The sequence below is a fragment of the Pseudomonas sp. RIT288 genome (genome assembly GCF_000631985.1).
In the GTDB taxonomy this organism is placed as follows: Bacteria; Pseudomonadota; Gammaproteobacteria; order Pseudomonadales; family Pseudomonadaceae; genus Aquipseudomonas.
Genome location: NZ_JFYN01000020.1, coordinates 1 through 55,943 on the forward strand (window position 1 = coordinate 1; position 55,943 = coordinate 55,943).

The following is a 55,943-nucleotide window of genomic DNA, read 5'->3' on the forward strand; positions in this document are numbered from 1 at the left end:
GTGCGGTACAACCGGGTGAACTCGAACGGAAGGCGCCCATCGAGCGTGCCGTCGGTCAGGGTCAGCAGTTCTTCACCGGTGACCATCGACACCGGGCAGCCGTTGGTGCAGGTCAGCGGCGCGCAATCGGCGCTGTCGCCGTTGGGGTTTTTCGCTTGATCGGGGTTGTCGTCGTGACGCTCGTCTTTTTTCAGGACGGCATTGCGTTTCGCATCCCAGCGCAGTTGCATGCGGCCCTTTTTCACTCCGGCGGCAATGCCCCGCGCGGCGACAGTTTTGTACTGGTCGACGTAATGGATGAACGTGTTGACGATGCCGAACATCGCCTTGACCAGGCGTTTCACAACCGTGAGCAACTGGGCGGCGCGATCCGCCAGGCGTAGCGTGAGATAAGCGATCCCGGCGCCAGCCCCGACGAATGTCAACACAACGCCGATCAGCACATCGATCAGCACCTGCACGATCATCATTGACGCCGTTTCAGCGGTTTTGCCGGCGATCTGGCTGGGCGGCAGCATCTCCAGCCAGAGACTCGCACTGCGCAGCAGCAAACACAGCGCCGCCTCATCGCTGACCAGCAACTGCAACTTTTGCATGACATCCGGAGCTGATTCTGCGAGGCGGATCAGATCGGCCGCGCCGCTTCCAAGGCGATCGGCAAACGCCCCTGGATCCTGCAGAATCTCCGACAGCATGCCGATGCTGTCCCATACCCCCTCGATCGCCGCCCAACTCCCGGCGAGCATGCCGTTGCCCGCCGCCGTCGCCACCGATTGCGACCACTGTGGCTTGAACCCCTGCCACTCGCTGCGCAGCCAGCCATCCAGCTCGCCGGTCAAGCCGTCGTAGGACTTGAACAGCGCTTTGATCTGCTCCGGGGTAACGTCGCTGTGCACCTGCACGCGATAGAACTTGCCTGGCGTACCGGTGAATGTTCCCCGGCCTTGCGCATCAAGTGCGACGGGGGAGATTTGGCCATCATCCACCGCGACCACATCCACCACGATGTCGCCCAGCGGAATGTCGTACACCGACTCGAATTTGCTCTCGATCGCCAGCACCCCGCTTTTCGGGCACTGCACGGCGCCGGAGGCAAACTCGCTGTCGCCCGTGCTGACGGCGGTAACGCGATCACCGAAGCGGATGATCCGCTCCATGCCCATCAGCGACGGCAGATCCGCCGCATGACTGACCTGGTCGGCCGCACTGCTGAACCAGTGTTCAAGCTGCTGGCGATAGAGGCTGAGGGTGTCGGGGAAACTGTCGAGTTCCTGCTCGATACGGCTGACGACTTCCATCAGCGCACGCGACGATGCGGGGTGGAATGAAAAACCGGGTCAAACATGAGCGTTCCCTCGCACAAAAATTAGGCGCGGGGACTTTGCGGGGGATCAATCAGGAAAGAAGTCAGGCGAGTAGGCGTTTACTGTAGGACTAATCTGCAAAAGACCGACTACTACAAAACGTATAGCGATAAACGCAAACGTGGCGTGAGGTTTCCCTCACGCCACGTTTATCGAGCGATACAAAATCATTTACCGGGTTTAATCCCGAGCGCTCAACTCTTTGAGTTTGAGCTCGGCCAACGGGTGACCGGCCTTGGCGGCCAGCGTCCACCAGCGCGCCGCTTCGCTCGGATCCGGCGCTTTGCTCGGAGTACCGGCCAGGCTGATCACGCCGACCTGATAGGCCGCTTTGCCATCGCCGGCGAGCGCCGCCAGACGCAACAGCCGCACACCCTCTTCGCGGGCACCCAGGCCAACCCCGCGAAACGTCAGAATGTGCCCATAAAAGCTTTGCGCGCCGACATCGCCAAGATTGGCCATGCGCGCAAACTGCCCTTCGAGCCAGCGCCAGCCTCTGGGCTGGCGGACAAACCACGACCAGTGAAACAGCCTACGGGCCAACCAGTAACTGGCCGACGCCTTGAGTCGCAAGAACACTCAGGCCTCCGCCGATTCCGGGTACTCGTATTCGAACACCCTGACCACTTCCGACGCATGCCAGGAAGCAGCCGCGACGCCATCGGATGGCCCGGAAAACCGCCCCAGACGCTCGACACATTCAAAGAAACCGGTACGTGGCAAACGGCTGGCACCCTGGCTGATCACCAGCGAACTGCGCAATGGCTGTTCGGCCTTGGCATCCAGTGCGGCCAGATGCTCAAGTGCCGCGGTCAGAGTCTGCATCGCCGGCGTCGGCAGTTGCAAACGTTCGAGCAAGGCTCGATAGGTCAACAGATGGCGCTGCCTGCGCGCCTGATCCAGCTCCCCCAGCAATCCGTCCCAATGTTGACGACTGATGCGTACGCTCACGATTCATCCCTCCAACCCGGCACCGTCAGTTCCCAGGCCAGGCTGCGACGAATCGCGGCGTCAGGTTGACGCTCGCCGCTTTCGATCATGGCCAGATAAGACGGGCTGATGCCTACCGTGCGGGCCAGCGCCTCAATGGCGATGCCCTTCCCTTCGCGCAAACTGCGTAGTTGATCCAGACCTGGAAGAATCGGGTCCGGCGTTGCGGCGGCCGGCGCTGGCGCCCGCTGCTGCGGTGCTTCGTTGATGCCTGCTGCTTTCAGTAGAGCCTGATACTGGACCCATGGCAGAACCGCATATTCGGGTTCGCCATCGCGTGCAATTATCTGAATATCCATGACTACCCCGTAGGACAACAACACTTAGCGAGTCGGCACTTTTCCCTAGAAGTGTAATCCTAACAGCGGCCAAGGTCGCGGGGGGTATCTATCTGTCTGCAGGCGAGAGGAATCAGGGCTTTTTCGGGCCCTGAAGCTGAAGTTGCTCAGGGGTATCAGGCAGGCGCTCGACCACCGCGAGTTTTTCCGGCTGCTGCCGGTTGCGCCAGAGCCGAAAAGCATTGAGCTCATCGTCGAGAGTTTTCATCAGCCAGGCCAGAACGGCGATGTCATCGAGCATACCGAATACCGGAATGAAATCCGGAATCGCATCCACCGGGCTGAGGAAGTACATCAGGCCCGCCACCACCGAAACCAGAGCCTTCGGACTGATGGCCCGATACTCGCCGCGCCAGTAGGACAGGCACAGTGCCTGGAGCAAACGCAGATCATCCTTGAGTTTGCCAAGGCGATTGCCTTGCGCGGCACCTTTGCTCGCCACCGCAAACAACAGGGTCGGCAGCCGCCCACGCGCCAGCAATCGACCGGCGAGGGGCAGAAATCGGGCGAAATTCCACGGCGCTTTCATCTATTTCTCCCGTTGAAATGTTATCCACACAAATTGTGGATAACCTTGTGAACAGAGCTGCATTTCAGCGCTGAAAGCCCCGTTTTATAAGGGCCGCGCTCAGATCGGGCGTTTTTTACTCACATAAAAAACCCCAATATTTCATTGACTTGGCGGCTCAGGGCGTCTAGCGCTGGCGACCTCAATCTCTAGGACTGCTGTAAGCGCCATCCGTTCGCTCTGTTTACCGTCAGCTTCGTCCAGATGCAACAACGCCCCGCATAAGCGAGGCGTTGTCTTCGAAGCTACAGCCGATTACTTGGCGGCAGCGTCTTCTTTGGCTGGATCCTTGATAGCCAGCAGTTCCAGGTCAAAGACCAGAACCGAGTTGGCCGGGATTGCCGGGCTTGGCGATTGCGCGCCGTAAGCCAGATCGCTAGGGATGTACAGTTTGTACTTCTCGCCAACGTGCATCAGTTGCAGACCTTCAACCCAACCCGGGATCACGCCGCTGACCGGCAGATCGATCGGGCTGCCACGTTCAACGGAGCTGTCGAACACGGTGCCGTTGGTCAGCTTGCCGGTGTAGTGAACAGTCACGACGTCGGTAGGCTTAGGCTGTGGGCCGTCGGCTTTCTTGACCACTTCGTACTGCAGACCGGAAGCGGTGGTGGTGACACCAGGCTTCTTGCCGTTTTCTTCGAGGAATTTCTTGCCGGCGGCTGCCGACTCTTCGCTCATCTTGGCCATACGCTCTTCAGCACGCTTTTGCAGCGCGGCGAAGGCTTCGACCAGTTCTTCATCTTTCAGCTTCTGTTCTTTCTTGCCAACGGCATCTTCGATGCCCTGGGCTACCGCTTTGGAGTCCAGATCATCCATGCCTTCCTGAGCAAGGCTCTTGCCCATGTTCAGGCCGATACCGTAGGAAGCTTTTTGCGCCGGGGTTTTCAGCTCTACGCTGGTCTGCGAATCACAACCCGCGAGGACCAGGCTAACCAGGGCTACCGCCGCCGCCAACCGATGCTGTTTCATGCTATTTCCTTGTTCATGCGCCGAAAGGGCAATCGAGTAAAGCCGCGAGCTTATCAGGCCGCCACGACCAATGGCTACCGGCATGAGAGCAGGAAACGTCCGATAAGTTCAGGGATTAAAACGCATTCAGGCAAAGGGACGATGAAGCTTCTGTCATCTGAAGCTGACAAGGACTGACGGGACTTCCTACGACAGTTGGCGTAATGGCCACTTGCCGCACCAGCAACGACTGAGGCATAACAAGGCAACAACTCGACAAGGATGTTTATCTTGCGCCTCTTATACCGTGTGCTGGCATTGATCATTGTGCTGCTGGGCCTCGCCCTGGCGGTGGTACTTTATTACGTCGCCAACCCGAAATTGCCCTTCTACACCCCGCCCCAACAGGTGCATTACCTGCAGCAGTGGAGCGAGGAGGAACGCCAGACCTACTATTTCACCCCGCAGGGCACGCAGGTCAAAGGCCTGCGCTATGAATGGTTTCAGGCGCTGGAATTGCCCTTCTCGCAGCAGCGTTTCGCGTCCCCGGAATACCTCGCACGCTTCGGTTTTCTGGTTGATCCACAGCAGAAAGCCACGCCGAACAACCCCGGCAATCTGCCGGTCGGCTTTGCCCGCCACGCGAATCCCGGTGGCAGCGAGCAATATCTCGATATCACCTGCGCCGCCTGCCACACCGGAGAATTGCGCTTCAAGGGCCAGGCCGTGCGAATTGACGGCGGATCGGCGCAACATGTCTTGCCTTCCAGCGTTCCGACATTGCGTGGTGGCAGTTTCGGACAAGCCTTGGTCGCCAGTCTGGCCTCGACTTACTACAACCCGTGGAAATTCGAGCGCTTCGCCAAAAATGTTCTGGGCGATGACTACGAGAAACGCCACGAGCAACTGCGCAAAGACTTCAAGCAATCGCTGAACACCTTCCTCAAAGTTGCCTGGAACGACACGCATCGCGGCCTCTACCCGACCGAAGAAGGCCCGGGTCGCGCCGATGCGTTCGGCCGCATTGCCAACGCCACGTTCGGCGACGCGATCTCCCCCACCAACTACCGCGTGGCCGACGCCCCGGTGGACTACCCGCAACTGTGGGACATGTGGACGTTCGATTGGGTGCAGTGGAACGGCTCGGCGCAGCAACCGATGGCGCGCAACATCGGCGAGGCACTGGGTGTCGGCGCCACGCTGAATTTCTTCGACAGCAACGGCCAGCCACTGCAGGGCGATGCGCGTTATGCCTCGAGTGTGCGCGTGCGGGATCTGCACCAAATCGAAGAAACCCTGCAACGTCTGCAACCGCCGGCATGGCCGGAAAATGTCCTGGGCGCCATCGACAAACCGCTGGCCGCCAAGGGCCGTGCGCTGTTTGCCGAGAACTGCGCCGGTTGCCACGTGCCGCGCCAGACTCAGGAGGGCGAACGCTGGGTGCAGCATTTGCACATGCTGCCGGTGGAGGTGATCGGCACCGACCCGAATGCCGCGACCAACATTGCCACCCACCGTTTCGACCTGACGCCGCTGCAATGGGACCTGAAAGAGCTGGAGCAGATGGCTGTGAAGTTGCATCCGACGCCTACCGAACCACTGGATCTGAGCCAGCTATCAGTGGCCAAGGGCCTGGCCTATGTAACCGCCTTCGTCGAGGACCGCGCCTATCGCGAGGCCGGCGTCACCGCTGAGGAAAAGCCACAACTCGACGGCTTCGGCCTGCCGATCGGCGTGCGCGAAAAGGTCGCGTACAAGGCCAGGCCGTTGGCCGGTATCTGGGCCACCGCGCCGTTTCTGCACAACGGTTCGGTACCGAGTATCTATCAACTGCTGTCACCGCAGGATGAACGCGCCATGACTTTCTATAAAGGATCGTTCGACTACGACCCGCGCCATCTGGGCTATCGCACCGAAGCCTTTACCAATGGTTTCCTGTTCGACACGCGAATCTCCGGCAACCACAACAGCGGTCACGAATTCCGCGCCGGCGAGCGCGGCAATGGGGTTATCGGCCGACTGCTGCAACCAGAAGAACGCTGGGCATTGCTGGAGTACCTGAAAGTACTGGGCGGGCCATTGGAGGCGCAATTGCCATGATGATCAACCCGTACAAAAGACCGTCGATGTTCGCCCGAGTCTGGTTATGGCTGGGGCGCCTGCTAGGCAAAACCCTGCTGACATTGTTGATTATCGGCCTGCTGAGCTGGGCCATCGCGACCGCGTGGTTCGCCTGGCAGCAGCGCGGCCCGGTGTCGGCGCAGGAACAGATTCCCGCCGGTGAAGCGGCGATGACCCAGGACGTGATCCAGACCGCCGTACGCATCGTCGATCAACATCGCGAAAGCACGCGTTATCTGCGCGACGCGCATGCCAAGGCCCATGGCTGCGTGAAAGCCGCAGTGACGGTGCTGCCGGAACTGACACCAGCGCTGCGCCAAGGGGTGTTCAGCGAACCGGGCAAAACCTGGCAGGCAATGATTCGCCTGTCCAATGGCAACGCCTACCCGCAGTTCGACAGCATCCGCGACGCCCGGGGCATGGCAATCAAACTGCTCGATGTTCCCGGAAAACAACTGCTAGGCGACCACCTGCAGCGCCACGAGCAAGACTTCGTGATGTTCAGCCACCCGAACTTCTTTGTCAGCGATGTCGCTGAGTATCGTCAGAATGTGGCGGCTCAGGCTGATGGCAAAAAGATCATGGCGTTTTTCCCCGGTTGGGATCCACGCACCTGGCAGATCCGCCACCTGTTCATAGCGTTGGCCACCCTGGCGCCGCCACCGGACAGCCCGACGGAGACTACGTACTTTTCGGTATCGCCCTACAAATTCGGTGAAGCGAATGTGAAGTTTCGAGTCGCGCCGGATCCGGATAATTGCCCGGCGTATGCCCTGCCTCCGCAAAATCGCGACCTGCCGAATTTCCTGCGCAGCGCCTTGAACCAACAACTGTCGACAGATCGGGTGCCGGCGTGTTTTGTCCTGCAGATTCAGCGCCAGGATGCGAACAAGTACATGCCGATCGAGAACACCAGCATCGAATGGCGCGAGCAGGATTCACCGTTCGAAAGTGTGGCGCGAATCACCTTGCCTGCGCAGGACTTCGACACGCCGGCCTTGAATCTGGCGTGTGACAACCTGTCGTTCAACCCGTGGTTTGGTATCGAGGCGCATCGGCCGATTGGCGGGATCAACCGTTTGCGCAAAGCGGTGTATGAGGCGGTGAGCGATTATCGGCACAGCCGCAATGCCGAACAGTGAGAATCACAACCCCTGTAGGAGCTGCGGCACGCTGCGATCTTTTGATCTGGCTTTTACGGATCAAAAGATCGCAGCGTGCCGCAGCTCCTACAGGGGAGATCGAGTGATTTCTCAAATCGCAGACAGCAAAAAGCCCGCACTCGGCGGGCTTTCTGTGGTGACCTGACGTTCAGTGGGTCCAGGTGACCGAATATGGCGCAGCGGACGGGACTCGAACCCGCGACCCCCGGCGTGACAGGCCGGTATTCTAACCGACTGAACTACCGCTGCGCGAAACGCTTGAAACGAATGGTGGGTGATGACGGGATCGAACCGCCGACATTCTGCTTGTAAGGCAGACGCTCTCCCAGCTGAGCTAATCACCCTTCGCTTCGTTATGGGGCGCATTATGCCACAAGTTTTCGTAATGTGTTGATTTAATTGAAGTTTTTTTCAAAAAAATCCGAAAACCGGTGAAACGACACAAACCCGATGGAACAAGGTACAAACTTGAGACAGAAAAAAACCCGCTTCAGCGGGTTTTTCCGTGGTGACCTGGCGTTCAGTGGTCCAGGTTACCGAATATGGCGCAGCGGACGGGACTCGAACCCGCGACCCCCGGCGTGACAGGCCGGTATTCTAACCGACTGAACTACCGCTGCGCTAAACACTTGAAACGAATGGTGGGTGATGACGGGATCGAACCGCCGACATTCTGCTTGTAAGGCAGACGCTCTCCCAGCTGAGCTAATCACCCTTCGCTTCGGTGTGGCGCGCATTCTACGGAGCGACCCAACCTCTGGCAAGCACTTTTTTAATTAATTTTCTCAGGCCTTCCAAAGGCTTAGAGAAGGGTTGGCCTATGCCCCGGCGAAGACAATAATGCCCCCCTTTGTATAAAGGAGAGACTCACCCCATGTGGTTCAAAAACCTGCTGATCTATCGCCTGACCCAAGACCTGCCTGTCGATGCCGAGGCGCTGGAAACTGCACTGGCCACCAAACTGGCGCGTCCATGTGCAAGCCAGGAGTTGACCACCTACGGTTTCGTCGCGCCGTTCGGCAAAGGCGAAGATGCTCCACTGGTGCACGTCAGCGGTGACTTCCTGCTGATCGCTGCGCGTAAAGAAGAACGTATTCTGCCCGGCAGCGTCGTGCGCGACGCGGTCAAGGAAAAGGTCGAAGAGATCGAAGCCGAGCAGATGCGCAAGGTCTATAAGAAGGAACGCGATCAGATCAAGGATGAAATCATCCAGGCATTCCTGCCGCGCGCCTTTATCCGTCGTTCGTCAACCTTCGCCGCCATCGCGCCGAAACAGGGCCTGATCCTGGTCAACTCGGCCAGCCCGAAACGCGCCGAAGACCTGCTCTCCACCCTGCGTGAAGTGCTCGGCACCCTGCCCGTCCGTCCGCTGACCGTGAAAACCGCGCCGACTGCCGTGATGACCGAGTGGGTCACCACCCAGCAAGCGGCCCCGGACTTCTTCGTTCTGGACGAGTGCGAGCTGCGCGACACCCACGAAGACGGCGGCATCGTGCGTTGCAAGCGTCAGGACCTGACCAGCGAAGAAATCCAGCTGCACCTGAGCACCGGCAAGGTCGTCACTCAGTTGTCGCTAGCCTGGCAGGACAAGCTGTCGTTCATGCTCGACGACAAGATGACCGTCAAACGCCTGAAGTTCGAAGACCTGCTGCAGGATCAGGCGGAGCAGGACGGTGGCGACGAAGCCCTGGGCCAACTGGATGCCAGTTTCACCCTGATGATGCTGACCTTCGGCGACTTCCTGCCGGCACTGGTGGAAGCGTTGGGCGGTGAAGAGACGCCGCAGGGGATCTAAGAGCCCTGGCATGCACCCTCTTCTTATAGAGGGTGCCTGAAAAACAAAGATCGCAGCCTTCGGCAGCTCCTACATTTGGAATATGTTTTCCTGTAGGAGCTGCCGAAGGCTGCGATCTTTTTGCTAGCACCGTATGCTTAGCTTCCTAACGCTTTCACATAATAAGGAACAAGCCATGCGCGCACTGGCTGCACTCAGCCGTTTTGTCGGCAACACCTTCGCTTACTGGGTTCTGATTTTCGCCGTGATCGCGTTTCTGCAGCCGACGTGGTTCCTCGGCCTCAAGGGCGCGATCGTGCCGCTGTTGGGGCTGGTGATGTTCGGCATGGGCCTGACCCTCAAACTCGATGACTTCGCCGCCGTCGCCCGCCATCCCTGGCGCGTGGCTTTGGGCGTGGTCGCGCATTTTGTGATCATGCCCGGTGTGGCGTGGTTGCTCTGCCAGATTTTCCACCTGCCGCCGGAAATCGCGGTCGGGGTGATACTGGTCGGCTGCTGCCCTAGCGGCACGTCTTCCAACGTCATGACCTGGCTGGCCCGCGGCGATCTGGCGCTGTCGGTGGCGATTGCTGCCGTCACCACCCTCCTCGCCCCGCTGCTGACCCCGGCGCTGATCTGGCTGCTGGCTTCGGCGTGGTTGCCGGTTTCGTTCATGGAATTGTTCTGGTCGATCCTGCAAGTGGTGTTGCTGCCGATCGTGCTTGGTGTGGTCGCGCAACGCGTGCTCGGCGACAAGGTGCGCCACGCGGTGGACGTGTTGCCACTGGTGTCGGTGGTCAGCATCGTGATCATCGTCACCGCCGTGGTGGCCGCCAGTCAGGCGAAGATCGCCGAATCCGGTCTGCTGATCATGGCCGTGGTGATGCTGCACAACAGCTTCGGCTACTTGCTGGGTTACTTCACCGGACGCCTGTTCAAATTGCCACTGGCGCAGCGCAAGTCGCTGGCGCTGGAAGTCGGCATGCAGAACTCGGGGTTGGGTGCTGCTCTGGCCAGCGCGCACTTCTCGCCGCTGGCGGCGGTGCCGAGCGCGTTGTTCAGCGTCTGGCACAACATTTCCGGGGCACTGCTCTCGACCTGGTTCCGGCGCATGAGCGAGAAACAAGACCGTGACGCGCTGGCGCAGCAGCCAGCCGACTGACCGGGAAACTTGATCCCCGGATTAATGCTCGGCAGACTATTGCACTACGCGGGGACGACCCTGCGGCTCGATCGAGTTATCAATCTGGGGACGGCCCCGTCAATCGATGGAGGTCTCTCATGTCCTGGATCATTCTGTTTTTCGCCGGCCTGTTCGAAGTCGGCTGGGCCGTCGGCCTGAAATACACCGACGGCTTCACCCGCCCGCTCCCCACCGTCCTGACCGTTGCGGCCATGGCCATCAGCCTTGGCCTGCTGGGTCTTGCAATGAAGGAATTGCCGTTGGGCACGGCTTATGCGATCTGGACCGGGGTCGGTGCCGTGGGCACGGTGATTGCCGGAATCATTCTGTTTGGCGAGTCGATGGCATTGATTCGGCTGGCCAGTGTGGCGTTGATCATTACCGGGTTGATTGGCCTCAAGGTCAGCGCTTAGGCCACTACCGCTTTCGCGAGCAGGCTCGCTCCCACATTGGAATGCATTTCAAATGTGGGAGCGAGCCTGCTCGCGAAGGGGCCCAATCAATACATCTACCTGACTGCCCCGCGCAACGCCCCCACCATCCCCTGCAATTTCGCCGGCTCCGCGGCCTCAACCTCCACCGCCGAACCCGCCACCAACGTCACCCGCGACCACAACCGCTTGAACACCCCCTTGTTCGGATCGCGGCTGAAGAAACTCCCCCACAACCCCTGCAACGCCAGCGGAATCACCGGCACCGGCGTCTCTTCGAGAATACGCGTCAGGCCGCCCTTGAACTCGTTGATCTCGCCATCGGTGGTCAACTTGCCTTCCGGGAAGATGCACACCAGCTCACCGTCCTTCAGATACTGGGCAATCCGGGTGAAGGCTTTTTCGTAGATCTGGATGTCTTCGTTGCGTCCGGCAATCGGAATTGTTCCCGCCGTGCGGAAGATAAAGTTCAGCACCGGCAGGTTGTAGATTTTGTAGTACATGACAAAGCGAATCGGCCGACGCACCGCACCGCCAATCAGCAGCGCATCAACGAACGACACGTGGTTGCACACCAGCAGCGCCGCGCCCTCGTCCGGGATCGCCTCGAGGTTGCGATGCTCGACGCGGTACATGGAATGGCTGAGGAGCCAGATCATGAAACGCATGCTGAATTCGGGGACGATCTTGAAGATGTAGGCGTTGACGCCGATGTTCAGCAGCGACACCACCAGGAACAGCTGCGGAATCGACAGTTTGACCACACTCAGCAACACGATCGAAACGAGCGCCGAGACCACCATGAACAGGGCGTTGAGAATGTTGTTGGCGGCAATCACCCGCGCCCGCTCGTTCTCGGCGGTGCGCGACTGGATCAACGCGTACAGCGGCACGATATAGAAGCCGCCAAAAATACCGAGGCCGAGAATGTCGACCAGCACCGCCCAGGTATGCGCAAAGCCCAGCACTTCAGTCCAGCTGTGGCCGGTGACGCTCTCCGGGATTCCCCCGGAATGCCACCACAGCAGCAGGCCAAACACGGTCAGACCGAACGAGCCGAACGGCACCAGACCGATCTCGACCTTGCGCCCGGAGAGCTTCTCGCAAAGCATCGAACCCAGCGCAATCCCCACCGAGAACACGGTGAGAATCAGCGTCACCACGGTTTCGTCGCCGTGCATCCATTCCTTGGCGTAGGCCGGAATCTGCGTCAGGTAAATCGCCCCGACAAACCAGAACCACGAGTTGCCGACAATCGAACGCGACACCGCAGGGGTCTGGCCCAGACCAAGTTTCAGCGTGGCCCAGGACTGGCTGAAGATGTTCCAGTTCAGGCGCATCTCCGGCGAGGCCGCCGCCGCGCGTGGAATGCTGCGACTGGCGAGATAACCGAGCACCGCAATTCCGACAATCGCGGTCGACACCAGTGGCGCGTAATGGGTCGAGGACATGATGACGCCAGCGCCGATGGTCCCGGCAAGGATCGCCAGAAACGTACCCATCTCCACCAGCCCGTTGCCGCCGACCAGTTCATCCTCACGCAGCGCTTGCGGCAGGATCGAATACTTCACCGGCCCGAACAGCGCCGAATGCGTGCCCATGGCAAACAGCGCCACCAGCATCAGCGACAGGTGATCGAACAGAAAGCCGATTGATCCGACGGCCATGATCGCGATTTCCGCGAGTTTGATCAGACGGATCAGCGCGTCCTTGGCGAATTTTTCCCCGAACTGCCCGGCGAGCGCCGAAAACAGGAAGAACGGCAGGATAAACAGTAGCGCACACAGGTTGACCCAGATCGAGCGGTCACCTTCGATGGTCAGCCGATACAGAATGGCGAGGATCAGCGACTGCTTGAACACGTTGTCGTTGAACGCGCCCAGCGACTGCGTGATGAAAAACGGCAGGAAGCGCCGGGTGCGAAGCAGGTTGAACTGTGAGGGGTGACTCATCTTCCGTGTTTCCCTGAGGTCGGTAGAGAATGGCCTGGATCTGCTTATTGGAATCCCGATCGGCGATCCAGGCCACACCTTACCTAAACTTTTCAGGTTATTGCTTCAAACCTGCAATACACGGTGAGACAAACAACTCCCCGCGCCACGCGCCTTGCACGGTGCGCTTACCGACGATCAGCCACATCACCGCCAGCAGGCTCACCAGCACGCAGCCGACCACGCTGAAAAATCCGAGGTTCAGCGTGCTGGCAAGCTTGAGGGTTGCCAGCGAATACACCCCCAGCGGGAAGGTAAAACCCCACCAGCCGAGATTGAACGGGATGCCGTCACGCAGGTAACGCGCGGTGATCAACAGCGCCATCAACATCCACCACAAGCCGAAGCCCCACAGGGTGATGCCGGCGACCAGCCCGAGGCCCGCAGCGATTTCACCAATGCCCGGCAGGCCGTTGGCGGCGAAGATTGCCGGCGCATCGCTGCCCAGCAACAACATACCCAACGCACCGGTGCCAATCGGCCCGAGGGCCAGCCAGCTAGAGGCGGCCATGTTTTCGTGAGGCAGTTTATGCAGGGCCATGCGCAGCAAGAGAATGGTCAGAATGCTGAAGGCCACCGGCAGGGAAAATGCCCAGAGCACGTAGCTGGTGGTCAGCACCACCAGTTGCGCGTGGGCATCAGCCAGATGCGGCGCGAGCAAGCCGCCGCTGGCCGCTGCCACTTCTGCAGCGACCACCGGCAGCAGCCAGACCGCGGTCATCTGATCAATGCTGTGTTCCTGGCGGGTAAACATCATGTAGGGAATCAACACGCCGCAGGCCAGCGACATCGCCACGTCGAGCCACCAGAGCACTTCGGCAAGATGAATCACACCCTCGCCCCAACGCGGCAGGCCAAACACCAGAAAACCGTTGATGATGGTCGCCAGCCCCATGGGAATGGTGCCGAAGAACATCGAAACGGTGGAATGGCCGAAGATCCGCCGCGCTTCATCGAAGAAGAGAATCCAGCGCGCGGCATAAGCGAAGGTAAACAGGGTGAATAACAGAATGTTGAACAGCCACAAACCTTCGGCCACCGCGTGCAACCCGGGGATCGCCACTGGCAGTTGCGCCAGCGCCAGGGCCAGCACACCGGTGCCCATGGTCGCGGCGAACCAGTTCGGGGTGAATTGACGGATCACTTCACGCGGATGCTGAAGTTGGCTGAACGGCTTGATGCCGGGTTTGGCGCTGTTGGGGCAAATCATCATGAACTCCTGTCCTCTGGTGAGGTTGAGTCCATGGTAGAACCGAATCGAATATCTATATAACGGGTAATTTCTCTATCTGTTATCTACTTTACAGATAAGCGATCAAACACTGCCTTCGCTTTCGATCACCAGAATCCGCGCCGCGCCCTGCGGATGCGCCACGTGCTCGGTGCCGACCGAGGCGTAGAAGATATCGCCAACCTCAAGCAGCACCTGCTTTTCTTCACCCTGTTCGCGATAGCGCATCTGCACCTGCCCATCGAGCACCACGAACACTTCCTCGCCATCGTTGACGTGCCATTTGTACGGCTGATCGGTCCAGTGCAGGCGCGTGGTGATGCCGTTCATGTTGGCGATGTCCAGCGCGCCCCAAGCACGCTCGGCGGTGAACGACTTGCTGCGGATAATCTTCATCTGTCGATCCGTGAAAAGAAGGCCGGACAAAGGTAACTGAAACCACCGCGTTTATGGAGTGCTGCAAGCCTTGACTGCTTGCGGGCGCAGGCTGAGCAGCAACGCGGCGACGGCCAGTACGATCAATCCGGCGCCGTAGCCGTCGGTGGTCGCCAGCAAGCCGTAGGTGCGAGTCAAGTGTCCGGCGAGCAGTGCTGGCAGGCAGAACGCCAGATAACTCAGCGCGTAATACGCCGACATCAAACCGGCCCGTTCATGCGGCAGGGCCAAGGGCACCAGACTGCGCACCGCGCCGAGAAACCCCGAACCAAAGCCGCAACCGGCGACCAGTGTGCCGAGGAAAAACAGCGCCAGACTGGCACTGTGCACGCCAAGCAGAATCAGCAGCACCCCGATAGGCAGCAGACTGGCGCCGATTTGCAGGGCTTTGCCAGCGGGACGATTGCGCAAAGTGAAAATCATCAGCGCCCCGGTCACGGTCAACGCCGAAACGGTAGCACCGCCGATCAGGTTCGAAGTCGAGCCGGTAGCGGTGCGCACCAGCGACGGCGCCAGTGAGGCAAAAAAACCGCCGAGGGCCCAGGTCGCGGTATTCAGCGGCAGCACACGCCACAAGGTCGAGCGGGCCTGAACCGGCACATGCAGGGTCGGCCGCAGCGAAGCCCAGGCCCCGGCTTGCGGGGTGACGCTTTCCGGCAGACGCCAGACATACACCGCCTGCAACACAAACAGCGCCAGCAGCAACCAGTACGTCAGTTGCAACGGCGCCGGGGCGAATTCGGCCAGCAAGCCACAGCCCATGCTGCCCAGCGCCATGCCGAGCAACGGAGCGACGCTGTTGATCAACGGCCCTTGCTGACGGTCGGTGTCGAGCAGTGTGGCGCTCAAAACAGCGGTGGCCATGCCGGTGGCGAAACCTTGCAGCACGCGAGCGCTGATTAACCAGGCAACGCTGTCGGCATAAATGAACAACAACATCGCCAGCGCATTGAGCAGCACTGCAGTGAAAATCACCGGTTTGCGTCCCAGGTGATCGGACAGCGATCCGACCGTCAACAGCGCCGCCAGCAGACTCAGGGCATACACGCCGAAAATCAGGGTCAGCACCGCTGCCGAGAAGTGCAGTTGATCCTGATACAGGTGATACAACGGGGTCGGCGCTGTGGAAGCGGCGAGAAAACTCAGTAAGGTGATCGCCAGAAAAATCAGGCTGCCACGGTTGGAAGCAAGGCTGGTCATGTGCACACTCCGCAAAAGCTAATTTTTTGCTTTTGCGGAGTGTGCTCTCGGCTTTGGCTTAAAGCAAATTCTTTGTGTTAAGGTCTGGTGCATGGCTATTAAAGAAGGTTTACGCCCGGGCGGCCGCAGTGCCCGGGTGCAAGAGTCGATTCATTCGGCAGTCCGCGCACTTCTGCAAGAACAGGAGCGCAGCAGCGTGACCGTCCCGCAAATCGCGGCGCGCGCCGGGGTGACGCCGTCGACGATCTATCGACGCTGGGGTGATCTGGCGGCGTTGCTCGCCGACGTTGCCCTCGCCCGCATGCGCCCCGACAGCGAACCGGCGGTGACCGGTGACCTGCGCGGTGATATTCGCGCCTGGGCCGAGCAATATCTGGACGAAATGAGTTCAGAGCCGGGGCGCCACATGATGCGCGACGTGCAGGCCAGCGCCACGCCGGGTTACTGCGTGACGATTCTTGGCGCGCAGTTGCAGACCATCATTGACCGCTACCCGGATGAAACGGCGCCGAGCGTTGATCGGTTGATCAATCTGGTGGTGGCGCCGGTGGTGTTCCGGATTCTGTTTTCGGCGGCGGCGCTGGAGGTGGATGAGCTGCATCGGTTGATTGATATCGCACTGCAACAGGACTGACGCCATCGCGAGCAGGCTCGCTCCTACAATTGGAATGCGTTCCACCTGCAGGATTGAGCCTGCTCGCGATGGGGCCCAAAGAGTCACTATAAAAACCACCCGGTTTCAAACCTGCGACACCCCGCCACGCCACGACCTTGGTCGACACTGACTAACCGCCATACTCATGCGAGACTGTCCGCCCGGGCAGGACTGCCGGGGGAGTCTTCTGTCGGGAGTGTTGCATGTCGTTGTCCACCGGGCTGATCGCCGCCGTCGCCCTGGCCTATATGGCCATCATGTTCGCCATCGCCTTCTACGGCGACCGTCGCAGCACGCCGTTGCCGCCGCGGATGCGCGCGTGGGTGTACAGCCTGTCGCTGGCGGTTTATTGCACCAGTTGGACATTTTTCGGCGCGGTCGGTCAGGCGGCGGAACAGCTGTGGTCATTCCTGCCGATCTACCTCGGGCCGATCCTGTTGTTGCTGGGCGCACCGTGGGTCCTGCAGAAAATGGTGATGATCAGCAAGCAGGAAAACATCACCTCGATTGCCGACTTCATCGCCGCGCGCTACGGCAAATCGCAATCGCTGGCGGTGGTGGTGGCGCTGATCTGCCTGGTTGGCGTCCTGCCCTATATCGCTCTGCAACTCAAAGGCATCGTGCTCGGCGTGAACCTGTTGATCGGCGCCGGTGCCGACGCCATGGGCACCCGCGCCCAGGACACCGCGCTGATTGTGTCGCTGGTGCTGGCGCTGTTCACCATCGTCTTCGGTACGCGCAACCTCGATGCCACCGAGCACCACCGCGGCATGGTGCTGGCGATTGCGTTTGAATCGCTGGTCAAGCTGTTCGCCTTTCTCGCCGTTGGCGCTTTCGTGACCTACGGGCTGTACGACGGTTTTGACGACCTGTTCAATCAGGCGATGCTCGCGCCGCGCCTCGAGGAATACTGGAAGGAAACGATTAACTGGCCGTCGATGGTGGTGCAGACCGGGGTGGCGATGATGGCGATCATCTGCCTGCCGCGACAGTTTCACGTCACGGTGGTGGAGAACATCGACCCGCAGGACTTGCGCCTGGCCAAGTGGGTGTTCCCGGCGTATCTGGCGCTGGCCGCGCTGTTCGTGGTGCCGATCGCCCTCGCCGGGCAGATGATGCTGCCGAGTCACGTACTGCCCGACTCGTTCGTGATCAGCCTGCCACTGGCCCAGGCCCATCCGGCTCTGGCATTGCTGGCGTTCATCGGCGGTGCGTCGGCGGCCACCGGCATGGTGATTGTGGCGAGCGTGGCACTGTCGACCATGGTCTCCAACGACATGCTCTTGCCGTGGTTGCTGCGACGTAACAACGCCGAGCGCCCGTTCGAAGTGTTCCGTCAATGGATGCTCTCGGTGCGCCGCGTGAGCATCGTGCTGATTCTGTTGCTGGCCTACGTCAGCTACCGCTTGCTCGGCTCTACCGCGAGCCTGGCGACCATCGGCCAGATTGCCTTCGCCGCCGTCACCCAACTGGCTCCGGCGATGCTCGGCGCGCTGTACTGGAAGCAGGCTAACCGTCGTGGGGTTTTCGCCGGTCTGGCCGCCGGTACGTTCCTCTGGTTTTACACGCTGGTCCTGCCGATTGCCGCCCACAGCCTCGGCTGGTCGCTGAGCACTTTTCCCGGTCTGGCGTGGCTGCACAGCAACCCGCTGAACCTGCCGATCACCCCGCTGACCCAAGGTGTGGTGCTGTCGCTGGCGGGCAACTTCACGTTATTCGCCTGGGTCTCGGTATTGTCGCGCACGCGAGTTTCGGAACACTGGCAGGCCGGACGCTTTATCGGTCAGGAAATCAGCGCCCGGCCGAATGCGCGTTCGATGCTCGCAGTGCAGATCGACGATTTGCTGCAACTGGCGGCACGCTTTGTCGGTGAAGAACGCGCGCGGCAGAGCTTCATTCGTTTCGCCTACCGTCAGGGCAAGGGCTTCAACCCGAACCAGAATGCCGACGGCGAATGGATCGCCCACACCGAACGCCTGCTGGCCGGTGTGCTCGGTGCTTCGTCGACGCGCGCAGTGGTAAAAGCCGCGATTGAAGGTCGGGAAATGCAACTGGAGGACGTCGTCCGTATCGCTGACGAAGCCTCGGAAGTCCTGCAGTTCAACCGCGCGTTGCTGCAAGGTGCGATCGAGAACATCACCCAGGGCATCAGCGTGGTCGACCAGTCGCTGAAACTGGTGGCGTGGAACCGGCGTTATCTGGAGCTGTTCAACTACCCGGACGGTTTGATCAGCGTCGGCCGGCCGATTGCCGACATCATTCGCTACAACGCCGAACGTGGCCTGTGCGGCCCCGGCGAAGCGGAAGTCCACGTTGCCCGGCGCCTGCACTGGATGCGTCAGGGCCGTGCGCACACTTCCGAACGCCTGTTCCCCAATGGCCGGGTGATCGAGCTGATCGGCAACCCGATGCCCGGCGGCGGCTTCGTCATGAGTTTCACCGATATCACCGCGTTCCGCGAAGCCGAACAGGCGCTGACCGAGGCCAACGAAGGCCTGGAGCAACGGGTCAGCGAGCGCACGCAGGAGCTGTCGCAGCTCAACGTCGCACTGACCGAAGCCAAGGGCTATGCCGAGGCGGCCAACCAGTCGAAAACCCGCTTCCTCGCGGCGGTCAGCCATGACCTGATGCAGCCGCTGAACGCCGCGCGCCTGTTCTCTGCCGCCCTCTCCCATCAGGACGACGGCTTGAGCAGCGAGGCGCAGAAACTGGTGCATCACCTCGACAGTTCGCTGCGTTCGGCAGAAGACCTGATCAGCGACCTGCTGGATATTTCCCGTCTGGAAAACGGCAAGATCAACCCCGATCGCAAGCCGTTCGCGCTCAATGAGCTGTTCGATACGCTCGGCGCCGAATTCAAGGCGCTGGCCCAGGAACAAGGTCTGACCTTCCGTGTGCGCGGCAGCCAGTTGCGCATCGACAGCGACATCAAATTGCTGCGACGGATTCTGCAGAATTTCCTCACCAACGCTTTCCGCTACGCCAAAGGTCCGGTGCTGCTGGGCGTGCGCCGGCGCGATGGCGAGCTGAGTCTGGAAGTGTGGGATCGCGGGCCGGGGATTCCGGAAGACAAGCAACAAGTGATTTTCGAGGAGTTCAAGCGCCTCGACAGCCATCAGACCCGCGCCGAAAAAGGCCTCGGGCTGGGCCTGGCGATTGCCGACGGTTTGTGTCGCGTGCTCGGCCATACCCTGCGCGTACGTTCGTGGCCGGGGCGCGGCAGCGTGTTCAGCGTCAGCGTGCCGCTGGCCCGGACGCAAGCGCTGCCGCAAAAAGCCGCGGTGGAGTTGAACGGCAAGCTGCTCAGCGGCGCGCAGGTGCTGTGCGTCGACAATGAAGACAGCATTCTGATTGGCATGAACAGCCTGCTGACCCGCTGGGGCTGCCAGGTGTGGACGGCGCGCAATCGCGAAGAATGCGCGGCGTTGCTCAACGATGGCGTACGACCGCAACTGGCACTGGTCGACTATCACCTCGACCACGGCGATACCGGTACCGAGCTGATGGCTTGGTTGCGCACCACGCTGGGTGAGCCGGTACCGGGCGTGGTGATCAGCGCCGATGGCCGCCCGGAAACCGTGGCGCAGGTGCATGCGGCGGGGCTGGATTATCTGGCCAAACCGGTGAAACCGGCGGCGTTGCGGGCGTTGTTGAGTCGGTATGTGCCGTTGTAAAAGCAAAGATCGCAGCCTGCGGCAGCTCCTACATTGGAGTCGTAATCATCCTGTAGGAGCTGCCGCAGGCTGCGATCTTTTGCTCTTTACTCTGGCAGTTCGACCAAGCCATCAACATCGGTCATCGCCCGCTCCAGCAGATCCGCCGGCAGACTCTTGCTGGCCCGCGCACCAAGCAATTTAAGCTGCTCACTGCGGCTGACCAGGTTGCCGCGCCCTTCCGTGAGTTTGTTGCGCGCCGAGCTGTAGGCCTTGTCCAGCTGTTGCAGGCGATTACCGACTTCATCCAGATCCTGAATGAACAGCACGAATTTGTCGTACAGCCAGCCTGCACGTTCGGCGATTTCCCGGGCGTTCTGGCTTTGCCGCTCCTGCTTCCACAGACTGTCGATCACCCGTAGCGTCGCCAGCAACGTGGTCGGGCTGACGATCACGATGTTACGGTCGAACGCCTCCTGGAATAGCGCCGGCTCGGCCTGCAATGCGGCCGAAAACGCCGCTTCGATCGGCACGAACAGCAAGACGAAATCGAGGCTGTGCAGGCCTTCCAGACGCTTGTAATCCTTGCCGGCCAGACCTTTGACGTGGCTGCGCAACGACAGCACGTGCTGCTTGATCGCGATCTGGCCGAGGGTGTCGTCTTCAGCGGCAACGTACTGCTGATAGGCGGTGAGACTGACTTTGGAGTCGACCACCACCTGCTTGTCGCCCGGCAGGTAAATGACCACGTCCGGCTGGAAGCGCTCGCCATCCGGCCCCTTGAGGTTGACCTGGGTCTGGTACTCGCGGCCCTTCTCCAGCCCCGCATGTTCCAGCACCCGCTCAAGGATCAGCTCGCCCCAGTTGCCTTGGGTCTTCTGGCCTTTGAGGGCGCGGGTCAGGTTGGTCGCTTCGTCACTCAGGCGCAGGTTAAGCGCTTGCAGACGCTCCAGCTCCTTGGCCAGCGAAAAGCGTTCGCGGGCTTCGGCCTGATAGCTTTCTTCCACGCGTTTTTCGAAGGACTGGATGCGTTCTTTCAGCGGATCAAGCAACTGGCCGAGGCGCTGTTGACTGGTTTCGGCAAAGCGCTGTTCACGCTCATCGAAGATCTTCCCCGCCAGCTCGGCGAACTGCGCGCGCAGCTCATCGCGCGAGCCTTGCAGGTCGTTGAGGCGTTGCTGATGGCTTTCCTGTTGCTCACGCAGTTCGGCGTTGAGCGACGCGGCCTGGGCGTCGAGGCGACGCAATTCGGCTTCCTTGTTGGCACGCTCGATGTTCCAGGCGTGAGAAGCGTCACGGGCGTCATCACGCTCGATCTGCAGCAGCTCGACTTCGCGGCGCAGGGCCGCCAATTCCGCCTGCTTGGCGGCATTGGCCTGGCCGAGGTCGACGATTTCATCGCGGCTCGCCTCCAGCTGCGCGTTAAGCCCGTCCTGCGCCAGTTGCGCCATGGCCAGGCGCTCTTCGAGCAAGGCGACCTCGGCTTGCCGGTCGCTGGCTCGCCGCTGCAGTTGCCAGGCCAGCGCCAGCAGCGGCAATCCCGCGCCCGCCAGACCCAGCAACACGCTGGTCAAGTCCATAGCCATAGCCACTCCTGCCGATTCGATAAAGCCTGAAGGTTAACCAAGGCGTGGGGCGTTGGACAGCTCAGTCTTCGAGCAGACCGAGTTCGCGTTGTGCACGCCGGTCGCCGGCGCGAGCGGCCTGGCGCAGCAGATCCTGCCCGATGCGCCGATCACGGGCATTGCCGCACTCGCGGCACATCAATTGGCCGAGACGACTTTGTGCCGCGACCACGCCTTCGCGCGCCGGTTGCTTGAGCAGACGCCCCGCCAGATGCTTGGCATTACGGTTATCGCCCAGACGCGGGCTGTCGAGTAGCCATTCGGCCACACGCACGGAAAATCGCTTGGGAGGGGTAACACGAGGGTGTTCGGAGGTAACAGAGTCTGGTACTGAGCGAAACTTCATAAAACACTGTGGGACAGATCGGAAGGCGCGCCACTCTACTCTCTTTTTCGTACAGGTAAAGTCGAAAAAAAACCCGGCACGCCCGTCCTAGAGCAAGCGCTAGGGACAATCCACAGAAGCTGTGGATAACTCAGTGGACAACCGCTCTCGAAGACGCGCAAAGCCTTGTGGAATGGGGCTCGCAGTCAAACTGACGATTTTTTCACCAACAAAAAAAGACGATATTTTTCATTGACTTAAACTTTTGATGCAGGCAGCCATCGAGGTCAGGATTGATATGACAGTACGGTTACGTCCTGCGCAACTAATGTGCACAAGTACCTGTTACCCGGTTATATCGATGCGCTTTTTTGGCTCGTTTTGCGCCTCAAGCTGGGGATAAGCGGGTTGGCGATGGGCATGGCTGCACGCTTTTGTGGCGACGGATGGTTTCTTCGCGAGCCGGCTCGCTCCCACAATCGGCCCCGTTCTCCTGTGGGAGCGAGCCAGCTCGCGAAGGGGCCAGCCATGTCACCCGTGATCCGCGCCACCGACCGAAATCTTTTTTTGCCGCCGGGTTTGCATTGCCCAGAACGTTCCGTTAATATCCGCGGCGTTAGTACCAAGCTGAAAGTCAATTCCGGTCGAACACATCCCCACGGTCAACCTTCTTCCCAGAAGCCCTTCACCGAAAAAAGCGGGAACGACCCCTCGATGGTTTCCAGGTAAATCTTGCGCCGACACTGCCTTTGAATGAATGCAAAGGGTGTTGCGAAGACCACTTACTCTGACCGAACCAACCTGCAAATTGATCAGGATCTTCACCCCGGGCCCAGAACCTTTGCCCTCGATGTGTTGCCTGTCCTCCTAAGTACCTACCTGCCAGCCCAAGCGCGCCAACTTAATAGCGCTTCAAACTGGCTGCTTTGTTCCAGTCGGGTTCTTTGTTCGACCAATGGTGGTCGACATTACTGGAACGTTTTAACGTTGCACGGTTCTTATCCGTGTCATTTGTAGGAACACCTAATAACTATGTCTACTCAAATCCAGACTCAGGATGCCATTCGCACCCTAACCAACGCTTTTGCCCCAATGAACTGCCTGATCATGGCCGCTCGCAAAGGCTGCTTCAGCTTCACCGTGGTCAATGAACACGGGATCGCTCGCCACAGCGAGCGTCTGTACCCTGATCAATACTCCAGCGCTGAACCGCTGCAGGCCATTATTGATCGTACGCGCCAGGCATTGATTGCCTGAGAGCCGAAAAGGCTGCAAAAGCAAAAGCCCCGCACACAATGCGGGGTTTTTTATTGCCCGATATTTCGCTTTTAGCCCTTCGCGCCTAAGCACCTTCGGATATAACGCCTGAGGCTCGCTGCCGGAAATATTTTAAAAACAGGCCTTTACGTCGCGAATATGACACTACACTTCAACTCAAGCGGCTTGACCCGCTTCCGGCGAGCCTGAGTCGAATCACCGCTGCCAAGGCCCCTTCAGGTTCCGCCGCCCAATTACAAGAATCGAGGGCATTATGGGTATCGCTGCCAGCGAACTGTGTCGCTACGTGATCCGTCCCACACTGATTTATCTGGGACGTCACTGCGCAACCGCCGAATCCCTCCTGTTGGGGATCGCCGCCAGCCAGTCTGCCCTCGGTTCAGCCCTGCATGATCGCCGTGGCCACGGCCTCTACCGGATTGCCGAGCATCGCCATCAAGCCCTTTGGGATCACTATCTGGCACTGGATCCGGAGCGCGCGAGCCTGGTTCGCGGCCTCGCCAGCCAGCATGCTTTTCTCAGTGGCCCGCACTTGGAATTGACCGTCAACCTGCGTTACGCCACCGCCATCGCCTGGCTGCTGGTAGAAGAACAACACCCCACCCTCCCCGCCCCTGACGATCTGCTGAGCATGGCGCGAATCTGGCGTCAGACCTTCCAGTCGCAAGGGCGCCTGCGCGACTTCACCTACGCCTGGCAAACATGTGTTTCACCGGTGAATCAGGTCGCGTGTTGACCGGCGAGTTTTAGAAGATCGCCCAACAGGTCGCGAATCTGGTCGGATTGTCCTACAAAACCGCTCTAACTCAAGCCATAGGGACTATAGCGCTGGGACGAAAATGTTGGTAATTTTCGCCCCGGTGATCACCAGGAGTTCTAATAATGAAAAAAGTCATGCTCAAAACCACCCTTAGCCTCGCCGTTACCATGGCATCCACCCAGATCTTCGCAGCTGGCTTTGCCATCAACGAACACAGCATCAGCGGGATGGGCACTGGTTACGCTGGGCGATCTTCTTCTGCCGACGACGCAAGCACTGTTTATGGCAACCCTGCCGGCATGTCGCGCCTCACGCGCGAACAAGTCACCGGCGGTGTTGCATTCCTCGATGCCAAGACCGATATCAGCGACGCCAGCTCCAGCCCTAACGGCGGCAGCAACAAAGGCGACATGGTGCCCTTCACCTCTGTACCTATGGGCTTCTACGTCAAACCGATCGACGAGCATTGGGCATTCGGCCTCGGCGTATACGTGCCGTTCGGCCTGATCACCGACTACGAAAATGGCTTCGCCGGCCGTTACTTCGGCAGCAAGTCCGAAGTCCAAGTCATCACTTTCCAGCCGACTGTCAGCTACAAGTTCAACGACGTGGTGTCGATCGGTTTCGGTCCGACCATCAACCGCATCGACGGCACGCTGGAATCCAACCTGTCGATCACTCAGGCACTGCCCGACGGCAAGGTCAAGATCAAGGGTGATGACACCGCACTGGGCTACAACATCGGCGTGCTGGTACAAGCCACCGACACCACCCGCCTGGGTCTGACCTACCACTCGAAGGTCGACTACAAGCTCGAAGGCAACACCAAGGTCAACTACGGCGCACTGGCTGCCGTTGGCCTGGGCGCCAGCCAGAAGTACGACGCTTCGCTGAAGATCACCACACCTGAATCCGTGGACTTCTCGGTCACTCAGGCGATCAACGATCGTTGGAACGTCTACGCCGGTTCGACCTGGACCCGCTGGAGCCAACTGGAAAAGATCACCGTCAAGAACTCCGGCGTGCAGCCGCTGCTGGCCGGTCAGTTCGGCGAGATCACCGAAGACCAGAACTGGCATGACTCCTGGGCTTACGCCGTGGGTACTTCGTACCAGTTGAACAAGGAATGGGTGCTGCGTACTGGCCTGACCTTCGACCAGTCGCCGACCAACAACGTTGACCGTTCGCCACGCATTCCTACTGGCGACCGCACGATCTTCAGCCTTGGTGCCGGCTGGAGCCCGACCGAAGACCTGACCATCGACGTGGCTTACTCGTACCTGAAGGAAGAGTCGGTCAAGATTCGCAACGAAAACAATCGTGGCCAGAGCTACGACGCCAAGTATGAAAACTCGGCAAACGGTTTCGGTGTCGGCGCGACCTATCGCTTCTGATGCTGCACGGCGAGGCTAAACCCTCGCCCACAAAAAAGCCCCGCTCTCTTTGCAGAAAGCGGGGCTTTTTTGTCCCTGAGATTTACAACCTGTAGGAGCTGTCGAGTGAAACGAGGCTGCGATCTTTTGATCTTGCTTTTCAGGATCAAAAGATCGCAGCGTGCCGCAGCTCCTACAGGGATTGCATCAGGGTTTGAGGGGTTTTGAGGCGATAGCTTTCTCCACCGCCGCAATAAACTCCGGGTCGTCCGGCTTGGTCAGACTGGAGAAATTGGCAATCACTTTGCCCTGACGGTCGATCACGTACTTGTAGAAATTCCACTTCGGCGCGCTGCTCTGTTCGGCCAGTACCTTGAACAAGTGAGTGGCGTCATCGCCACGGACTTTCTGCGGTTCGGTCATGGTGAACGTCACGCCGTAGTTGGCGTAGCAGACCTTGGCGGTTTCGGCGCTGTCCCTGGACTCCTGCTTGAAGTCATTGGACGGCACGCCGAGCATTTCCAGACCTTGCGCCTTGTAGTGCTGATTGAGCGCTTCGAGGCCCTCGAATTGTGGGGCGAAGCCACAGAAACTGGCGGTATTGACCACCACCAGCGGCTTGCCGGCGTAGCGCTGGCACAGATCGACGGATTCCTTGGCGCGCAACTTGGGCAACGATCCTTGTAGCGCCTCCGGACAATCAGCGGCCTGAGCCATTGCGGTCAACGCCATCAGCAACGCGGGTACAGCACACCAGCGCATGAGCATGTCGGGCATCCTTGAGCAGTCATCAGACCCCGACGTTACTCGCCCTCAAAGCCTACAAGCAAGCGCCCATGCCCAACTGCATCAACGCCAGGCCGCCCTGATGCCAGCCCCACCACACCAGCGCCAGCAACAGCGCGCCGAGTGCGGTGAAAGCGATTTGTGGCCAGGAGCGCTTCATACGGCACCGACAGCCGGCTGCAGACGTGCCACCGGAAGCTCGCGTACCGGCCAGTTCAGCGCGGCCGCCAGCAGGCTCAAAAGAATCGCCACTTGCCAGATCAAGTCATAACTCCCGGTACGGTCATACACAACCCCACCCAGCCAGCCGCCGAGGAACGAGCCGAGCTGATGAAAGAGGAACACGATACCGCCGAGCATGGACAGGTTACGCACACCAAACAAGGTCGCCACCGTGCCGTTGGTCAACGGCACCGTCGACAGCCACAGGAAGCCCATGGCCATGCCGAACAGGTACGCCGAGGTCGTCGTCACTGGCAGCCACAGGAACAGCACGATCACCACCGCACGCAGCAGGTACAACGCCGTCAGCAGACGCGGCTTGGACATGCGTCCGCCGAGCCAGCCGGCGGTGTAAGTGCCGAAGATATTGAACAGACCGATCAGCGCCAGCACCGTGGTGCCGACGGTCGCCGGCAGATGTTGATCGACCAGATAGGCCGGCAGATGCACGCCGATGAACACCACCTGGAAGCCGCAGACGAAAAAGCCGAACGCCAACAGCCAGAACCCCGAGTGCGAACAGGCTTCGCGTAATGCTTCGGACAAGCTCTGCTCATGGCCCAGCACCGGCAGCGGCTTGTCCTTGAGCATGCTCACCAGCGGCACGATCAACGCCACCAGCAGGCCAAGCACCAGCAGCGCCGCCGACCAGCCGAGCCAGCCGATCAAACCCAGCGTGCCCGGCAACATCGCAAACTGGCCGAACGAACCGGCGGCACTGGCGATGCCCATGCCCATGCTGCGTTTTTCCGGCGGCACCGCACGACCGACCACACCGAGAATCACCGAGAACGAAGTTCCGGAGAGGCCGATACCGATCAGCAGGCCCGCACTCAGTGACAGGGTCAGCGCCGAATCGGACAGCCCCATGCACACCAGGCCCGCGGCATAAAGCACGCCACCGACCAGCACCACTTTCGCCGCACCGAAACGGTCAGCCAGCGCACCAGTGAACGGCTGCGCCAGGCCCCAGATCAGGTTCTGCAAGGCGATGGCGAAGGCAAACACTTCGCGCCCCCAGCCGAACTGCGCACTCATCGGCGACAGGAACAGGCCGAAGCCGTGTCGCACGCCCAATGACAACGCCAGAATCAGCGCACTTCCCAGCAACACCCAACCGCACGTACGCCACATCGATGTCATTGTTATTCTCCGTTCGCGGGTATATACCCGCTTAAAACCGGAAAAACCGGCCCTCAGGCCAGTTCATCCAACAGTCGCAGCAAGGTTTCACGCTTCTCGGCGCCCAGACGATCGATCAATCGCTGTTGCGCCGCTTCCCAGGCCGGCAGCGCCGCCGCGAGGCGCTGTGCACCGGTTTCGGTGAGCCGGACGATGCGGTTACGCATGTCCTCGCCCTCGGCCAGCGCCACCAGGCCCTCGCCTTCGAGCACCCGCAGGTTGCGCCCCAGAGTGCTGCGATCCAGGCCCATGGCTTCAGCCAGTTCCGAGATGCTCGGTTGATCCAGACGCTGCAGATTGCACAGCAAAGAATACTGGGCAACGTTGATCCCGAAGCCGTCGAGAGCGCCGTCGTAATGCCTGCTGACGCCACGAGCGGCGCGACGCAGGTTGGTGCACAAACACTGAGAAGGAAGCATGATGCGTGTATATACCCGCGACTGTGTTAAATCAAGTTACACATGAGTTTTACCCATACATTTGTAGCGCCTGGCAGACCGCTTTCGCGAGCAGGCTCGCGCCCACAGGGAAAACGCATTCCAAATGTGGGAGTGAGCCTGCTCGCGATGAGGCCAGAACAGGCAACACAAATATCTCAGACCAACACCACCCCGACCAACACCACCATCTCCAGCAATTCCAGCAACGCCCCCGCTGTATCGCCAGTGGTCCCGCCCAACCGCCGCATCATCACCCGCCGCAGCCAGACAAACCCAGCGAACGCGACAACCAGCGCAGCAATCGCTTTCACTCCGGCAATCAGCAAGCAGGCCAGCGCACTCGCCCCAAGCACCCACCAACCGGCCCGGCGCGGCAGATGATCAGCCAACGCCTGCCCCAACCCTCCCGCCCGCACATACGGCGTAGTCAGAAACAGCCCCAGCAGCGCCGCGCGCCCCAGCAGGGGTACGATGATCAACATCACTGCGTGCCCCTGCTCGATCAGCGCCAGCAACGCGCAGAACTTCAGCAGCAACACCAACACCAGCGTCACCACCGCGATCGGCCCGCTGCGCGGATCCTTCATGATCGTCAGCGTGCGCTCGCGATCACCGAAACCACCGAGCCAGGCGTCGGCGCTGTCGGCCAGACCATCGAGGTGCAGCGCGCCGCTGAGCAGCACCCATACCGTCAGCAACAGCGCCGCATGCAGCAGCAACGGCGCGCCGACCAATGCCAGGTTCAACACCCAGAGGATCACCCCGAACAGCAACCCCACCAGCGGATAAAACAACAGCGAACGCCCCAGCTGTTGCGGCGCCGGCATCCCCGGCAGACGAATCGGCAAGCTGCTGAGAAATTGCAGGGCGATCCACAGTGGCAGCATGTCAGTGACCTTCCTTGAGCACGCCATCGGCTTCGACGCTCAGCGCAAACAGCGAAGCATGCGCGACTTCGACATTGAGCAACTGCTCACGCGGCAAACCACGCGCCTGCGCCAGCAACAGGCGCATCACGCCGCCATGACTGATCAGCAGAACGCGTTCACCGGCATAGGCCTGATACAACCGCGCAACCGCGCCCAGCACACGAGCCGCAAAATCACTGACCGGCTCACCCTGCGGCGGCGTGAAGGCATACGGATCGGCCCAGAACAACCCCAACGCCTCGGCATCGGTCTCCATCAACGCCGCTGCGCTCTGCCCTTCCCAGGCACCGAAGTGCAGTTCCTGCAGGTCCTTGTCCAACTGCACCGGCAGATTCAGTTGCTCGCCCAGCTCTGCAGCGAACCGCGCACAACGCTGCAACGGCGAACTGACCAGCCGATCCCACGGCCCGCCCGCGACCACGGCGGCACGCATCTGCACCCAACCCTTTTCCGTGAGCGCATCATCGAGACTGCCGCGCAAACCGCCGCCCAGCTCAGTCTCACCGTGGCGCAGCAGGTCCAGACGCAACGTCATGCGGGACGATCCGCCACCGCGGCTTCGGCGAACGTCGCCATCTGCCCGTGCAGGTCGCAGGCCAGACGCAACAGCGGCACGGCCAACGCCGCCCCGCTGCCCTCGCCCAGCCGCAAACCGAGCTCCAGCAGCGGTTCGGCGCGCAAGGTTTCCAGCACATGGCGATGGCCCGGTTCGGCACCACGATGGCCGAACAGCAGCCACTCGCGGCAGGCCGGATTCAGCCGCACCGCGACCAACGCAGCGACCGTGCAGATAAAGCCGTCGACCAGCACCGCGACACCTTCCTGCGCACAGGCCAGATACGCGCCGACCAGTGCGGCGATTTCAAAACCACCGAGGTTGAACAGGGTTTGCAGCGCATCGCCACGTTGCGCCGCATGCAGCGCCAGCGCGCGCTCGATCACTTGCGCTTTATGGCTGACGCCTTCGGCATTCAACCCGGTGCCGGGACCGGTCAAGTGGGCCACCGGGCAATCGAGCAAGGCACACGCCAGCGCACTGGCGGCAGTGGTGTTGCCGATGCCCATTTCGCCACCGATGAACAACTGTGTACCAACGGCTTTGGCCCGCAGCACGCTGTCACGTCCAGCCTGCAAGGCAAGTTCGCCCTGCGCCTGGGTCATCGCCGCGCCCTTGACGAAGTTCGCCGTGCCCGGGCCGATGTTCAGATGGCGCACGCCCGGCAGATTCAACGACGGCGTCACGGTGCCCAGATCGACCACTTCCAGCTGCGCATCGAGCTGCCGCGCGAGCACACTGATTGCCGCACCGCCACTGACGAAGTTGAGCAACATCTGCCCGGTGACTTCCTGCGGGAACGCGGAAACGCCTTCCGCGACCACGCCGTGATCACCGGCGAAAATCGCGATCCAGACCTGCTTAAGGGTCGGTTTGATCTGCCCCTGCAACCCGGCCAGTTGCACCGCCACGCTTTCGAGACGACCGAGCGAGCCGGCCGGTTTGGTCAGTTGCTGCTGGCGCGCCGTCGCGTCTTCAACGCTCTCGGCATTCACGGATTGGCACGGGTTCAACCACCACGCTTGAGTCATAACGCAGGTCCTTTCAGGGTCAGGGGCAGGCCGGCGACGGTCAGGACGACTCGCTGACAACGCTCGGCCAGAGCTTGATGCAGCCAACCGGCTTCATCGACATAGCGGCGAGTCAATTCGCCCAGCGGCACGACACCCATTCCGGTCTCGTTGCTGACAAAAATGATTTCCCCCGGCAATGACGCCAGGCAGTCCGCCAGGGCTTCGCGCTCGGCAGCGAGACGCGTGGCGTCATCGAGCATCAGCAGATTGGTCAGCCACAGCGTCAGGCAATCCACCAGCAGGCAACGCTCGGCACTGGCGTTCTCGCGCAGGACGCGGGCCAGTTGCAGCGGTTCTTCGATCAGCGCCCAATCGGCCGGACGCCGGGCGCGGTGATGGGCGACGCGCTCGCTCATCTCACCGTCCAGCGGTTGGCTGGTGGCGATGTAAGTGACCGCCAGATGGCTGTCGCTGGCGAGTTTTTCCGCCAGGCGACTTTTGCCGGAGCGGGCGCCGCCGAGGATCAGTTGGAGCATGGTTCATTCCTTCAAATTAGCGGTGTACCGACTTCAGTCATCGCGAGCAGGCTCACTCCTACAGGAGATCGCGAACAATCCACTGCAGGAGTGAGCCTGCTCGCGATGAATCCACCTCAAATCCCGCAGAGTTCACGCAATAACGAGGTATCCAGATGCTGCTCCACCAGATCCGCCAACCGCTCGATATCACGCTCGCGCAGGCCGTGGTAATCCACTTCCTGCACATCGCTCAACCCGGCCCAGCGCAGCAACGCGGCACTGGCTTGCGGTGATTCGAACAAGCCGTGCAGATAAGTGCCGAACACCTGCCCGTCCAGACTCTGCGCACCGTCGCAACGACCGTCCTCCAGATGCACCGCCGCATTCTCCAGCGCCGGCCCCACCGTCACGCCCGCATGGATTTCATAGCCACTGACCTCGGCGTTTTCCAGCGCCAGACGCCCGCGTACATTGCGCAACTGCTTCTCGGCTTCCAGCGTGGTTTCGAATGCCAACAGACCCAGGCCGGCACTCGACCCCGGCGCGCCTTCCAGGCCCAGCGGATCGTGCACCTGCTCACCGAGCATCTGCAGACCGCCGCAGATCCCCAGCAACTTGCCGCCATACCGCAAGTGCCGATTGATCGCCGTGTCCCAGCCATTGGCACGCAGATATGCAAGATCGCTGCGCACGCTTTTCGAGCCGGGCAGGATGATCAGGTCGGCGGCAGGGATCACCTGCCCCGGGCCGATGAATTGCAGATCGACCTGCGGATGCAGACGCAGCGGATCGAAGTCCGTGTGATTGCTGATGCGCGGCAGCACCGGCACCACCACTTTGAGCACTTGCTCGGCCTTGTCGGTCTGGCGCTGATCGATGCCGTCCTCGGCCTCCAGGTGCAGATCCATCACGTACGGCAGCACGCCGACCACCGGTTTGCCGGTGCGCTGTTGCAGCCAGTCGAGGCCCGGTTGCAGCAAAGCGATGTCACCGCGAAAACGGTTGATGATGAAGCCCTTGACCCGCGCCTGTTCGCTCGGCGACAGCAACTCCAGGGTGCCGACCAGATGCGCAAACACCCCGCCACGATTGATGTCGGCAATCAGCAGCACCGGGCAATCCACCGCTTCGGCAAAGCCCATGTTGGCGATGTCACCGGCACGCAGATTGATCTCGGCTGGCGAGCCAGCACCTTCGACCATCACCAGCGGATACGCCGCACTCAGCCGCTCGTGCGACGCAAGCACTGCTTGCATGGCGATGGCTTTGTAGTCGTGATACGCCACCGCGTTCATGCTGGTGACCGCGCGGCCATGGATGATCACCTGCGCGCCGGTGTCGCTGTTGGGCTTGAGCAGCACCGGGTTCATGTCGGTGTGCGGTTCGAGGTGCGCCGCTTGCGCCTGCACCGCTTGCGCCCGACCGATCTCGCCGCCGTCGGCGGTCACCGCGCTGTTGAGCGCCATGTTCTGCGGTTTGAACGGCACCACCGCCACACCCTGACGGGTGGCCCAGCGGCACAGCGCCGTCACCAGCGTGCTTTTACCGGCGTCGGACGTGGTGCCTTGCACCATCAGGGTGGTCATTTCGACTCCTTGGCAAAGGCTTGCAGCGCCTGTTCGAGACGCGCTTCTTCAGCGGCGTTGGCCGGCAGGCCGAAACGCAGGCTGCTGTTGTGGGTGAAGATTCGCAGGAGGATCCCGCGTCGGGCCATGAATTCGTGCAGCGCAGGCGCGTGCTCGGTGATCAGCCACTGAAACAACGCGCAACCGCCGTGGGGTTTGAAGCCGTAGCGCTCCAGCAGCAGCGCCAGACGTTCACTGGCTTCATCGCTGCGAATGCGTTGCCGGGTGTGCGCTTCGGTGTCTTGCAGACAGACCTGACCGAGCACCCGCGTCGGCCCGCTGACCGCCCATGGCCCGACCTGCTCCGCGAGCAATCTGAGCAACTTGCGCTCGGCCAGCACAAAACCCAACCGCACCCCGGCCAGACCGAAAAACTTGCCGAACGAGCGCAGCACAATCAAACCGATCTGGTGGGTATGCGGTGCCAGACTCATCTGCGGCGTGTTATCCATGAACGCTTCATCGACCACCAGCCAGCCGCCGCGTTGGGCCAGTCGAGCGTGCCAGTCAAGCAGCCGCGCCGGGGTCAGGCTCAGGCCGGTGGGATTGTTCGGATTGACCACCACCAGCACGTCGAGACTGTCGAGAAAGAATTCCACCTCCTGCTCCAGCACTTCGCGCACGATGTAACCGCTGCGCCGCCAGGCTTCGGCGTGCTCGGCATAACACGGCGACAACACACCGACCTTGCCGGCGCGGCGCAAACGCGGCAGCAACTGGATCGCCATCTGCGAACCGGCCACCGGCAGCACCTGCGAGGCGCCGTAGTAATCGCACGCAGCCTGCTCCAGCCCGTCATCGGTTTCCGGCAATCGCGCCCAGGCCCGCAACGGAATCTCCGGCACCGCAAACGGCCACGGCGCGAGGCCGCTGGACAGGTCGAGCCAGTCGGCCTCGGCAATCCCGTAATCGAGTGCAGCCTTGCGCAGCCGGCCACCGTGCTCAAGCATAGAATTCAGCCCCCACGCAGAGAATCAGCAGCCATAACCATACCCCGCGCTGGACCAATTGCCACCCGCGATCAATCGAATCGGCATCCGCCGGCGGACCTTCGCCCAGTTGCGGCCGCTCATGCAGTTCGCCGTGATAGATCGCCGGGCCGCCCAGTTCGACATTCAACGCACCGGCACCGGCCGCCATCACCGGACCGGCATTCGGGCTGTCCCATTGCGGCCCTTGGCTGCGCCAGCATTTCCAGGCAAGCCGGGTGTTGCCCAGCAGCGCGTAGGTCAGCGCCACCAGCCGGGCCGGAATGTAGTTGAGCACGTCGTCGATTTTTGCCGCGCACCAGCCGAAGCGCTCGAAGCGTTCGTTGCGATAGCCCCACATCGCGTCGAGCGTATTGCTCAGGCGATAGAGCACCACGCCCGGCGCACCCGCCACGACAAACCAGAACAGCGCGGCGAACACCGCGTCACTGCCGTTTTCCAGCACCGATTCGGTGGCCGCGCGGGCGACGGCGGTGCTGTCCAGTTCGCTGGTCTGGCGACTGACCAGATAGCCGACACGCTTGCGCGCTTCTTCCAGATCGTCGGCGCGCAAAGCGGCGGCTACCGGCGCGACATGCTCACCGAGGCTGCGCATGCCGAGGGCGCAATACAGCGCAAGAATCTCGACGATCCAGCCTACATACGGCGCCCATGAAAACGCGGTGGCGAGCAAGGTCAGCGGCAGCACCGCGATCACCCACGCGGTGACCCCGTGACTGCGCCAGCCGCGCCCGCCCGCATTGAAACGGCGCTCGATGCGCCCGGCAAAATTGCCGAACGCTACCAGCGGATGCCAGCGTTTCGGTTCACCCAGCAGCGCATCCAGCGCGACCGCGGCGACACTCAACAACGCCACACTCATTGACTCACTCCCCAATAATTTTCGTACAGCAACTCATTGAGCGGCCGCGCCTGCGCCCACCCTTCGAGAACCAGCATCGGCGCCGGATAGAATTCCTTGACCGGCCCCAGGCACAACACCGCCAACGGCTTTGCCCCAGCCGGCAATTGCAGCAGATCGGCCAGTGCCTGCGGTTCGAACAGCGACACCCAGCCCATGCCCAGTCCCTCGGCACGGGACGCCAGCCACAGGTTCTGAATCGCGCAGGACAGCGAGGCCATGTCCATTTCCGGCAGCGTACGACGGCCGAAAATGTGTTTTTCGCGATCGTCCATCAGTGCCGCGACCAGCACTTCAGCGCAATCGTTGATGCCTTCGACCTTGAGTTTCATGAACTCGTCACTGCGCTCGCCGAGGGCTTCGGCGGTGCGGATGCGTTCGGCTTCGACGAGGCTCTGGATTTGCCCACGCAAGGCGCGGTCGCTGATGCGAATGAAGCGCCATGGCTGCATCAGGCCAACGCTGGGCGCCTGATGCGCGGCTTCGAGCAGGCGGCGCAGCAGATCCGGTTCAACCGTGCCGCCGGTGAAGTGGCGCATGTCGCGGCGTTCGGCGATGGCTCTATAAACCGCTTCGCGTTCGGCTTCGGAGAATGTGTTGTCGGTCATGACCTCTTCGCGAGCAGGCTCGCTCCCACATTGGACGGGGTGCTTGCTCAAGAAACGCGATCCCCTGTGGGAGCGAGCCTGCTCGCGAAGGCGGCCTGACGTTCTGGCGCAAACAATGCAGCAATCGCCGTCGGATTCGACGGAAAGTAGAAATGCACATAAGACGCCGTCATCCGCCCTTCCCGATAAACCGCCTCCGCCCCGCGCCCGCCATTGGGGCTCAGCCCCCGGGCAATCGGCGTCAGTTCGGTGCTGGTCAAGGAATGGTGATAGGTGTGCCCACGTAACGAACCTTCCGGCAAGTCCACCGCTTGCAGTGCCAGTGCCGCCAGACGTTTTTGCATCACCGCCTCACCGCGCAGCAGCCCGACCAGTTCAGCGCGGGTGCCGTCGACATCGGTCAACGCGTCGAGCAGATAGAGCATGCCGCCGCACTCGGCGAGCAGCGGTTTGCCGGCGGCGTGGTGCACACGGATCGCATCGAGCATCGCGGTGTTTTGCGATAACGCGACATGGTGCAACTCCGGATAGCCACCGGGCAGATACAGACTGTCGGCGTCAGGCAATTGCGTATCGCGGATCGGCGAGAAGAAACTCAACTCGGCGCCCATCGCCCGCAGCAGGTCGAGGCTGGCGCCGTAGGTGAAGGCAAAGGCTTCGTCGCGAGCGACGGCAATGCGCACGCCGTCGAGCAGTGGTTCGGCAGGAATCACTTCAGGCGCGGCAAATTCCACGGCCGGTGGCAGCGCTACCTCGCAACTGCTGGCCAAGGCTTCGGCGGCGGCGTCGAGACGCAGGTCGAGGTCATTCAATTCGCTGGCCTGCACCAGACCGAGGTGCCGGCTCGGCAACTCGATCCCGGTTTCCCGGGACAGGGCGCCGTACCAGCGCAAGCCTTCGGTCAGGCTGCCTTCGAGCAGTTGCGCATGACGCAAGGTGCCGACGCGGTTGGCCAGCACACCGGCAAACGGCAGGTCCGGCTGATAACGTGCCAGCCCCAGCGCCAGGGCACCAAAGGTCTGGGCCATGGCGGTGCCGTCGATCACGCCGAGTACCGGCACGCCGAAGTGGCGCGCCAGATCGGCGCTGGACGGCGTGCCGTCGAACAGCCCCATCACGCCTTCGATCAGGATCAGATCGGCTTCGGCAGCGGCTTCCCATAACAGACGGCGGCTTTCCTGCTCGCCGACCATCCACATGTCCAGTTGATACACCGGCGCACCGCTGGCGCGCTCGAGAATCATCGGGTCGAGAAAGTCCGGGCCGCACTTGAACACGCGAACCTTGCGCCCCTGATTGCGATGCAAGCGAGCGAGCGCGGCGGTGACGGTGGTCTTGCCCTGACCGGAGGCCGGGGCGGCGATCAGTACCGCCGGGCAGTGACGTGGTTGATTCAAAGTTCGACGCCTTTCTGCGCTTTGATACCGGCCTGGAAGGCGTGTTTGAGCATGCCCATTTCGGTGACGGTATCGCCCATCTCGATCATTTCCGGCTTGGCCGCGCGACCGGTGACGATTACGTGTTGCATCGGCGGACGCGCCTGCAGGTCGCTGAGCACTCGATCCAGATCGAGGTAACCGTGCTTGAGGGCGATGTTCAATTCGTCCAGCACCACCAGGCCGATCGACGGATCGCGCAGCAGCTCGCGGGACACTTCCCACGCGGCTTCGGCGGCGGCGATGTCACGCTGGCGATCCTGGGTTTCCCAGGTGAAACCCTCGCCCATCACGTGAAAACGCACTTGCTCGGGGAAGCGGCGGAAGAACAGTTCTTCGCCAGTGCTGTTGCGGCCCTTGATGAACTGCACCACACCACACTGCATGCCGTGGCCCATGGCGCGGGCGAGCATGCCGAACGCCGAACTGCTTTTGCCTTTGCCATTGCCGGTCAGCACCAGTACCAGGCCGCACTCGTCGGGCGAATTGGCGATGCGTTCGTCGATCACGGCTTTTTTGCGCTGCATACGCGCCAGATGGCGTTCGTCGCGCTCGGGGGAATCGGTCATGGGGGAGCTCTCCGTTGAGGCTGGATAACGGCGGGCAGGCACAAGAATAGACGGCAAAAAGCCTGGCATCGCCCACCGTGATGCCGCTGGATGGATCAGGCCGGTCTCCGGGCTCATGAGCAGCGAATCGCCTGACTGCGCGCCTTCCCGCGTCTGTCGACACAGTGGCTCAAGGCGCAGTTTTCACTCATTTACCGTTGCGGGGGCAGCGCCGGGATCGTGATCGTTCTTCACCTGAAGACAACCCTCACCGGCTTCCCTGTTTCACCCTGTCGACACACGTCACAGAGCACCTGAAACAAGCCGCGAAGGTTAGAGGGTTGGGGGTGGAGCGTCAATTAAAGAGGGGGCCGTCGGGCGAATAACTGCCGTTGATCAATTATCTGACGCCAATCTTGTGCCACACTGAGGCAGGTGATATCAAAGAGCCATGCTTTTGTTTGAAAAAGCACACTACAACAATAAGGATGATGACGATGCAAGGCATGATCATCAGCAACCCGCGCCTGGAATTCCTGCGCCCGATGCTAGAACGCTGGTTTGACTGTATCGACCGCTACAACGCCATTCGCGGCGACAACGACACCCCTTACTGGCATGACGAGAAAGCCAATCTCGGATTGCTCTCCGCTGCGGCATGGATGGCCGAGCTGGTAACCCTTTGCGACACCCCCACTCGCAAACAGAACGAGGAAGGCGAACGCAATGCCCGCGCCGACCTGTTCATCGCCGGGGCTGAAGACCGCACCTACCTTCGGGCGACCCAGCGCTGGCCGCGAGTCAACAACCTCAATCTGACCCAGGCCCTGCTGGACATCACCAGCGACGCCAAACGCATCAGTTTTGCCAGCGACCTCAAGCTCGGCTGCCTGTTCGTCGCCCCGCAAAAAGCCCAACACAGCGCCAGCCCCGAAGAGCTGCAGGACATGGTCGACGACCTGCAAAAGGAACACTGTTGTGCAGTGGCCTGGTATTTCCCCTACGCCTACCGCAAGTTGCGCAGCGAAGCGGGCAACTATCATCCGGGCATTGCCGTGCTGCTCAAAGAGGCCCGTGGTTGAGCAGTTGAACCATCGGGTGCGCGCGCTCCTCTATGATTAGGCATGCATTCATAGGGAAGATCAGTAATGCGCAAAACCCAACTCGCTCTCGTCATCGCCCTCGCCGGAGGGCTCGCCGCCTGTGGCGAATCCTCCAGCCTGCAAGTTTCCGACGGCACCGGCCCGTCACCGAAGCTGCCTGAACCGAACAAAACCCTGATCCCGACGGTGAACATCGCCCCGGCGATCGGCTGGCCTGCAGGCGGGAAACCGACCGCCGCCGCCGGCACGCAAGTCGCAGCATTCGCCGAAGGCCTCGATCACCCGCGCTGGCTCTACGTGCTGCCCAACGGTGATGTGCTGGTGGCGGAAACCAACGCCCCGCCCAAACCCGATGACAGCAGCGGCATTCGCGGCTGGGTGATGAAGAAAGTCATGGGCAAGGCTGGTGCTGGCGTGCCAAGCCCGAACCGTATCACCCTGTTGCGCGATGCCGATCACGACGGCGTGGCCGAGACCCGCACGGTGTTTCTGCAAAACCTCAATTCGCCGTTTGGTATGACCCTGGTCGGCAACGATTTGTACGTCGCCGACACCGATCGCCTGCTGCGCTTCCACTACGAGCAAGGTGCGACCGAGATCAAGACGCAGCCGATCAAAGTCACCGACCTGCCGGGCGGCACGCTGAACCATCACTGGACCAAAAACGTTATCGCCAGCAAGGACGGCAGCAAGCTGTACGTCACTGTCGGCTCGAACAGCAACGTCGGCGAGAATGGTCTGGATAAAGAAGAAGGTCGCGCCGCGATCTGGGAAGTCGATCGCGCCACCGGCAACCACCGGATCTTCGCCTCGGGCATCCGCAACCCCAACGGCCTGGCTTGGGAACCCATCACAGGCGCGTTGTGGACAGCGGTCAACGAACGTGACGAGATCGGCAGCGACCTGGTGCCGGACTACATCACCTCGGTCAAGGACGGCGGCTTCTATGGCTGGCCATTCAGCTATTACGGTCAGCACGTGGATGTCCGGGTGAAGCCGCAGAATCTGGATCTGGTGGCCAAGGCTATCGCGCCGGACTATGCCGTCGGCCCGCACACCGCCTCACTGGGCCTGACCTTCGCTGAAGGCAACAGCCTGCCGGCACAGTTCAAGGAAGGCGCGTTTATCGGGCAGCACGGCTCGTGGAACCGCAAACCGCACAGTGGCTATAAAGTGATTTTCGTACCGTTCGCCGCCGGCAAGCCGAACGGGCCACCGGTGGATGTGCTGACCGGTTTCCTCGACAAGGACGAGAACGCGCTTGGCCGCCCGGTAGGCGTGGTGATTGACCAGCAAGGTGGTTTGCTGGTGGCGGATGATGTGGGGAACAAGGTGTGGCGGGTGTCGTCCGCCAAGTAACTTTGGCCGGCCCCAAAACAACGGTAGGAGTGAGCCTGCTCGCAATGACGGTGTCACATTCAACATCAGTGTTGATTGATCAACCGCTATCGCGAGCAGGCTCACTCCTACATTGGATTGTGAGCGATTTTTACTACGGGTTATGCGCCAGATGCTCAGGCTGCAACACCCGCTTGGCACTCAGATACGCCTTCTGCCAGTACGCCTTCGACAGACTGTCCAGCTTCACCGTGCCGCCGGTGGCCGGCGCGTGCACGAAACGCCCTTCGCCGACGTAAATCCCCGCATGGCTAACCTGCGAGCCGCCATTGGTGGCGAAGAAGATCAGGTCGCCAGTCTGCAATCCCTCTTTGCCGACATTCGGCGCCTGCATCACGATCATCTCGCGTGTCGAACGCGGCAAAGAGATACCGGCCGCGTCGCGGTAGACGAAACCGATCAGGCCACTGCAATCAAACCCGGAGTCCGGTGTGTTGCCGCCCCAGCGATAAGGCGTGCCAACCAGGCCCAGCGCGCGAAACAGCACGTCTTCAGCAGCCGGCGAAAAAGCTTGGGAAGGCCCGAACACCACCGGGGCGCGTACCACGGGCGCAGGCGGCGGAGTGCGGCTGGCGCAGGCGCTGAGCAGCGCTGCGAAGAAGATCAACGTGAGGCGGGCCGACATCGTCATAAGCAGAACATCCTGATCTGGCTGCGGCTTTCTCTGCCGGATGGACAGAAAACAAAACCGCCTGCGCAGCACGCAGGCGGTTTGCCATCAATATAGATACAGGATTCTAGCGGCTACGCGGCAAACTTCAAGTAAGACTTTAACTTCACCTTGTAAAGTCTAGGTCTACTCCCTTGCCGGGCACCGTCTTTGTCGCCACGGACGTGGCGACAACGGGGAATTACTTGCGAGCAGTGACCACGGTCGGAGCCATCGCGAGGGCGCGCTTGGCTTCGATGAAGGTCTTGCTCCAGTAGCTGTCACCCAGGCTGTCGATGCGAACACCGCCGCTGCGACGACTGCTGGAGTGGATGAACTGGTTGTCACCCAGGTAGATCCCGGCGTGGCTTACACGACCGCGACGACCATTGGTGGCGAAGAACAGCAGATCGCCCGGCTCAAGGTTGCCGCGCGAGACCAGAGGCGCATCCACGTTGATCATTTCGCGGGTGGAGCGCGGCAGATTCATGCCGGCTTCTTCGCGGAACAGATAACCGATGAAACCGCTGCAGTCGAAACCGGCTTCAGAGGTACCACCGAAACGGTAACGGGTACCGATCAGGGACATGCCGCGTTCGAGGATACTGTCGGCCAGAACCGGGAGCTCGTACGGTTTCTTGTTGAAGTCCGAGAGTTCTTTTTCGGTGTCCAGCTCTTCCTGGTAAATAACGGAAGACTGGGCAGTGGCAGAATTTTTAACCTGTTGAGGCTGCTCTTGAACTGGAGAATGAGCAGCGCAACCGAACAACAGGGTGACGAGTGCGAGAGGCACGAGGGGTGCGAAGCGATTTAGCATGGGCACGACCGTGGCTGAAGTTGTAAAGAAGCCGAGACTATGCCCGCTATCAGCCTCATTTGCAAATTCAATCGATCTTTTTGTGACTTCCCGGTTTCTCGTTTACATCTAAGCGCTTAAGCCCATTTCAATCGATACGCGGTCTGCACAGGGTGCGGAAACGCGGATTTTCTGGCGCCTGAAATATGTCGAAACGTGCTGAAAGCCGCGTTTATAAAGGGCTGACTACCAGCCGAGGGTTTCTTTCAGGAACGGAATCGTCAGCTTGCGTTGCGCCTGCAGCGAGGCCTGATCCAGCTGTTCGAGCAGGTCGAACAATGCACTCATGCTGCGGGTGCCGCGAGTCAGAATAAAGTGTCCGACTTCATCGGTCAGGTGCAAGCCGCGACGCGAAGCGCGCAATTGCAACGCACGCAATTTGTCTTCATCGGAGAGCGGACGCATCTGGAAGATCAGCGCCAGAGTCAGGCGCGATTTAAGGTCAGCCAGCTTCACCGGCAGTTCGCGTGGCGAGGTTGAAGCAGCAATCAGCAAGCGCCGACCGCTGTCACGCAGACGGTTGAACAGATGAAACATCGCCTCTTCCCAGTCGGCCTTGCCGGCAATCACCTGCAAGTCATCCAGGCAGACCAGTTCGTACTGTTCGAGGTTGTCGAGGATTTCGATGCCGCGATCCATCAGCTCGGCCAGCGGCAGATACACCGCCGGTTCACCCATCTGCTCGAAACGCAGGCAGGCCGCCTGCAACAGATGCGTACGCCCTACCCCATGCTTGCCCCACAGGTAGATCAGGCTTTCGGTCCAGCCGGCGTCGGCTTCGCATAGGCGCTCGACATAGCCGAGTGCAGCGGCATTGGCGCCTGGGTAGTAGTTGATGAAGGTGGCGTCGTCACGCAGACGCACACCTAGGGGCAGCTGAATCGGTTTCATGCTGACTGAACAGTTCTCAAGGAACCGTTAGTGGCCTCTGTGTAAAGTTTGCGAAGTTTATACCCGTGAAGCTGAGCGCACAATGCGACAGACCCCAAGCAAAATCAAAGGTTTGCGTTAACACGCTGGTTTTATGACAGTTTCTCTGACGCGGTATCTAACCAACCCGCGGCAAAACACGGGCCAACCCGGCACGATGCCGGGCCGCCCGTGACCGGATTACAACTCGGGTTCATCTGCCCCGCTGTAGATATCCGAGTCCTTGTACAAATCGTGCACGTGACGCACCAGCACCATGATCACCGCCGCCACCGGCAATGCCAGCAGCACACCGGTAAAGCCGAACAGCTCGCCACCGGCCAGAATCGCGAAGATCACCGCCACCGGATGCAGGCCGATCCGATCGCCGACCAGCAGCGGCGTCAGCACCATGCCTTCCAGCGCCTGCCCGACCATGAACACCGCCACGATCCCGATCATCGGGTACAGGTCGCCACCGAACTGGAACAGCCCGGCAATCAGCGCCGCGCCAATGCCGATCACAAAGCCCATGTACGGCACGATGGCCGCCAGACCTGCGATCAGGCCGATCAACAGCCCCAGCTCCAGACCAACAATCATCAGGCCCGCTGCGTAGATCACGCCCAGGGCCAGCATCACCAGCAACTGGCCGCGCACAAACGCGCCGAGCACCTCATGGCACTCACCTGCGAGCGAGACGATGGTTTCTTCACGATCACGCGGCAGCAGGCTGCGGATCCTGGCCATCATCACGTCCCAGTCGCGCAGCAGGTAGAAACTCACCACTGGGATCAACACCAGATTCGCCAGCCAGCCGATCAGCGCCAGACTCGAGGCCGTCGCCTGACTCAGCACCACACCGACGATGTCAGTGGTTTGCCCCATGTGTTCACTGATTGCCGCCTTGACCTTGTCGAACTTCCAGAAGCCGTCAGACAGCCCCAGCTTCGACTGCGCCCATGGCAGCGCGGTGTGCTGCAGCCAGTCAAGCATCTGCGGCGCCAGCTCATACAAACGCACCAACTGCTTGGCGAGCATCGGCACCAGCACCAACAGCAACGTGGTGACGATCAGGGTGAACAAGGCGAACACCGCGATCACCCCCCAGGTGCGCGACAGGCCCAGCCGCTCCAGACGATCCACCAGCGGATCGAACAGATACGCCAGCAGCAACGCCACCAGAAACGGCGTGAGGATCGGATGCAGCAACCAGACAAACGCGCAAAGCAGGACTACCCCACCGAGCCAGAACCAACGCCGCGTATCGGCCATGTACCACTCCTACTGCTTCTATATAAGGAAAGACTTACCAGCGAAACCGCAACGAAGGTGCTACCGGTGCAGGCGCCTGAGTCGCAACAGGCGCTGCACCTGCCACCGCAGGCTGCGGCGCGGCGACCGGGGCCGGCGCCTCAGCCGGCAACTCCTGCAACTTCGCCAGCGACAATTGCGAACGCAACTGATCGGCACTGCCGTTGACCCGATACACGATGCGATCACCATCGACACTTTGCAGACGCACACCGAACGGTTCGAGTAACCGCAGCAGCGTGGCGTAATGCTCAAGATTCATACCCTGCACTTCCAGAGTCTGTTGACCCGAAGCGCCAGGCTTGGCGACAAATCGCGGCGCCAGACGCTCGGCCACCGCCAACATCACTGCGTCGGCCACGGCGGCCTGATCGGCGCCCTGCACACTGCCGGCCTCTTTCTGATCACCCAGCCACAGATGCCACTTGGCCTGCCACTGGCCGCCCTCTTCGTGCGCATGCACCGCCAACAGGGCATCCGCGCCGTAACGCTCCGAAGCGCCGCGCAAGGGCGCGGGATCGGTGCCATCCAGCACTGGCGCGGTGGCCACCAGTTGCTCACTCAGATCCGCCAGCGGCAAACGCAGCGGCAAGCCGCGATGCTGAGCCGCAGAGCGCAACGGTGCAGCCGCGGCCTGACCGTCGCCGACCAGGCTCGAACCTTCAGTCGAATCGTTCAGCCACCAGCTCAGAATCGACGGCCGACTCGCCCCCCACAATGACAGCCCGGCGCGACGCAGCGCCTGCTCAGTGGTGGCCGGATCGAAATCGACCTTGAGCACCTCCGGCGGCCCGGCATCGAAACCGAACTGACTGATGATCTGCTGCGGATCCTTGCGAATCGCCGCCAGCCCGGGACTTTGCGGAGCCTTGGGGTCTCCCGTCAGACGCAACACCAGCGTATCCAGTGCTGCCTGCGTGGCGCGATCACGCTCTTCCGGCGCCTGGCTGCTGACCGGCTGGCGCACTTGATAGAGACCTTTGAGGTTTTCGGCATGACTCGCCAGGCTGACCAACGACAAACAACCCACAACCAACAATTTACAAAAACGCATGGAAAATTCCCGTCGACAGGAGCGGCTGGAACAGGCCGCGTGAACCGGTTAAGCAAGGCTGTGACCATCTGCCAGCGCAAAACATTCACACGGTAGCGGTAAGTTTTTGCACAGTGGTAACGATAGACGGTTAATCGGCACACCTTATACAGGCAGCTGCCCGGCACAATTGCAAAAAATTTCAGTCGATTATGCCCCTGCCCGTCGGCGCGAGGATGGCCGCTGCCCCTCAAGCCTGATAAAATCGCGCGCCTTCGCAGACCGGCAACAGCCGGGCACCCCGAAATTCGCGTGAGGCCATTGCCCTCTCGATTTCGATGTTCCCGCTGAACTCGGTCGTTACCCCTGAATCCCCTCCCCTAAAGGCCTGGATCATGAGCAAGCAACCCTCCCTGAGCTACAAGGACGCCGGTGTAGACATCGACGCCGGTGAAGCATTGGTCGAACGCATCAAGAGCGTCGCCAAGCGCACTGCGCGCCCGGAAGTCATGGGCGGCCTGGGCGGTTTCGGCGCCCTCTGCGAAATCCCGGCCGGCTACAAGCAGCCTGTGCTGGTTTCCGGCACCGATGGCGTTGGCACCAAGCTGCGCCTGGCGCTGAACCTGAACAAGCACGACAGCATCGGCATCGACCTGGTCGCCATGTGCGTCAACGACCTGGTGGTCTGCGGTGCAGAACCACTGTTCTTCCTTGACTACTACGCCACCGGCAAGCTCAACGTCGACACCGCTGCCCAGGTTGTAACCGGCATCGGCGCCGGCTGCGAACTGTCCGGTTGCTCGCTGGTTGGCGGCGAAACCGCTGAAATGCCAGGCATGTACGAAGGCGAAGACTACGACCTGGCCGGTTTCTGCGTCGGTGTGGTGGAGAAAGCCGAAATCATCGACGGCTCGAAAGTGGCCACCGGTGACGCGCTGATCGCCCTGCCATCGTCCGGCCCGCACTCCAACGGCTACTCACTGATCCGCAAGATCATCGAAGTGTCCGGCGCCGACATCGAAAACATCCAGCTCGACGGCAAACCACTGACCGACCTGCTGATGGCCCCGACCCGCATCTACGTGAAGCCGCTGCTCAAGCTGATCAAAGACACCGGCGCGGTCAAAGCCATGGCCCACATCACCGGTGGCGGCCTGCTGGACAACATCCCGCGCGTTCTGCCAAAAGGCGCTCAGGCCGTGGTTGACGTGGCCAGCTGGACTCGCCCGGCCGTGTTCGACTGGCTGCAAGAGAAAGGCAACGTTGACGAGACCGAAATGCACCGCGTACTGAACTGCGGCGTGGGCATGGTGATCTGCGTGGCTCAGGAGCACGTTGAAGTGGCCCTGAAGACCCTGCGTGACGCCGGCGAACAGCCTTGGGTTATCGGTCAGATCGCTGCCGCTGCCGAAGGTGCTGCTCAGGTTGATCTGCAGAACCTTAAGGCTCATTAATGTCCGCAACCTGTGATGTCGTGGTGCTGTTGTCCGGCACCGGCAGTAACTTGCAGGCTCTGATCGACAGCACGCGGACCGGCGACAGCCCGGTCCGCATCGCTGCGGTGATTTCCAACCGCGCCGACGCCTACGGCCTGCAACGCGCCAGTGACGCGGGTATCGCCACCCGCTCGCTGGATCACAAGGCCTTCGAAGGTCGCGAGGCCTTCGATGCTGCCCTGATTGAACTGATCGACGAATTCAAACCCAAACTCGTGGTACTGGCCGGCTTCATGCGCATTCTCAGCGCTGATTTCGTGCGTCACTACCAGGGTCGTCTGCTCAATATCCACCCGTCGCTGCTGCCCAAATACAAAGGGTTACACACTCATCAGCGCGCGCTCGAGGCCGGCGACGCCGAACACGGCTGCTCCGTGCACTTCGTCACCGAGGAACTCGATGGTGGACCACTGGTCGTACAGGCAGTAATACCGGTAGAGTTGCACGACACGCCGCAGACACTTGCGCAGCGAGTGCATGTCCAGGAACACCTGATCTACCCGATGGCTGTACGCTGGTTTGCCGAAGGCCGACTGGCACTCGGTGAGCAAGGTGCTTTACTGGATGGCCAGTTACTCGCGGCCAGCGGCCACTTGATTCGACACTAGGAGATTTTATGCGTCGCGCCCTGCTCTTCGCTTGCGCTCTGTTCGCCCTGCCTTTCGCGCAGGCGGCAGACCTTCAACCGTTCTCCGCCAGCTACACCGCCGACTGGAAACAGTTGCCCATGAGCGGCACTGCCGAACGCAGCCTGACCAAGGAAGCCAACGGCGTCTGGAAACTCAGCTTCAAGGCGTCGATGATGATCGCCAGCCTGACCGAAGAAAGCACCCTGACCCTGGACAAGGACACCCTGCTGCCACAGTCCTACCACTTCGAACGTGGCGGTCTGGGCAAAGCGAAAAAGGCTGATCTGGATTTCGACTGGAACAGCAAGATGGTCACCGGCACCGACCGTGGCGACGCGGTCAAGATCCCGCTGAACCGTGGCATGGTCGACAAGTCGACCTATCAGCTGGCGCTGCAGCATGACGTGGCCGCCGGCAAGAAGACCATGAGCTATCAGGTGGTTGACGACGGTGAAGTCGATACCTATGACTTCCGTGTACTGGGTGCCGAGAAAGTCGACACCAAGGCCGGCAAGATCGATGCGATCAAGGTCGAGCGCGTGCGCGACCCGACACAAAGCAAGCGCACCACCGTCCTTTGGTTCGCCAAGGACTGGGATTACCTGCTGGTCCGCCTGCAACAGGTTGAAACCGACGGCAAGGAGTACAACATCATGCTCCAGGACGGTACGGTCAACGGCAAGGCTGTCAAAGGCAGCTGATCCGTCGTTACAACGAAAAGCCCCGCCAGTGCGGGGCTTTTTTTGTGCCTGCAATTCCCCCCCTGTAGGAGCTGCGGCATGCTGCGATCTTTTGATTCTGCTAAAGAGCAAAAGATCGCAGCGTGCCGCAGCTCCTACAGGGACAGGTTCAGACCGAGAATTTGGCCACCATATTGTTCAAATCCACCGCCAGCCGCGACAACTCCTGGCTCGCCGCACTGGTCTGATTCGCCCCCGCCGATGTCTGCATCGCCAGATCGCGGATGTTCATCAGGTTGCGGTCCACCTCCCGCGCCACTGCCGCCTGCTCCTCCGAGGCGCTGGCGATCACCAGGTTGCGCTCGTTGATCAAGGTGAACGCCGAGGCGATTTCCTCCAGCGCCATACCCGCAGCCTTGGCCAGCTCCAGGGTCGAATTGGCGCGGACGCTGCTCTGCTGCATCGAACTCACCGCCGAATCGGTGCCCTGCTGGATACCACCGATCATCTGCTCGATTTCCTGGGTCGATTGCTGGGTGCGATGCGCCAGCGCCCGTACCTCATCGGCCACCACCGCGAAGCCACGACCGGCATCTCCGGCCCGCGCCGCCTCGATCGCCGCGTTCAGCGCCAGCAGATTGGTCTGCTCGGCAATCGAGCGGATCACGTCGAGCACTTTGCTGATGCCATGAACCTTCTGCGCCAGATCCTCGACCTGCGTTGCATTGGAGGTGACGTCGTCAGCCAGGGACTGGATTGAAGTCACGGTCTGGTTGACCTGCTCGCGCCCATGCTGGGCAATCCGGTCAGATTCGCGCGACGCCTCGGAAGTCGCCACGGCGTTGCTCGCCACCTCTTCCACGGCAGCGGTCATCTGATTGACCGCCGTGGCGGCCTGCTCGATCTCCAGGCTTTGCTGATGCAGCCCGCGCGTGGCGTCCTCGGTGACGCAACTCAGCTCTTCCGAGGCCGACGCCAACTGACTGGACGACTCGGAAATCTGCCGGATGGTGTCGCGCAGGTTGTGCTGCATGCTTTTCAGCGCCTGCAGCAGCCGCGCTGGCTCGTCCTTGCCGGAGATGTTGATATCGCCAGTCAGATCACCGCCCGCCACCACTTGCGCCACACCCAGGGATTGCGCCAACGGCAACACGATGCTGCGAGTCAGCAACAGCGCCAGGCCGATGGTGACAAGGGCCGTTATGCCGATCATCACCCCGACCCACACTCGCGAGTTGGTGAAGACCAGCCGCGCGGCCTCGGTGGCGAGATTGGCATTGTGTTTGTTCAGTTCGACCAGTTCACGCAGGGTGACCGCAATCTCGTCGGCCAAGGGGCTCATTTCACCATTGAGGATGGCCGCCGCCTCTTCCACTCGATTCTGGGCAGACAACTGCATGACCTGCGCCTGAAGCTCCAGATATCGGTGCTCGGCGACCTTGAAGCGATCAAACAGTCCGCGCTCCTGGGGCAGCACGATCAGCACGTCATAACGCTGCTGAGCCTCACTGAGCGCACCGCGCAGCTCATTGAGCTTGGCGACATTCTGCTGCAGCGCCTGCGGGTCGCGATTGAGCAGCAGGCGCATGGTCAGCGCGCGCAAACGCAGCATTTCCTGACTCATCTCGCCGACCGCCATCACGCTCGGCAGCCAGTTGTTGTCGACCTCATCAGACTGCGCGCGCATGTTCGCCATTTGCAGCAGGGCGAACGCCCCCAGGGCAAACACCATCAGCGCCAACACAGCAAAACCCAGGCCGGCACGCGGCGCGATATTGAGACTACGGATGCTCATTACTCTGGTTCCTTCCAAAAGCGCTGCATCAACCCTGCAGCTGGTTGCTTTAGAAGGTATCGGCCCCGCGCCAATTTGCGTAAGACCAAAAGGTGATATCAAAAGGCCTTGATACTTCGAACCCTCGGCATTAACGATTCAGCGCGGTTTCCCGGACTTTGCTGCTGTTCGCGGCAATATCGCCAGGAAGTTATCCCGGGCGACTTTACGTGCGACGTCTTCGGGCAATGCATCAAGGAACGGTGTGAAACTGCGCATTTCCTGACCGAGCTTGTTGAATCGGCCTACAACATCCGAACCCACCATGAAGCGCTCGGGGTATTTCTTCACCAATGCCAGCCATTCCGCGCGCGGCTTGCCCTGCTCATCCAGCAGATACGGCGTGAGCATGCTCCACGACAGATCGATGAACAGATTCGGATAAGCCTCAAGCATCCGGCTCACCGTCGGCAGCAGGAATTTCAGCTGCGTCTGGTGGCGATGAATCTCCGCGCTGGTGCCGGCGTGCGCCCAGATGAACCGGGTGTGCGGATGATTACGCAGCGGTTCCTCGATTTCCTTCAGGTACAGCGGATTTTTCTCACGTTTGGAGGTGATGTTGGAATGCAGCATCACTGGCAGATCGTTTTCGGCAGCCAAGTGATATATCCGCTTCATCGCCTCGTTATTGGCCCGTGGCGTGTCGCCGGCGGTCAACGCCGTCAAGTCATCATGGCGGGTGAACACTTCGCCAATGCCCTGCCACAGCCCCGGATACAGATCGAGCATGCGCTGAATGTGTGCGGAGGAGTTCTTGTCGTTGGGGTTGAAGCCCGACAGGAATGGATGGAAGTGCAGACGCTGCTCCGCAGTCAGCTTTTGCACGGCATCGGCAACGATCACGTCGGTGGCGCTGTACCAGTAGGCATCGGCATCATCACCGGCGTAATAGCGTGGACGCTTGGGTTCGTCCTCATGCCATTTCTTCGCCACGGGAATACCGGAAATCATCACATGGTCGATGGAATTGTCCTGCATGGCCGTGAGCAATTTCGCCATGCCGGCGGTTTCCTGGAAAAAATCCACGTAGTGCAGGTGCGCATCGCTGTAGGTGTAATCGCGGGCGCTGACGGTACCGGCAAATGCCAGCAGGCAGGCAAGACTCAAACGAAACAAGGACACAAGTAATCTCCGGCAGGTAGGCATAGCCTAGACCCTGAGCCGATCACAAGGGTTCATCCTGCAGGAAAGTGGAACGCGACTCCGTGGGAATACTCTATAACTGCAAGGTCTTTTTTGATCGAACGACTTTTCCCTACTGCCAGTGAGGTTGCCATGACTGTTACCGTCAATACCGTCTCCGCCGAAGGTTTTCGTCACACCGTACAGATCGATGACCACGAATTATTTGCCGACGTGCCGAAGTCTGCCGGCGGCGAGGGCTCGGCACCCGAGCCACACGACTACTTCGACGCCGCGCTCGGCGCCTGCAAGGCACTGACCCTGAAGATGTACGCGAAAAAGAAAGACATCCCGCTGACCGGCGTAGGTGTCGAGGTCAAACGCGACAACAGCGAAGAGCAGAAAGGCAAATACGCGCTGCACGTGACGCTCACCCTCAAGGGCGTCCTCACCGATGCCCAGCGTGAAGAACTGCTGCGCGTCGCTGATCGCTGCCCGATCCACAAGCTGATGACCACCACCGACGTCAGCATCGAAACCCACGCACCGCAAGGCTTCGACAGCCAGTAATCACCCTCTTGCCAGCGGCGGGTTATGCTTCTGGCATCACCCGCTCAGCCTGGAATGCACCATGGATACGCAACCACTGATCATCCGCCCGCGCGCCGAAGACGTCGAAGGCCAGCCGATCCTGCGCCCGCTGCCGTCAGCCAAATGCCGCAGCGTCGGGCCATTCGTGTTTTTCGACCACATGCTCGAAACGGTTTATCCGACGGGCAAAGGCATGAACATCCGACAGCATCCGCACATTGGTCTGTCGACCCTGACCTACCTGTTCGAAGGGCAAATCCAGCACAAGGACAGCCTCGGCTCCGATCAGGTGGTCAGCGCCGGCGATGTCAGCTGGATGACTGCCGGCAGTGCGATTGCTCACGTCGAGCGCACGCCCGAGCCGTTGTGGGAGCAAAGCTTCACGATGCACGGCTTGCAGATCTGGCTGGCCTCGCCCAAGGATCACGAGCAAGGCCCGGGACATTACAGCCATCACCCGGCGGCAACCCTGCCGGTCAGCGATAACCTTGGCGTGCAGATTCGGATGATCGCCGGGTCAGGCTTTTGCCTGAAATCGCCGGTACCGGTGCTTTCTCCTACGCTGTACGCCGAAGTGAAGATGCAGACCGCCACCACTTTGCTGATCCCGACCGAGCACGCAGAACGCGCGATTTATGTGCTCAGTGGGGACGCGCAGTTGAATGGCGAGCCCCTCGCCCCCCATGCGCTGGCGGTATTGCCGGCCGGGGAAGAGCTGAGCCTGTTCGCCGAGAGCGATGTGCATGCGGTGGTGTTCGGTGGCGCGCCGCTGGACGGGCCACGACGGATCAACTGGAATTTTGTCGCGAGCGATCCGGCGGCGATCGACGAGGCGCGGCGCAAGTGGGCGGCCGGGGACTGGCCGACGGTGCCGGGGGAAATCGAGCGGATTGAATTGCCGGCGGGCCGGTAAAGCAAAAGATCGCAGCCTGCGGCAGCTCCTACCTCGATCACATGCAGGAGCTGTCGCAGACTGCGATCTTTTGATTTTGAAACAATCAGCCTTTGAACACTTCTTCCAGCAAGTCATGCATCGACTTGAACGCGCGCTTGGCGGTCTTCGCGTCATACATCATCTTGCCCGGCACATTGGCATCCGGATCGGTGAACGAATGCACCGCACCGCCATAGCTGAGCAACTGCCAATCGACCTTCGCCGCGTTCATTTCATCTTCGAACGCCGGCAATTGCTCTTTCGGCACCAACGGGTCGGAAGCACCGTGCAGCACCAGCACCGAGCCCTTGATGTTCTGCGCATCGGCCGGGTTCGGCGAGTCGAGCGTGCCGTGGAACGACACCGCCGCCTTCACCGGTGCACCGGTACGCGCCAGATCCAGCGCACAGCAACCACCGAAGCAGAAACCGAACACCGCCAGTTTTGAGGTATCAACCGCCGCCTCACCCTGCTGCTGCAACTGCTCGAACGCTGCCTGCATACGCTTGCGCAACAGAGCACGGTCATTCTTCAGCGGCATCATCGCCGCGCCGGCCTCGTCAGCGTTCTGCGGACGCACTGCCTGCCCGTACACGTCAGCAATCAACACCACGTAGCCCTTGGCCGCGACCGACTTGGCGATCTCCTCGGCACCGGCGCTGACGCCCATCCAGTTCGGCGCCATCAACAGGCCCGGGCGCGCGCCCTTGTGCTCGGCGTCGAACGCCAGACGACCTTCATAGGACTGACCATCCAGCTGATAGACCACGGAACGTACAGTGACTTGGCTCATTTCTGACTCCTGATTGGTTAAACACCAGAATGAAAAAACCCGCCGAAGCGGGTTTTTCTACAACATGATTAAGCTGACAGTTCAACCAGCAGCTTGTTCAGACGGGTCACGTACGCGGCCGGGTCTTTCAAGCTTTCGCCAGCCGCCAGAGCGGCCTGATCGAAGAGGATGTGCGACAGGTCGCCAAAACGCCCTTCGTTCTGCTCGCCGTCGAGTTTCTCGATCAACGGGTGGCTCGGGTTGAATTCGAAGATCGGCTTCGATTCCGGCACTTTCTGCCCACTGGCTTCGAGGATCTGGCGCATTTGCAGGCCCAGGTCCTGTTCGCCGATGGCCAGAATGGCTGGCGAGTCGGTCAGGCGATGGGAAACCCGGACTTCGGCCACGGAATCACCCAGTGCGGTTTTCAGACGCTCGACCAGACCTTCTTTGGACTTGGCGACTTCTTCTGCAGCTTTCTTGTCCTCTTCCGAGTCCAGGTTGCCCAGATCGAGATCGCCGCGTGCCACGTCGACAAAAGTCTTGCCGTCGAATTCGCTGAGGTAGCTCATCAGCCACTCGTCGATACGGTCGGTCAGCAGCAGCACTTCGATGCCTTTCTTGCGGAAGACTTCCAGGTGCGGGCTGTTCTTGACCTGTGCATAGGTCTCGCCGGTGAGGTAGTAGATCTTGTCCTGACCTTCCTTGGCGCGCGCCAGGTAGTCGGCCAGACCGACGACCTGCTCGCCGTCGTCGCCTTGGGTCGATGCGAAACGCAGCAGACCGGCAATTTTTTCCTTGTTGGCGAAATCTTCTGCCGGGCCTTCTTTCATGACCTGACCGAAGTTTTTCCAGAAGCCCTTGTATTGCTCAGGCTCGTTCTTCGCCAGTTTTTCCAGCATGTCCAGCACGCGCTTGGTCAGCGCCGATTTCATCGAGTCAATGATCGGATCTTTCTGCAGGATTTCCCGCGACACGTTCAGCGACAGGTCGTTGGAATCGACCACACCCTTGATGAAGCGCAGGTACAGCGGCAGGAACGACTCGGCCTGATCCATCACGAACACGCGCTGCACGTACAGCTTCAGGCCTTTCGGCGCTTCACGCTGGTACAGGTCGAACGGCGCGCGGGCCGGCACGTACAGCAGCGAGCTGTACTCGAGCTTGCCTTCGACCTTGTTGTGGCTCCAGGCCAGCGGGTTTTCGAAGTCGTGAGCGATGTGCTTGTAGAACTCCTGGTATTCCTCGTCCTTCACTTCAGTGCGCGGACGGGTCCACAGGGCGCTGGCGCGGTTGACGGTTTCCCATTCAACGGCAGGCTTCTCTTCGCCTTCGGCGGCAGTGACTTCTTTCGGCAGCTCGATCGGCAGCGCGATGTGGTCGGAGTATTTCTTGATGATGTTGCGCAGACGCCAGCCGTCGGCGAACTCGTCCTCAGCGGATTTCAGGTGCAGGACGATGCGGGTGCCGCGCTCTGGCTTGTCGATGGTGGCGACTTCGAACTCGCCCTCGCCTTTCGACGACCAGTGCACGCCTTCGCTGGCAGGAGTGCCGGCGCGACGGCTGTACACGTCGACTTTGTCCGCCACGATGAAGGCCGAGTAGAAGCCGACACCGAACTGGCCGATCAGGTGCGAATCTTTCTTCTGATCGCCCGAGAGATTCTTCATGAAATCGGCGGTGCCCGACTTGGCGATGGTCCCCAGGTGAGTGATCACATCGTCACGGTTCATGCCGATACCGTTGTCTTCGAGCGTGACGGTCTTGGCGTCCTTGTCGAAGCTCACACGGATTTTCAGTTCAGCGCCACCTTCGAGCAACTCAGGCTTGGCCAGGGCTTCGAAGCGCAGCTTGTCGACAGCGTCAGAGGCGTTCGAGATCAATTCGCGAAGGAAGATTTCCTTGTTGGAATACAGCGAATGGATCATGAGGTGCAGCAGCTGCTTTACCTCGGTCTGGAAGCCCAGGGTTTCCTTTTGAGTTTCCACACTCATGGTCATCAAACTCCAATCAGATGGCAGTGGCCACGACCCAGAGGGTCGGCGGCGGGTTGTTCACTGAGTTGGGGGCAGCGTTCAGGATTTCAAGGGCTCATCAATTTTGAAATGTGCACGGGCGGTGGCAATCGGTTCGCTCTCGGTGCTTTGCCAGGCCGTGATGGCGACGTTGGCCACGCGCCGCCCCTGGCGACAGACCTGACATTTGGCCCAAGTGTCGCGAAACTGCCCGGCGCGCAGGTAATCCAGAGAAAAGTCGATGATCTTCGGCACCCCGGGCGAACCGGTGAAGATCAGCAAATGCAACGCGGCTGCCAGCTCCATGAACCCGGCAATCACCCCGCCATGGATCGCCGGCAATAAAGGGTTACCAATGTTGTCCTTGTTCGCCGGCAGCTTGAACAGCAACTCATCGCCGACTCGCGAGCATTCGACGCCGATCAGCCCGGCGTAGGGAATCATCTGCAGCAGTGGCGCGTAATCGCCCTGAGCGTGAGCCTGCAGCAGCTGTTGCTTCCAGTCATCGCTCATCGGTTTTCTCCTTTGACCTTGCCGCCAAATCCCTGGGTGCCTTTCAGGCCCTTGCCCATGCGCATGAAGGTGCCGACAACGTGGGCGATCGGCTGCTGCGGGTCGTCCTGATAGGCAAAGCCGCGGGCGAAGATTACGTCGGTGGTGACCCGGTAACACTGGGCAAAGCCGTAAACATCCTTGTTCGGTTCAGCGGCATGCATGTAGTCGATGCGCAGGTCCAGGGTCGGGCAGACTTCGAATTCCGCCAGCACGCACAGCGTGGACATGCCGCACGCGGTGTCCATCAGCGAGGTAATGGCGCCGCCGTGGATGACCCCGGTTTGCGGATTACCGACGATTTGCGCGCTGTACGGCAACTTCACCGTCAGCCCTTCGCTACTGGCGCTGTGCACTGTCAAACCGAGCACCTGACAATGGCGCAGGGCCGAGAGAAATCGTGTCGCGCGCTCAAAAACGGGGTTTTCAGCCATTTGATAATTACTCTCGTTAGAGCCTTGTGCCAGTAGTAAGAAATACGGCAAAAGTTCCACTAAAAAACAAACTTATATATCTGAACGAAATGAGGAACTTAATCTTTGGCCCAGCGCTCTTAAGGCCAGTAGTTATTTTCCATAAGGAGAGACACCCCATGCGTAAGACTTTAGCTATTGCCTTGATGTTGACCGCTTCCCTCGGTCTCGCTGCCTGCGATAAAAAATCCGAGGACAAAGCTCAAGATGCCAACCAACATGCTGAGCAAGCTCAGCAAGACATGAACAAAGCTCAGGATAAAGTGAACGACGCAGCAAAAGAAAACGCCGAAGCTGCCAAAGCTCAGGCTGAATCGAATCAAGCTGCTCAGGAAGAAGCTGCCAAGAAGCAATAATTGCGACTTGATGCAGAAAAAGAAAACCCGCCAAGTGCGGGTTTTCTTTTGCCTGTGATTTTTTG

Annotated in this window: 56 protein-coding genes, 4 tRNA genes and 1 riboswitch; of the genes, 18 read left to right on the forward strand and 42 right to left on the reverse strand. The window is 60.6% G+C overall.

The genetic code is table 11. The features are described 5' to 3' along the window. From BW33_RS17485 to BW33_RS17510, 6 genes are all read right to left on the reverse strand, one after another. A partial coding sequence (locus BW33_RS17485; RefSeq protein ID WP_047600217.1) for a DUF6531 domain-containing protein occupies positions 1-1,298 on the reverse strand: 1,298 nt, incomplete at its 3' end. A 246-nt stretch (positions 1,299-1,544) separates the two neighbouring features. After that, on the reverse strand, positions 1,545-1,943 hold the full coding sequence (locus BW33_RS17490) for an SEL1-like repeat protein (RefSeq protein ID WP_047600218.1): 399 nt from the start codon (positions 1,941-1,943) through the stop codon (positions 1,545-1,547). Continuing rightward, complete coding sequence (locus BW33_RS17495) at positions 1,944-2,315, reverse strand: hypothetical protein (RefSeq protein ID WP_003223109.1); 372 nt, start codon at positions 2,313-2,315, stop codon at positions 1,944-1,946. Continuing rightward, the gene (locus BW33_RS17500) at positions 2,312-2,653 is read right to left on the reverse strand and encodes a helix-turn-helix domain-containing protein (protein ID WP_047600219.1); all 342 of its coding nucleotides are present in this window, start codon (positions 2,651-2,653) and stop codon (positions 2,312-2,314) included. Before BW33_RS17500 ends, BW33_RS17495 begins: the two co-directional genes overlap by 4 nt. Before the next feature lie 112 nt (positions 2,654-2,765). Beyond that, entirely contained in the window at positions 2,766-3,221 is a 456-nt protein-coding gene (locus BW33_RS17505; RefSeq protein WP_047600220.1) for a YkvA family protein, read from the reverse strand. 294 nt (positions 3,222-3,515) lie between these two features. Then, positions 3,516-4,232, reverse strand: coding sequence for an FKBP-type peptidyl-prolyl cis-trans isomerase (locus tag BW33_RS17510; RefSeq protein ID WP_007966725.1), 717 nt, complete (start codon positions 4,230-4,232; stop codon positions 3,516-3,518). 270 nt (positions 4,233-4,502) lie between these two features. On the opposite strand from BW33_RS17510, the gene BW33_RS17515 reads away from it, so the two are divergent. Continuing rightward, positions 4,503-6,311, forward strand: coding sequence for a di-heme-cytochrome C peroxidase (locus BW33_RS17515; RefSeq protein WP_047600221.1), 1,809 nt, complete (start codon positions 4,503-4,505; stop codon positions 6,309-6,311). Further along, entirely contained in the window at positions 6,308-7,474 is a 1,167-nt protein-coding gene (locus tag BW33_RS17520; protein WP_047600222.1) for a catalase family protein, read from the forward strand. Before BW33_RS17515 ends, BW33_RS17520 begins: the two co-directional genes overlap by 4 nt. Positions 7,475-7,667: 193 nt before the next feature. Here the strand turns inward: BW33_RS17520 and BW33_RS17525 are convergent. The 4 genes from BW33_RS17525 to BW33_RS17540 all read right to left on the reverse strand — a co-directional run bounded on the left by BW33_RS17525 (position 7,668) and on the right by BW33_RS17540 (position 8,210). Continuing rightward, positions 7,668-7,744 (reverse strand) — tRNA-Asp (locus BW33_RS17525). A gap of 19 nt (positions 7,745-7,763) precedes the next feature. Beyond that, a tRNA-Val gene (locus BW33_RS17530) sits at positions 7,764-7,839 on the reverse strand. A gap of 199 nt (positions 7,840-8,038) precedes the next feature. Next, positions 8,039-8,115 (reverse strand) — tRNA-Asp (locus BW33_RS17535). Positions 8,116-8,134: 19 nt separating this feature from the next. Beyond that, positions 8,135-8,210: transfer RNA gene (locus BW33_RS17540), tRNA-Val, on the reverse strand. Between the two features lie 159 nt (positions 8,211-8,369). On the opposite strand from BW33_RS17540, the gene rdgC reads away from it, so the two are divergent. The 3 genes from rdgC (at position 8,370) to sugE (ending at position 10,865) form a co-directional block, all read left to right on the forward strand. After that, positions 8,370-9,290: a recombination-associated protein RdgC gene (gene rdgC, locus BW33_RS17545; protein WP_047600223.1), complete on the forward strand. Its 921-nt coding sequence runs from the start codon at positions 8,370-8,372 to the stop codon at positions 9,288-9,290. A gap of 175 nt (positions 9,291-9,465) precedes the next feature. Then, a complete protein-coding gene (locus BW33_RS17550; protein ID WP_047600224.1) occupies positions 9,466-10,431 on the forward strand; it encodes a bile acid:sodium symporter family protein in 966 nt (321 codons plus the stop codon). A gap of 119 nt (positions 10,432-10,550) precedes the next feature. Continuing rightward, positions 10,551-10,865 (forward strand): quaternary ammonium compound efflux SMR transporter SugE, encoded by a 315-nt coding sequence (sugE, locus tag BW33_RS17555; protein WP_003223093.1) that lies wholly within the window; start codon positions 10,551-10,553, stop codon positions 10,863-10,865. Positions 10,866-10,960: 95 nt separating this feature from the next. Here the strand turns inward: sugE and BW33_RS17560 are convergent, their stop codons facing one another. The 4 genes from BW33_RS17560 to BW33_RS17575 all read right to left on the reverse strand — a co-directional run bounded on the left by BW33_RS17560 (position 10,961) and on the right by BW33_RS17575 (position 15,740). Continuing rightward, entirely contained in the window at positions 10,961-12,835 is a 1,875-nt protein-coding gene (locus tag BW33_RS17560; protein WP_047600225.1) for an MFS transporter, read from the reverse strand. Between the two features lie 97 nt (positions 12,836-12,932). After that, positions 12,933-14,084 carry a TDT family transporter gene (locus BW33_RS17565; RefSeq protein ID WP_047600226.1) on the reverse strand — a complete coding sequence of 384 codons (1,152 nt, stop codon included), beginning with the start codon at positions 14,082-14,084 and terminating at the stop codon, positions 12,933-12,935. 105 nt (positions 14,085-14,189) lie between these two features. Further along, positions 14,190-14,501: a cupin domain-containing protein gene (locus BW33_RS17570; protein WP_027614074.1), complete on the reverse strand. Its 312-nt coding sequence runs from the start codon at positions 14,499-14,501 to the stop codon at positions 14,190-14,192. Positions 14,502-14,552: 51 nt separating this feature from the next. Then, positions 14,553-15,740 carry an MFS transporter gene (locus BW33_RS17575; RefSeq protein ID WP_047600227.1) on the reverse strand — a complete coding sequence of 396 codons (1,188 nt, stop codon included), beginning with the start codon at positions 15,738-15,740 and terminating at the stop codon, positions 14,553-14,555. Between the two features lie 91 nt (positions 15,741-15,831). On the opposite strand from BW33_RS17575, the gene BW33_RS17580 reads away from it, so the two are divergent. Together BW33_RS17580 and BW33_RS17585 are read left to right on the forward strand one after the other, a co-directional pair. Further along, complete coding sequence (locus tag BW33_RS17580; RefSeq protein ID WP_047600228.1) at positions 15,832-16,374, forward strand: TetR/AcrR family transcriptional regulator; 543 nt, start codon at positions 15,832-15,834, stop codon at positions 16,372-16,374. Between the two features lie 224 nt (positions 16,375-16,598). Further along, complete coding sequence (locus BW33_RS17585) at positions 16,599-20,069, forward strand: hybrid sensor histidine kinase/response regulator (RefSeq protein WP_047600229.1); 3,471 nt, start codon at positions 16,599-16,601, stop codon at positions 20,067-20,069. Between the two features lie 86 nt (positions 20,070-20,155). Here BW33_RS17585 and rmuC read toward each other — a convergent pair whose 3' ends face one another. The 3 genes from rmuC to BW33_RS29890 all read right to left on the reverse strand — a co-directional run bounded on the left by rmuC (position 20,156) and on the right by BW33_RS29890 (position 22,823). Next, positions 20,156-21,520, reverse strand: a complete 1,365-nt coding sequence (rmuC, locus tag BW33_RS17590; RefSeq protein ID WP_177327503.1) for a DNA recombination protein RmuC — start codon at positions 21,518-21,520, stop codon at positions 20,156-20,158. A 175-nt stretch (positions 21,521-21,695) separates the two neighbouring features. After that, complete coding sequence (locus tag BW33_RS17595) at positions 21,696-22,019, reverse strand: sel1 repeat family protein (RefSeq protein WP_081794230.1); 324 nt, start codon at positions 22,017-22,019, stop codon at positions 21,696-21,698. Positions 22,020-22,529: 510 nt separating this feature from the next. Then, positions 22,530-22,823, reverse strand: coding sequence for a hypothetical protein (locus BW33_RS29890; protein ID WP_160168820.1), 294 nt, complete (start codon positions 22,821-22,823; stop codon positions 22,530-22,532). Between the two features lie 207 nt (positions 22,824-23,030). On the opposite strand from BW33_RS29890, the gene BW33_RS17600 reads away from it, so the two are divergent. The 3 genes from BW33_RS17600 to BW33_RS17610 all read left to right on the forward strand — a co-directional run bounded on the left by BW33_RS17600 (position 23,031) and on the right by BW33_RS17610 (position 25,430). Continuing rightward, positions 23,031-23,255, forward strand: a complete 225-nt coding sequence (locus tag BW33_RS17600) for a hypothetical protein (RefSeq protein WP_007962908.1) — start codon at positions 23,031-23,033, stop codon at positions 23,253-23,255. 274 nt (positions 23,256-23,529) lie between these two features. Next, entirely contained in the window at positions 23,530-24,012 is a 483-nt protein-coding gene (locus BW33_RS17605) for a hypothetical protein (protein ID WP_047600232.1), read from the forward strand. Positions 24,013-24,158: 146 nt separating this feature from the next. Then, a complete protein-coding gene (locus BW33_RS17610; protein ID WP_047600233.1) occupies positions 24,159-25,430 on the forward strand; it encodes an OmpP1/FadL family transporter in 1,272 nt (423 codons plus the stop codon). 186 nt (positions 25,431-25,616) lie between these two features. Here BW33_RS17610 and BW33_RS17615 read toward each other — a convergent pair whose 3' ends face one another. The 14 genes from BW33_RS17615 to cobO all read right to left on the reverse strand — a co-directional run bounded on the left by BW33_RS17615 (position 25,617) and on the right by cobO (position 37,183). After that, positions 25,617-26,177, reverse strand: a complete 561-nt coding sequence (locus BW33_RS17615) for a glutathione peroxidase (protein ID WP_047600234.1) — start codon at positions 26,175-26,177, stop codon at positions 25,617-25,619. Between the two features lie 52 nt (positions 26,178-26,229). After that, positions 26,230-26,355, reverse strand: coding sequence for a hypothetical protein (locus tag BW33_RS30335; RefSeq protein WP_269079448.1), 126 nt, complete (start codon positions 26,353-26,355; stop codon positions 26,230-26,232). Beyond that, entirely contained in the window at positions 26,352-27,560 is a 1,209-nt protein-coding gene (locus tag BW33_RS17620) for an MFS transporter (protein ID WP_047600235.1), read from the reverse strand. The genes BW33_RS30335 and BW33_RS17620 overlap by 4 nt, the downstream gene beginning before the upstream one ends. Positions 27,561-27,613: 53 nt before the next feature. Continuing rightward, the gene (locus tag BW33_RS17625) at positions 27,614-28,018 is read right to left on the reverse strand and encodes a MarR family winged helix-turn-helix transcriptional regulator (protein WP_007950413.1); all 405 of its coding nucleotides are present in this window, start codon (positions 28,016-28,018) and stop codon (positions 27,614-27,616) included. 176 nt (positions 28,019-28,194) lie between these two features. Next, positions 28,195-28,926: an adenosylcobinamide-GDP ribazoletransferase gene (locus BW33_RS17630; protein ID WP_047600236.1), complete on the reverse strand. Its 732-nt coding sequence runs from the start codon at positions 28,924-28,926 to the stop codon at positions 28,195-28,197. Between the two features lies 1 nt (position 28,927). Continuing rightward, a complete protein-coding gene (gene cobC / locus BW33_RS17635) occupies positions 28,928-29,503 on the reverse strand; it encodes an alpha-ribazole phosphatase family protein (RefSeq protein WP_047600237.1) in 576 nt (191 codons plus the stop codon). After that, on the reverse strand, positions 29,500-30,555 hold the full coding sequence (gene cobT / locus BW33_RS17640; RefSeq protein ID WP_047600238.1) for a nicotinate-nucleotide--dimethylbenzimidazole phosphoribosyltransferase: 1,056 nt from the start codon (positions 30,553-30,555) through the stop codon (positions 29,500-29,502). Before cobT ends, cobC begins: the two co-directional genes overlap by 4 nt. Beyond that, a complete protein-coding gene (gene cobU / locus BW33_RS17645) occupies positions 30,552-31,073 on the reverse strand; it encodes a bifunctional adenosylcobinamide kinase/adenosylcobinamide-phosphate guanylyltransferase (RefSeq protein WP_047600239.1) in 522 nt (173 codons plus the stop codon). Before cobU ends, cobT begins: the two co-directional genes overlap by 4 nt. Positions 31,074-31,189: 116 nt before the next feature. Beyond that, entirely contained in the window at positions 31,190-32,641 is a 1,452-nt protein-coding gene (locus BW33_RS17650) for a cobyric acid synthase (RefSeq protein WP_047600240.1), read from the reverse strand. Continuing rightward, positions 32,638-33,630: a threonine-phosphate decarboxylase CobD gene (gene cobD, locus BW33_RS17655; protein ID WP_047600241.1), complete on the reverse strand. Its 993-nt coding sequence runs from the start codon at positions 33,628-33,630 to the stop codon at positions 32,638-32,640. The genes BW33_RS17650 and cobD overlap by 4 nt, the downstream gene beginning before the upstream one ends. Then, positions 33,623-34,531, reverse strand: coding sequence for an adenosylcobinamide-phosphate synthase CbiB (gene cbiB, locus BW33_RS17660; RefSeq protein WP_047600242.1), 909 nt, complete (start codon positions 34,529-34,531; stop codon positions 33,623-33,625). The genes cobD and cbiB overlap by 8 nt, the downstream gene beginning before the upstream one ends. Next, positions 34,528-35,178: a 5,6-dimethylbenzimidazole synthase gene (gene bluB / locus BW33_RS17665; RefSeq protein ID WP_047600243.1), complete on the reverse strand. Its 651-nt coding sequence runs from the start codon at positions 35,176-35,178 to the stop codon at positions 34,528-34,530. The genes cbiB and bluB overlap by 4 nt, the downstream gene beginning before the upstream one ends. A gap of 47 nt (positions 35,179-35,225) precedes the next feature. Then, a complete protein-coding gene (locus BW33_RS17670) occupies positions 35,226-36,575 on the reverse strand; it encodes a cobyrinate a,c-diamide synthase (RefSeq protein WP_047600244.1) in 1,350 nt (449 codons plus the stop codon). After that, positions 36,572-37,183, reverse strand: coding sequence for a cob(I)yrinic acid a,c-diamide adenosyltransferase (cobO, locus tag BW33_RS17675; RefSeq protein ID WP_027614057.1), 612 nt, complete (start codon positions 37,181-37,183; stop codon positions 36,572-36,574). Before cobO ends, BW33_RS17670 begins: the two co-directional genes overlap by 4 nt. Positions 37,184-37,264: 81 nt before the next feature. After that, positions 37,265-37,495: riboswitch (cobalamin riboswitch) on the reverse strand. Positions 37,496-37,659: 164 nt separating this feature from the next. On the opposite strand from cobO, the gene BW33_RS17680 reads away from it, so the two are divergent. Together BW33_RS17680 and BW33_RS17685 are read left to right on the forward strand one after the other, a co-directional pair. Then, positions 37,660-38,244, forward strand: a complete 585-nt coding sequence (locus tag BW33_RS17680) for a hypothetical protein (protein ID WP_047600245.1) — start codon at positions 37,660-37,662, stop codon at positions 38,242-38,244. Between the two features lie 66 nt (positions 38,245-38,310). After that, the gene (locus tag BW33_RS17685; protein ID WP_047600246.1) at positions 38,311-39,624 is read left to right on the forward strand and encodes a PQQ-dependent sugar dehydrogenase; all 1,314 of its coding nucleotides are present in this window, start codon (positions 38,311-38,313) and stop codon (positions 39,622-39,624) included. A 133-nt stretch (positions 39,625-39,757) separates the two neighbouring features. Here BW33_RS17685 and BW33_RS17690 read toward each other — a convergent pair whose 3' ends face one another. The 5 genes from BW33_RS17690 to BW33_RS17710 form a co-directional block, all read right to left on the reverse strand. Next, a complete protein-coding gene (locus BW33_RS17690) occupies positions 39,758-40,294 on the reverse strand; it encodes a C40 family peptidase (RefSeq protein ID WP_034156233.1) in 537 nt (178 codons plus the stop codon). Positions 40,295-40,514: 220 nt separating this feature from the next. Continuing rightward, positions 40,515-41,129: a C40 family peptidase gene (locus BW33_RS17695; RefSeq protein ID WP_007962885.1), complete on the reverse strand. Its 615-nt coding sequence runs from the start codon at positions 41,127-41,129 to the stop codon at positions 40,515-40,517. A gap of 225 nt (positions 41,130-41,354) precedes the next feature. Continuing rightward, positions 41,355-42,059: a DnaA regulatory inactivator Hda gene (hda, locus tag BW33_RS17700; protein WP_003223042.1), complete on the reverse strand. Its 705-nt coding sequence runs from the start codon at positions 42,057-42,059 to the stop codon at positions 41,355-41,357. Positions 42,060-42,278: 219 nt separating this feature from the next. Continuing rightward, positions 42,279-43,352 carry an AI-2E family transporter gene (locus BW33_RS17705; protein WP_047600247.1) on the reverse strand — a complete coding sequence of 358 codons (1,074 nt, stop codon included), beginning with the start codon at positions 43,350-43,352 and terminating at the stop codon, positions 42,279-42,281. Positions 43,353-43,386: 34 nt separating this feature from the next. Then, positions 43,387-44,445 carry a DUF2066 domain-containing protein gene (locus tag BW33_RS17710; protein ID WP_047600248.1) on the reverse strand — a complete coding sequence of 353 codons (1,059 nt, stop codon included), beginning with the start codon at positions 44,443-44,445 and terminating at the stop codon, positions 43,387-43,389. 374 nt (positions 44,446-44,819) lie between these two features. Here BW33_RS17710 and purM point away from each other — a divergent pair, with 374 nt between their 5' ends. The 3 genes from purM to BW33_RS17725 are packed head-to-tail and all read left to right on the forward strand — an operon-like array spanning position 44,820 to position 47,250. Then, the gene (gene purM / locus BW33_RS17715) at positions 44,820-45,878 is read left to right on the forward strand and encodes a phosphoribosylformylglycinamidine cyclo-ligase (RefSeq protein ID WP_047600249.1); all 1,059 of its coding nucleotides are present in this window, start codon (positions 44,820-44,822) and stop codon (positions 45,876-45,878) included. Beyond that, positions 45,878-46,528, forward strand: a complete 651-nt coding sequence (gene purN, locus BW33_RS17720) for a phosphoribosylglycinamide formyltransferase (protein WP_047600250.1) — start codon at positions 45,878-45,880, stop codon at positions 46,526-46,528. The genes purM and purN overlap by 1 nt, the downstream gene beginning before the upstream one ends. Before the next feature lie 8 nt (positions 46,529-46,536). After that, on the forward strand, positions 46,537-47,250 hold the full coding sequence (locus tag BW33_RS17725; protein WP_047600251.1) for a DUF3108 domain-containing protein: 714 nt from the start codon (positions 46,537-46,539) through the stop codon (positions 47,248-47,250). Between the two features lie 148 nt (positions 47,251-47,398). On the opposite strand, the gene BW33_RS17730 is transcribed toward BW33_RS17725, so the two are convergent. Next, the gene (locus tag BW33_RS17730) at positions 47,399-49,024 is read right to left on the reverse strand and encodes a methyl-accepting chemotaxis protein (RefSeq protein WP_047600252.1); all 1,626 of its coding nucleotides are present in this window, start codon (positions 49,022-49,024) and stop codon (positions 47,399-47,401) included. 138 nt (positions 49,025-49,162) lie between these two features. Beyond that, positions 49,163-50,209: an amidohydrolase family protein gene (locus BW33_RS17735; RefSeq protein WP_047600253.1), complete on the reverse strand. Its 1,047-nt coding sequence runs from the start codon at positions 50,207-50,209 to the stop codon at positions 49,163-49,165. Between the two features lie 129 nt (positions 50,210-50,338). Here BW33_RS17735 and BW33_RS17740 point away from each other — a divergent pair, with 129 nt between their 5' ends. Together BW33_RS17740 and BW33_RS17745 are read left to right on the forward strand one after the other, a co-directional pair. Further along, complete coding sequence (locus BW33_RS17740) at positions 50,339-50,755, forward strand: OsmC family protein (protein ID WP_027614046.1); 417 nt, start codon at positions 50,339-50,341, stop codon at positions 50,753-50,755. A gap of 61 nt (positions 50,756-50,816) precedes the next feature. Then, positions 50,817-51,689 carry a pirin family protein gene (locus BW33_RS17745; protein WP_047600254.1) on the forward strand — a complete coding sequence of 291 codons (873 nt, stop codon included), beginning with the start codon at positions 50,817-50,819 and terminating at the stop codon, positions 51,687-51,689. Between the two features lie 85 nt (positions 51,690-51,774). Here the strand turns inward: BW33_RS17745 and BW33_RS17750 are convergent, their stop codons facing one another. The 4 genes from BW33_RS17750 to BW33_RS17765 form a co-directional block, all read right to left on the reverse strand. Next, positions 51,775-52,503: a dienelactone hydrolase family protein gene (locus BW33_RS17750; protein WP_047600255.1), complete on the reverse strand. Its 729-nt coding sequence runs from the start codon at positions 52,501-52,503 to the stop codon at positions 51,775-51,777. A 68-nt stretch (positions 52,504-52,571) separates the two neighbouring features. After that, positions 52,572-54,476 carry a molecular chaperone HtpG gene (htpG, locus tag BW33_RS17755; protein ID WP_047600274.1) on the reverse strand — a complete coding sequence of 635 codons (1,905 nt, stop codon included), beginning with the start codon at positions 54,474-54,476 and terminating at the stop codon, positions 52,572-52,574. An 81-nt stretch (positions 54,477-54,557) separates the two neighbouring features. Further along, entirely contained in the window at positions 54,558-55,010 is a 453-nt protein-coding gene (locus BW33_RS17760) for a PaaI family thioesterase (RefSeq protein WP_047600256.1), read from the reverse strand. Next, on the reverse strand, positions 55,007-55,483 hold the full coding sequence (locus BW33_RS17765; protein WP_047600257.1) for a PaaI family thioesterase: 477 nt from the start codon (positions 55,481-55,483) through the stop codon (positions 55,007-55,009). Before BW33_RS17765 ends, BW33_RS17760 begins: the two co-directional genes overlap by 4 nt. 158 nt (positions 55,484-55,641) lie before the next feature. Between BW33_RS17765 and BW33_RS17770 the strand changes: the two genes are divergently transcribed. Beyond that, a complete protein-coding gene (locus BW33_RS17770) occupies positions 55,642-55,878 on the forward strand; it encodes a hypothetical protein (RefSeq protein ID WP_007962865.1) in 237 nt (78 codons plus the stop codon). Positions 55,879-55,943 lie beyond the last annotated feature (65 nt).

Excerpts from the sequence above, each read along its gene's own strand:
- BW33_RS17500 (WP_047600219.1), bottom strand. The coding sequence starts at position 2,653 with ATGGATATTCAGATAATTGCACGCGATGGCGAACCCGAATATGCGGTT.
- BW33_RS17505 (WP_047600220.1), bottom strand. The coding sequence starts at position 3,221 with ATGAAAGCGCCGTGGAATTTCGCCCGATTTCTGCCCCTCGCCGGTCGA.
- BW33_RS17510 (WP_007966725.1), bottom strand. The coding sequence starts at position 4,232 with ATGAAACAGCATCGGTTGGCGGCGGCGGTAGCCCTGGTTAGCCTGGTC.
- BW33_RS17520 (WP_047600222.1), top strand. The coding sequence starts at position 6,308 with ATGATGATCAACCCGTACAAAAGACCGTCGATGTTCGCCCGAGTCTGG.
- rdgC (WP_047600223.1), top strand. The coding sequence starts at position 8,370 with ATGTGGTTCAAAAACCTGCTGATCTATCGCCTGACCCAAGACCTGCCT.
- BW33_RS17550 (WP_047600224.1), top strand. The coding sequence starts at position 9,466 with ATGCGCGCACTGGCTGCACTCAGCCGTTTTGTCGGCAACACCTTCGCT.
- sugE (WP_003223093.1), top strand. The coding sequence starts at position 10,551 with ATGTCCTGGATCATTCTGTTTTTCGCCGGCCTGTTCGAAGTCGGCTGG.
- BW33_RS17560 (WP_047600225.1), bottom strand. The coding sequence starts at position 12,835 with ATGAGTCACCCCTCACAGTTCAACCTGCTTCGCACCCGGCGCTTCCTG.
- BW33_RS17565 (WP_047600226.1), bottom strand. The coding sequence starts at position 14,084 with ATGATTTGCCCCAACAGCGCCAAACCCGGCATCAAGCCGTTCAGCCAA.
- BW33_RS17570 (WP_027614074.1), bottom strand. The coding sequence starts at position 14,501 with ATGAAGATTATCCGCAGCAAGTCGTTCACCGCCGAGCGTGCTTGGGGC.
- BW33_RS17575 (WP_047600227.1), bottom strand. The coding sequence starts at position 15,740 with ATGACCAGCCTTGCTTCCAACCGTGGCAGCCTGATTTTTCTGGCGATC.
- BW33_RS17580 (WP_047600228.1), top strand. The coding sequence starts at position 15,832 with ATGGCTATTAAAGAAGGTTTACGCCCGGGCGGCCGCAGTGCCCGGGTG.
- BW33_RS17585 (WP_047600229.1), top strand. The coding sequence starts at position 16,599 with ATGTCGTTGTCCACCGGGCTGATCGCCGCCGTCGCCCTGGCCTATATG.
- BW33_RS17595 (WP_081794230.1), bottom strand. The coding sequence starts at position 22,019 with ATGAAGTTTCGCTCAGTACCAGACTCTGTTACCTCCGAACACCCTCGT.
- BW33_RS17600 (WP_007962908.1), top strand. The coding sequence starts at position 23,031 with ATGTCTACTCAAATCCAGACTCAGGATGCCATTCGCACCCTAACCAAC.
- BW33_RS17605 (WP_047600232.1), top strand. The coding sequence starts at position 23,530 with ATGGGTATCGCTGCCAGCGAACTGTGTCGCTACGTGATCCGTCCCACA.
- BW33_RS17610 (WP_047600233.1), top strand. The coding sequence starts at position 24,159 with ATGAAAAAAGTCATGCTCAAAACCACCCTTAGCCTCGCCGTTACCATG.
- BW33_RS17615 (WP_047600234.1), bottom strand. The coding sequence starts at position 26,177 with ATGCTCATGCGCTGGTGTGCTGTACCCGCGTTGCTGATGGCGTTGACC.
- BW33_RS30335 (WP_269079448.1), bottom strand. The coding sequence starts at position 26,355 with ATGAAGCGCTCCTGGCCACAAATCGCTTTCACCGCACTCGGCGCGCTG.
- BW33_RS17620 (WP_047600235.1), bottom strand. The coding sequence starts at position 27,560 with ATGACATCGATGTGGCGTACGTGCGGTTGGGTGTTGCTGGGAAGTGCG.
- BW33_RS17625 (WP_007950413.1), bottom strand. The coding sequence starts at position 28,018 with ATGCTTCCTTCTCAGTGTTTGTGCACCAACCTGCGTCGCGCCGCTCGT.
- BW33_RS17630 (WP_047600236.1), bottom strand. The coding sequence starts at position 28,926 with ATGCTGCCACTGTGGATCGCCCTGCAATTTCTCAGCAGCTTGCCGATT.
- cobC (WP_047600237.1), bottom strand. The coding sequence starts at position 29,503 with ATGACGTTGCGTCTGGACCTGCTGCGCCACGGTGAGACTGAGCTGGGC.
- cobT (WP_047600238.1), bottom strand. The coding sequence starts at position 30,555 with ATGACTCAAGCGTGGTGGTTGAACCCGTGCCAATCCGTGAATGCCGAG.
- cobU (WP_047600239.1), bottom strand. The coding sequence starts at position 31,073 with ATGCTCCAACTGATCCTCGGCGGCGCCCGCTCCGGCAAAAGTCGCCTG.
- BW33_RS17650 (WP_047600240.1), bottom strand. The coding sequence starts at position 32,641 with ATGACCACCCTGATGGTGCAAGGCACCACGTCCGACGCCGGTAAAAGC.
- cobD (WP_047600241.1), bottom strand. The coding sequence starts at position 33,630 with ATGCTTGAGCACGGTGGCCGGCTGCGCAAGGCTGCACTCGATTACGGG.
- cbiB (WP_047600242.1), bottom strand. The coding sequence starts at position 34,531 with ATGAGTGTGGCGTTGTTGAGTGTCGCCGCGGTCGCGCTGGATGCGCTG.
- bluB (WP_047600243.1), bottom strand. The coding sequence starts at position 35,178 with ATGACCGACAACACATTCTCCGAAGCCGAACGCGAAGCGGTTTATAGA.
- cobO (WP_027614057.1), bottom strand. The coding sequence starts at position 37,183 with ATGACCGATTCCCCCGAGCGCGACGAACGCCATCTGGCGCGTATGCAG.
- BW33_RS17680 (WP_047600245.1), top strand. The coding sequence starts at position 37,660 with ATGCAAGGCATGATCATCAGCAACCCGCGCCTGGAATTCCTGCGCCCG.
- BW33_RS17685 (WP_047600246.1), top strand. The coding sequence starts at position 38,311 with ATGCGCAAAACCCAACTCGCTCTCGTCATCGCCCTCGCCGGAGGGCTC.
- BW33_RS17690 (WP_034156233.1), bottom strand. The coding sequence starts at position 40,294 with ATGACGATGTCGGCCCGCCTCACGTTGATCTTCTTCGCAGCGCTGCTC.
- BW33_RS17695 (WP_007962885.1), bottom strand. The coding sequence starts at position 41,129 with ATGCTAAATCGCTTCGCACCCCTCGTGCCTCTCGCACTCGTCACCCTG.
- hda (WP_003223042.1), bottom strand. The coding sequence starts at position 42,059 with ATGAAACCGATTCAGCTGCCCCTAGGTGTGCGTCTGCGTGACGACGCC.
- BW33_RS17705 (WP_047600247.1), bottom strand. The coding sequence starts at position 43,352 with ATGGCCGATACGCGGCGTTGGTTCTGGCTCGGTGGGGTAGTCCTGCTT.
- BW33_RS17710 (WP_047600248.1), bottom strand. The coding sequence starts at position 44,445 with ATGCGTTTTTGTAAATTGTTGGTTGTGGGTTGTTTGTCGTTGGTCAGC.
- purM (WP_047600249.1), top strand. The coding sequence starts at position 44,820 with ATGAGCAAGCAACCCTCCCTGAGCTACAAGGACGCCGGTGTAGACATC.
- purN (WP_047600250.1), top strand. The coding sequence starts at position 45,878 with ATGTCCGCAACCTGTGATGTCGTGGTGCTGTTGTCCGGCACCGGCAGT.
- BW33_RS17725 (WP_047600251.1), top strand. The coding sequence starts at position 46,537 with ATGCGTCGCGCCCTGCTCTTCGCTTGCGCTCTGTTCGCCCTGCCTTTC.
- BW33_RS17730 (WP_047600252.1), bottom strand. The coding sequence starts at position 49,024 with ATGAGCATCCGTAGTCTCAATATCGCGCCGCGTGCCGGCCTGGGTTTT.
- BW33_RS17735 (WP_047600253.1), bottom strand. The coding sequence starts at position 50,209 with ATGCCTACCTGCCGGAGATTACTTGTGTCCTTGTTTCGTTTGAGTCTT.
- BW33_RS17740 (WP_027614046.1), top strand. The coding sequence starts at position 50,339 with ATGACTGTTACCGTCAATACCGTCTCCGCCGAAGGTTTTCGTCACACC.
- BW33_RS17745 (WP_047600254.1), top strand. The coding sequence starts at position 50,817 with ATGGATACGCAACCACTGATCATCCGCCCGCGCGCCGAAGACGTCGAA.
- BW33_RS17750 (WP_047600255.1), bottom strand. The coding sequence starts at position 52,503 with ATGAGCCAAGTCACTGTACGTTCCGTGGTCTATCAGCTGGATGGTCAG.
- htpG (WP_047600274.1), bottom strand. The coding sequence starts at position 54,476 with ATGAGTGTGGAAACTCAAAAGGAAACCCTGGGCTTCCAGACCGAGGTA.
- BW33_RS17760 (WP_047600256.1), bottom strand. The coding sequence starts at position 55,010 with ATGAGCGATGACTGGAAGCAACAGCTGCTGCAGGCTCACGCTCAGGGC.
- BW33_RS17765 (WP_047600257.1), bottom strand. The coding sequence starts at position 55,483 with ATGGCTGAAAACCCCGTTTTTGAGCGCGCGACACGATTTCTCTCGGCC.
- BW33_RS17770 (WP_007962865.1), top strand. The coding sequence starts at position 55,642 with ATGCGTAAGACTTTAGCTATTGCCTTGATGTTGACCGCTTCCCTCGGT.